The sequence below is a fragment of the Acetatifactor aquisgranensis genome (genome assembly GCF_943193215.1).
In the GTDB taxonomy this organism is placed as follows: domain Bacteria; phylum Bacillota; class Clostridia; order Lachnospirales; family Lachnospiraceae; genus Acetatifactor; species Acetatifactor aquisgranensis.
Window position 1 is genome coordinate 1 of the sequence record NZ_CALPDH010000005.1, and the last position, 57,671, is coordinate 57,671.

49 protein-coding genes and 2 pseudogenes (1 of these 51 running past the window's edge) are annotated in these 57,671 nt (G+C 52.5%); 43 read left to right on the forward strand and 8 right to left on the reverse strand.

The window, feature by feature from the left end:
• Window positions 1-183 precede the first annotated feature (183 nt).
• The 4 genes from NFS35_RS05595 (at window position 184) to NFS35_RS05610 (ending at window position 5,915) form a co-directional block, all read left to right on the forward strand.
• Window positions 184-1,152, forward strand: coding sequence for an ABC transporter permease (locus NFS35_RS05595; RefSeq protein ID WP_251206164.1), 969 nt, complete (start codon window positions 184-186; stop codon window positions 1,150-1,152).
• A 16-nt stretch (window positions 1,153-1,168) separates the two neighbouring features.
• Window positions 1,169-2,092, forward strand: a complete 924-nt coding sequence (locus tag NFS35_RS05600) for a carbohydrate ABC transporter permease (protein ID WP_251206165.1) — start codon at window positions 1,169-1,171, stop codon at window positions 2,090-2,092.
• Between the two features lie 129 nt (window positions 2,093-2,221).
• A complete protein-coding gene (locus NFS35_RS05605; RefSeq protein ID WP_251206166.1) occupies window positions 2,222-3,922 on the forward strand; it encodes a DUF3502 domain-containing protein in 1,701 nt (566 codons plus the stop codon).
• 247 nt (window positions 3,923-4,169) lie between these two features.
• Window positions 4,170-5,915 carry a glycoside hydrolase family 35 protein gene (locus tag NFS35_RS05610; RefSeq protein ID WP_251206167.1) on the forward strand — a complete coding sequence of 582 codons (1,746 nt, stop codon included), beginning with the start codon at window positions 4,170-4,172 and terminating at the stop codon, window positions 5,913-5,915.
• Window positions 5,916-6,062: 147 nt separating this feature from the next.
• Here the strand turns inward: NFS35_RS05610 and NFS35_RS05615 are convergent, their stop codons facing one another.
• On the reverse strand, window positions 6,063-6,536 hold the full coding sequence (locus tag NFS35_RS05615) for a YdgA family protein (RefSeq protein WP_251206168.1): 474 nt from the start codon (window positions 6,534-6,536) through the stop codon (window positions 6,063-6,065).
• Between the two features lie 406 nt (window positions 6,537-6,942).
• On the opposite strand from NFS35_RS05615, the gene asnS reads away from it, so the two are divergent.
• The 9 genes from asnS (at window position 6,943) to NFS35_RS05660 (ending at window position 16,718) form a co-directional block, all read left to right on the forward strand.
• On the forward strand, window positions 6,943-8,334 hold the full coding sequence (gene asnS / locus NFS35_RS05620) for an asparagine--tRNA ligase (protein WP_251206169.1): 1,392 nt from the start codon (window positions 6,943-6,945) through the stop codon (window positions 8,332-8,334).
• A gap of 125 nt (window positions 8,335-8,459) precedes the next feature.
• Complete coding sequence (locus NFS35_RS05625; RefSeq protein ID WP_251206170.1) at window positions 8,460-9,806, forward strand: C40 family peptidase; 1,347 nt, start codon at window positions 8,460-8,462, stop codon at window positions 9,804-9,806.
• Window positions 9,807-9,855: 49 nt separating this feature from the next.
• On the forward strand, window positions 9,856-10,623 hold the full coding sequence (locus NFS35_RS05630; protein ID WP_251206171.1) for a serine hydrolase: 768 nt from the start codon (window positions 9,856-9,858) through the stop codon (window positions 10,621-10,623).
• A gap of 87 nt (window positions 10,624-10,710) precedes the next feature.
• Window positions 10,711-11,559, forward strand: coding sequence for a C40 family peptidase (locus tag NFS35_RS05635; protein WP_251206172.1), 849 nt, complete (start codon window positions 10,711-10,713; stop codon window positions 11,557-11,559).
• Window positions 11,560-11,743: 184 nt separating this feature from the next.
• Complete coding sequence (trkA, locus tag NFS35_RS05640; protein ID WP_251206173.1) at window positions 11,744-13,102, forward strand: Trk system potassium transporter TrkA; 1,359 nt, start codon at window positions 11,744-11,746, stop codon at window positions 13,100-13,102.
• Between the two features lie 35 nt (window positions 13,103-13,137).
• Entirely contained in the window at window positions 13,138-14,586 is a 1,449-nt protein-coding gene (locus tag NFS35_RS05645; RefSeq protein WP_251206174.1) for a TrkH family potassium uptake protein, read from the forward strand.
• 122 nt (window positions 14,587-14,708) lie between these two features.
• Window positions 14,709-15,839: a glycoside hydrolase family 27 protein gene (locus NFS35_RS05650; protein WP_251206175.1), complete on the forward strand. Its 1,131-nt coding sequence runs from the start codon at window positions 14,709-14,711 to the stop codon at window positions 15,837-15,839.
• Window positions 15,836-16,030: a hypothetical protein gene (locus tag NFS35_RS05655; RefSeq protein WP_251206176.1), complete on the forward strand. Its 195-nt coding sequence runs from the start codon at window positions 15,836-15,838 to the stop codon at window positions 16,028-16,030. The genes NFS35_RS05650 and NFS35_RS05655 overlap by 4 nt, the downstream gene beginning before the upstream one ends.
• Before the next feature lie 421 nt (window positions 16,031-16,451).
• On the forward strand, window positions 16,452-16,718 hold the full coding sequence (locus tag NFS35_RS05660) for a hypothetical protein (protein WP_251206177.1): 267 nt from the start codon (window positions 16,452-16,454) through the stop codon (window positions 16,716-16,718).
• Window positions 16,719-16,838: 120 nt separating this feature from the next.
• On the opposite strand, the gene NFS35_RS05665 is transcribed toward NFS35_RS05660, so the two are convergent.
• Complete coding sequence (locus NFS35_RS05665; RefSeq protein ID WP_251206178.1) at window positions 16,839-17,984, reverse strand: DNA (cytosine-5-)-methyltransferase; 1,146 nt, start codon at window positions 17,982-17,984, stop codon at window positions 16,839-16,841.
• Window positions 17,985-18,373: 389 nt separating this feature from the next.
• Between NFS35_RS05665 and NFS35_RS05670 the strand changes: the two genes are divergently transcribed.
• The 10 genes and pseudogenes from NFS35_RS05670 to NFS35_RS29615 all read left to right on the forward strand — a co-directional run.
• Entirely contained in the window at window positions 18,374-20,095 is a 1,722-nt protein-coding gene (locus NFS35_RS05670) for an AAA family ATPase (RefSeq protein WP_251206179.1), read from the forward strand.
• 74 nt (window positions 20,096-20,169) lie between these two features.
• On the forward strand, window positions 20,170-20,682 hold the full coding sequence (locus tag NFS35_RS05675) for an AAA family ATPase (protein WP_251206180.1): 513 nt from the start codon (window positions 20,170-20,172) through the stop codon (window positions 20,680-20,682).
• On the forward strand, window positions 20,679-20,816 hold the full coding sequence (locus NFS35_RS05680; RefSeq protein ID WP_251206181.1) for a hypothetical protein: 138 nt from the start codon (window positions 20,679-20,681) through the stop codon (window positions 20,814-20,816). Before NFS35_RS05675 ends, NFS35_RS05680 begins: the two co-directional genes overlap by 4 nt.
• Before the next feature lie 15 nt (window positions 20,817-20,831).
• The gene (locus tag NFS35_RS05685) at window positions 20,832-22,013 is read left to right on the forward strand and encodes a PD-(D/E)XK nuclease family protein (protein ID WP_251206182.1); all 1,182 of its coding nucleotides are present in this window, start codon (window positions 20,832-20,834) and stop codon (window positions 22,011-22,013) included.
• Between the two features lie 133 nt (window positions 22,014-22,146).
• Window positions 22,147-23,850 carry an AAA family ATPase gene (locus NFS35_RS05690; protein ID WP_251206183.1) on the forward strand — a complete coding sequence of 568 codons (1,704 nt, stop codon included), beginning with the start codon at window positions 22,147-22,149 and terminating at the stop codon, window positions 23,848-23,850.
• Between the two features lie 127 nt (window positions 23,851-23,977).
• Window positions 23,978-24,163 (forward strand): hypothetical protein, encoded by a 186-nt coding sequence (locus tag NFS35_RS05695; protein WP_251206184.1) that lies wholly within the window; start codon window positions 23,978-23,980, stop codon window positions 24,161-24,163.
• A gap of 672 nt (window positions 24,164-24,835) precedes the next feature.
• Entirely contained in the window at window positions 24,836-25,165 is a 330-nt protein-coding gene (locus NFS35_RS05700) for a DUF7668 domain-containing protein (protein ID WP_251206185.1), read from the forward strand.
• Between the two features lie 306 nt (window positions 25,166-25,471).
• Complete coding sequence (locus tag NFS35_RS05705; protein WP_251206186.1) at window positions 25,472-25,636, forward strand: hypothetical protein; 165 nt, start codon at window positions 25,472-25,474, stop codon at window positions 25,634-25,636.
• Window positions 25,637-25,846: 210 nt separating this feature from the next.
• Window positions 25,847-27,898 carry a class I tRNA ligase family protein gene (locus tag NFS35_RS05710; RefSeq protein ID WP_330640036.1) on the forward strand — a complete coding sequence of 684 codons (2,052 nt, stop codon included), beginning with the start codon at window positions 25,847-25,849 and terminating at the stop codon, window positions 27,896-27,898.
• Between the two features lie 122 nt (window positions 27,899-28,020).
• Window positions 28,021-28,419 (forward strand): annotated as a pseudogene (locus tag NFS35_RS29615) (AAA family ATPase); the annotation flags it as partial.
• 71 nt (window positions 28,420-28,490) lie between these two features.
• Here the strand turns inward: NFS35_RS29615 and NFS35_RS05720 are convergent.
• Window positions 28,491-29,108, reverse strand: a complete 618-nt coding sequence (locus NFS35_RS05720; protein WP_251206188.1) for a hypothetical protein — start codon at window positions 29,106-29,108, stop codon at window positions 28,491-28,493.
• Between the two features lie 276 nt (window positions 29,109-29,384).
• On the opposite strand from NFS35_RS05720, the gene NFS35_RS05725 reads away from it, so the two are divergent.
• From NFS35_RS05725 to NFS35_RS05735, 3 genes are all read left to right on the forward strand, one after another.
• The gene (locus NFS35_RS05725) at window positions 29,385-31,280 is read left to right on the forward strand and encodes a helix-turn-helix domain-containing protein (RefSeq protein ID WP_251206189.1); all 1,896 of its coding nucleotides are present in this window, start codon (window positions 29,385-29,387) and stop codon (window positions 31,278-31,280) included.
• Between the two features lie 262 nt (window positions 31,281-31,542).
• The gene (locus tag NFS35_RS05730) at window positions 31,543-32,688 is read left to right on the forward strand and encodes a hypothetical protein (RefSeq protein ID WP_251206190.1); all 1,146 of its coding nucleotides are present in this window, start codon (window positions 31,543-31,545) and stop codon (window positions 32,686-32,688) included.
• A gap of 207 nt (window positions 32,689-32,895) precedes the next feature.
• A complete protein-coding gene (locus NFS35_RS05735; protein ID WP_251206191.1) occupies window positions 32,896-34,368 on the forward strand; it encodes a serine/threonine protein kinase in 1,473 nt (490 codons plus the stop codon).
• A gap of 56 nt (window positions 34,369-34,424) precedes the next feature.
• Here NFS35_RS05735 and NFS35_RS05740 read toward each other — a convergent pair whose 3' ends face one another.
• Window positions 34,425-34,913, reverse strand: coding sequence for a helix-turn-helix domain-containing protein (locus tag NFS35_RS05740; protein WP_251206192.1), 489 nt, complete (start codon window positions 34,911-34,913; stop codon window positions 34,425-34,427).
• Window positions 34,914-35,191: 278 nt separating this feature from the next.
• Between NFS35_RS05740 and NFS35_RS05745 the strand changes: the two genes are divergently transcribed.
• From NFS35_RS05745 to NFS35_RS05795, 11 genes and pseudogenes are all read left to right on the forward strand, one after another.
• Window positions 35,192-36,187, forward strand: a complete 996-nt coding sequence (locus tag NFS35_RS05745) for an SGNH/GDSL hydrolase family protein (RefSeq protein WP_251206193.1) — start codon at window positions 35,192-35,194, stop codon at window positions 36,185-36,187.
• A 16-nt stretch (window positions 36,188-36,203) separates the two neighbouring features.
• The gene (locus tag NFS35_RS05750; RefSeq protein WP_251206194.1) at window positions 36,204-37,706 is read left to right on the forward strand and encodes an MBOAT family O-acyltransferase; all 1,503 of its coding nucleotides are present in this window, start codon (window positions 36,204-36,206) and stop codon (window positions 37,704-37,706) included.
• 121 nt (window positions 37,707-37,827) lie between these two features.
• A complete protein-coding gene (locus tag NFS35_RS05755; protein WP_251206195.1) occupies window positions 37,828-38,778 on the forward strand; it encodes a glycyl-radical enzyme activating protein in 951 nt (316 codons plus the stop codon).
• 90 nt (window positions 38,779-38,868) lie between these two features.
• Window positions 38,869-41,067: a pyruvate formate lyase family protein gene (locus NFS35_RS05760; RefSeq protein WP_251206196.1), complete on the forward strand. Its 2,199-nt coding sequence runs from the start codon at window positions 38,869-38,871 to the stop codon at window positions 41,065-41,067.
• 353 nt (window positions 41,068-41,420) lie between these two features.
• Window positions 41,421-42,878, forward strand: a complete 1,458-nt coding sequence (locus NFS35_RS05765; protein WP_251206197.1) for a ribonuclease H1 domain-containing protein — start codon at window positions 41,421-41,423, stop codon at window positions 42,876-42,878.
• Window positions 42,879-42,914: 36 nt separating this feature from the next.
• Window positions 42,915-44,948, forward strand: a complete 2,034-nt coding sequence (locus tag NFS35_RS05770) for an AAA family ATPase (protein WP_251206198.1) — start codon at window positions 42,915-42,917, stop codon at window positions 44,946-44,948.
• A 158-nt stretch (window positions 44,949-45,106) separates the two neighbouring features.
• Window positions 45,107-45,451 carry a nucleotidyltransferase domain-containing protein gene (locus NFS35_RS05775; protein ID WP_251206199.1) on the forward strand — a complete coding sequence of 115 codons (345 nt, stop codon included), beginning with the start codon at window positions 45,107-45,109 and terminating at the stop codon, window positions 45,449-45,451.
• A gap of 37 nt (window positions 45,452-45,488) precedes the next feature.
• Complete coding sequence (locus tag NFS35_RS05780; RefSeq protein WP_408629629.1) at window positions 45,489-45,776, forward strand: HEPN domain-containing protein; 288 nt, start codon at window positions 45,489-45,491, stop codon at window positions 45,774-45,776.
• A pseudogene (locus tag NFS35_RS05785) lies at window positions 45,742-46,278 on the forward strand (PD-(D/E)XK nuclease domain-containing protein); the annotation flags it as partial. The gene NFS35_RS05780 and the pseudogene NFS35_RS05785, both read left to right, overlap by 35 nt.
• 65 nt (window positions 46,279-46,343) lie before the next feature.
• Window positions 46,344-46,607 (forward strand): sporulation transcriptional regulator SpoIIID, encoded by a 264-nt coding sequence (spoIIID, locus tag NFS35_RS05790; RefSeq protein WP_251206201.1) that lies wholly within the window; start codon window positions 46,344-46,346, stop codon window positions 46,605-46,607.
• 212 nt (window positions 46,608-46,819) lie between these two features.
• Window positions 46,820-47,437 (forward strand): DUF4317 family protein, encoded by a 618-nt coding sequence (locus NFS35_RS05795; RefSeq protein ID WP_251206202.1) that lies wholly within the window; start codon window positions 46,820-46,822, stop codon window positions 47,435-47,437.
• Between the two features lie 67 nt (window positions 47,438-47,504).
• Here the strand turns inward: NFS35_RS05795 and NFS35_RS05800 are convergent, their stop codons facing one another.
• Entirely contained in the window at window positions 47,505-49,331 is a 1,827-nt protein-coding gene (locus NFS35_RS05800) for an ABC transporter ATP-binding protein (protein WP_251206203.1), read from the reverse strand.
• Window positions 49,332-49,424: 93 nt separating this feature from the next.
• A complete protein-coding gene (locus NFS35_RS05805) occupies window positions 49,425-51,260 on the reverse strand; it encodes an ABC transporter ATP-binding protein (RefSeq protein WP_251206204.1) in 1,836 nt (611 codons plus the stop codon).
• Window positions 51,261-51,498: 238 nt separating this feature from the next.
• Here NFS35_RS05805 and NFS35_RS05810 point away from each other — a divergent pair, with 238 nt between their 5' ends.
• On the forward strand, window positions 51,499-51,720 hold the full coding sequence (locus NFS35_RS05810) for a hypothetical protein (protein WP_251206205.1): 222 nt from the start codon (window positions 51,499-51,501) through the stop codon (window positions 51,718-51,720).
• An 18-nt stretch (window positions 51,721-51,738) separates the two neighbouring features.
• Here the strand turns inward: NFS35_RS05810 and NFS35_RS05815 are convergent, their stop codons facing one another.
• Window positions 51,739-52,389, reverse strand: coding sequence for a sensor histidine kinase (locus tag NFS35_RS05815; protein WP_251206206.1), 651 nt, complete (start codon window positions 52,387-52,389; stop codon window positions 51,739-51,741).
• 75 nt (window positions 52,390-52,464) lie between these two features.
• Window positions 52,465-53,304 carry a LytR/AlgR family response regulator transcription factor gene (locus NFS35_RS05820; RefSeq protein WP_251206207.1) on the reverse strand — a complete coding sequence of 280 codons (840 nt, stop codon included), beginning with the start codon at window positions 53,302-53,304 and terminating at the stop codon, window positions 52,465-52,467.
• A 433-nt stretch (window positions 53,305-53,737) separates the two neighbouring features.
• Here NFS35_RS05820 and NFS35_RS05825 point away from each other — a divergent pair, with 433 nt between their 5' ends.
• The 5 genes from NFS35_RS05825 to NFS35_RS05845 all read left to right on the forward strand — a co-directional run.
• Window positions 53,738-54,409, forward strand: a complete 672-nt coding sequence (locus NFS35_RS05825; protein WP_251206208.1) for a response regulator transcription factor — start codon at window positions 53,738-53,740, stop codon at window positions 54,407-54,409.
• Window positions 54,410-54,475: 66 nt separating this feature from the next.
• Window positions 54,476-54,583, forward strand: a complete 108-nt coding sequence (locus tag NFS35_RS05830; RefSeq protein ID WP_251206209.1) for a DUF3781 domain-containing protein — start codon at window positions 54,476-54,478, stop codon at window positions 54,581-54,583.
• Window positions 54,580-55,587, forward strand: coding sequence for a sensor histidine kinase (locus NFS35_RS05835; protein WP_251206210.1), 1,008 nt, complete (start codon window positions 54,580-54,582; stop codon window positions 55,585-55,587). The genes NFS35_RS05830 and NFS35_RS05835 overlap by 4 nt, the downstream gene beginning before the upstream one ends.
• A gap of 418 nt (window positions 55,588-56,005) precedes the next feature.
• The gene (locus NFS35_RS05840; RefSeq protein ID WP_251206211.1) at window positions 56,006-56,773 is read left to right on the forward strand and encodes an ABC transporter ATP-binding protein; all 768 of its coding nucleotides are present in this window, start codon (window positions 56,006-56,008) and stop codon (window positions 56,771-56,773) included.
• 69 nt (window positions 56,774-56,842) lie between these two features.
• Window positions 56,843-57,671, forward strand: partial view of an ABC transporter permease gene (locus NFS35_RS05845; RefSeq protein WP_251206212.1) — the start only. Its footprint extends 1,157 nt past the window's final position; only the first 829 of its 1,986 coding nucleotides appear in the window; it begins with the start codon at window positions 56,843-56,845; its stop codon lies beyond the right edge, outside the window.

Consider the following 57,671-nt stretch of genomic DNA (forward strand, 5'->3'; position numbering starts at 1 on the left):
TACCATAGCAACAGGGACGTAAGAGAATCTGGTTTACTGGCCATATAACTTTACCGACCCATTTGCTGACTAACACCATACATATTGACATTTTTCAATTATAATGATACCCTAAAAGCATGAAACCGATTGCAGAACAAGCAATCTGTTTACATTAAAACAGGAATGGGAGAGTGAGAGCACATGTCCAAAAACAAGCAGGAATCAAAACCCGCGGTTCAAGTGAAGCAGCTTACACTGTGGGAAAAGATTGTCAGGCATCGCATACTGATTCTTATGTGCCTGCCGGCAATCATCTACTTTATCGCCTTTAGTTATGCGCCCTTGCCGGGCATCTGGGTAGCTTTCGTCAAGTACAACTACCGGGACGGTATATTCGGAAGCAAATTCATCGGACTGGATAATTTCGAGTTTCTGGCCACTTCGGGGAAACTGCTGGAGCTGACCAAGAACACGGTTCTGTACAATCTGGCGTTCATCCTGCTGGGCAATTTTCTGGCGGTGTTCGTGGCAATCCTGCTGAACGAGATACAGAGCAAGTGGTTCAAGAAAGCCTCCCAGACAGTGATGTTCCTTCCCTACTTTATCTCTCAGGTACTGGTGGGCATCCTGGTCTTCTATCTGCTGAACTATGATACCGGCCTTGTGAACGGAATCCTGAGGAACCTGGGGGTGGCTGAAGAGTCGCTGTGGCAGCCCTATTCCACGCCGGGGGTGTGGCCGGTGCTGCTGGTCATCATCTATCTGTGGCAGCAGACGGGATACAACTCCGTGGTCTATTTCGCGGCCATCTGCGGCATCGACGCCGAGATGATGGAGGCGGCGAAGGTGGACGGAGCCAACGGCTTCCAGAGGATACGCTACATACTTCTTCCCAGCTTAAAGCCTACGATAGTGGTACTGCTGCTCTTCGCACTGGGCGGCATCGTGAAAGGCAACTTCGGTCTGTTCTATAACGTGGTGGGCACCAACCCGCTGCTGTACAGCACCACGGACATCATCGAGACCTATGTGTACCGCGCTACCGTGGCAGAGTTCAACTTCTCCAGAGCATCTGCCGTAGGCCTGTACCAGTCCGTGATCGGCTTTGTAATCGTCATGGCGGTGAACACCATCGTGAAGAAGATTGATCCCGACTATTCGCTGTTCTAAAGGAAGGAGGAGAAAAATGGCAAACCAAGACAAAGACTTAATGGAATCCGGTGCCAAGGTGAAGCTTGGCACATCAGATAAGATAATCAGAGGCTTCGGATATGCATTCGTCACGTTTTACGCGATCTGCTGTATCGTGCCTTTCCTGGTCATCATAGGCACGTCCTTCGCCAGCGAGTCCGTGGTCCGGGCGGAAGGGGTACAGATTATCCCCAGCGAGTTCAGCCTGGAGGCCTATAAAATGGTCACCAAGAGCGGCGGCATCTGGAAGTCCTACCTGCTGACCATATTGATGACGGCGCTGGGGACTACCGTGGGCCTGTCCATCATCTCCATGACGGGCTACGCGCTGCAGAGGAAGGACTTCTCCTTCCGGAACGGGATTTCGTTCTTCATCTACTTTACCAGCCTGTTCCAGGCAGGTCTTGCGCCTTACTACCTGCTGATGACCCAGACCTACCACCTGACGGACAACTATCTGGCGGTGGCGCTGCCCCTGCTGATGTCGCCCTGGCTGATCATATTGATGAAGAACTTCGTGAAGGCTATCCCCCACGAGATTACGGAGTCGGGCAAGATAGACGGGGCCGGGGACTTCAAGATATTCACCTCATTGATTCTGCCTATGCTCAAGCCTGCCCTGGCCACCATCGGCCTGTTCCTGGCTCTGAGCTACTGGAACGAGTGGTACCAGTCCTCGCTGTTCTTAAGCTCCAAGGTGGCTGTGAAGCCCCTGCAGTATACGCTGTACGAGATTGTGAACAAGAACGAGGCGCTGAAGAACTCTGTGGCAGGGCAGTACATCAACCTGGCGGACATCCCTCAGGAGACCGTGAAGATGGCCAACGCGGTGCTGGCCACCGGCCCTATCGTGCTGCTGTATCCCTTCGTGCAGAAGTACTTCATCAGCGGCATTACCGTAGGCGCGGTGAAGGGCTGACGCCGAGACGTGTCCGGATAGCGCAAATTTGAGAGAAATCGGAGAGGATAATGATAAATAGCTCCTGCGGGAGCCCCATAAGGCCCCCGGGAGTTATCTATAAAACCATAATGAAATGGAGGAAAAAAGATGAAAAAGAAAGTAATTGCGGCATTGCTTGCCGCAACGATGGTTCTGGGCATGACGGCCTGCGGCGGTGGCGACACGCAGAGCTCCGCGCCCGCTGAATCCAGTGAGGAGAGCAGCGCGGAAGAGTCTTCCGAGTCTTCTGACGCTTCTGACGCGGGAGAAGAGGAGTCCTCTGCCGAGGAAGAGTCAGCAGGCGGCGAAGAGGCGGCCGGCGGGGATATCGACACCTCCGAGCATGTCGTCATCAACTACATGACCACAGGCGACGCGCCCTCTGGAGAAGCCAAGGAGCGTCTGGACGAGATGATGGCAGAGCTGAACGCGATCCTCACCGAGAAGGTGAACGCGGAGCTGGAAATCTACTACATTTCCTGGACGGATTATCTTTCCAACTACAACCTGACACTGGCCCGTATGGACGGCACCGTAGACCTGGTAGGCACCGCTTCCGACTGGCTGGATGCATGGCCGAACTCCAAGAACGGCGCTTTCATAGAGCTGTCCGAGGAGATGCTGCAGACCTATGCGCCCAAGACATGGGCCAGCATTCCCGCTGAGAACTGGGAGATGTGCAAATACAACGGTGAGATTTACCTGATTCCTGAGGACAATTACGCGCAGTGGACCAACCACGGCTTCACCTATCGTCTGGACTGGGCGAAGGAAGCAGGATTGGCTGACGGCGTGCACAGCTGGGAGGACATGACCACCTACTTTAAGTGGGTGAAAGAGAACAAGGCCGACATCACCCCCTGGGATTCCGACGGTACCCAGTATGCCACCATGGTGGGCGGCTGGATTTCTTCCCATTCCAACTATATCGCCATCGAGGGCATCAACTCCGGCGCTATGTGGGGCGGCACCAAGGACGATCCCTACACCATCTATTCTCCTTACATGACCGACACGGATTCCCTGGTGGAGTTCGCGAAGATGATGAAGGAGTGGGACGAAATCGGCGTATGGAAGACCGACGTGCTGAACAACACCACATCCACCAACCGTGACGACTACCGCATCGGCAAGGTCGCCGCAGAGCAGCACCATACCCAGACCTGGACCGACCTGGTAAGCCATACCGAGGCCAACAAGATCTATCAGGAGGACGAGAATGCTGAAAGCGGTTTCTTCTACTTCGGCGAGGAGACCCAGAATGTAGTGGCCCTTTCCATTACCCACGGCGCAATGGCCGTGTCCGCAGGCAGCGCCAACCCTGAGAGGGCTCTGATGGTATATGACCTGCTGAGGAACGATCCCGACTGCTATACCCTGTTCAACTATGGTATCAAGGGCGTGTCATGGGATACCAATGACGAGGGCCTGAGGGTCATCCCTGAAGGCTACAACAGCGACACCGACAACATCAACGGCATGACCAACTTCTGGTGGGGACGTAACGACGACCTGGAGGTAAGGGACGCTACCAGGGATTGGGACAAGATTGACGCTATGTACGCAGAGTACGACAAGATTAAGATTCCTTATCAGTACGGCCTGTTCGTGCCTGAGGTGGATTCCATCGAGGGACAGATTTCAAACATCAACGAGGTACACACCAACTACATGAAGCAGATCGCGTTCGGTAAGTACTCCGGAACCGCTGAGGAGATTGTAGCTGAGTACCAGGCTGCCCTGGAAGCCGCCGGCATCAATGAGGTCACAGAGGAGCTGCAGAGACAGATCAGCGAAGTGTATCAATAAGCCGGATATGCTGAAAGCAGAGGGGATTCCTCTGCCAAAGCCGGAACGGAATGCAAAATGTACATGGGAGGGAGCGCCGAAGCCGAGAGGGGGAGGTGCTCCCTTTTTGGCGAACATGTAGCAAAGTCCCTGTTCTTGTCATTTCTGCCATGATATGGTATACTTCATTTGAAACCGGTATCAGCAAGTATCTGTTTTAAAAGAGGTACTATGAAGTTATAAGATTGCGATGGAATGAGAGGTTATTATGAGCACATTTGAAATCAGGGACAATTTCTATCTGGACGGAGAGCCCGTCCGGATCATCTCCGGCGCGGTGCACTATTTCCGGATCGTGCCGCAGTACTGGCGGGACAGGCTGGAGAAGCTTAAGAGTATGGGCTGCAACACGGTGGAGACCTACATCCCCTGGAACATGCACGAGCAGGAGAAGGGGCAGTTTCGCTTCCAGGGGATGCTGGACATCGAGGGATTCATCCGGCTGGCCCGGGAGCTGGGCCTGTATGTGATCGTCAGGCCCTCCCCCTACATCTGCGCGGAGTGGGAGTTCGGCGGTCTGCCCGCCTGGCTGCTCCGAGAGGACGGCATGCGGCTGCGGGTGAGCTATGGCCCCTTCCTGCGGCATGTGGAGGAGTATTACAAGGTGCTGCTCCCGAAGCTCACCCCCTGGCAGTGCACCAAGGGAGGCCCCGTCATCCTGATGCAGGTGGAGAACGAGTATGGCTATTACGCCAATGACCGCGGCTACCTGGAGGAAATCAGGAAGCTGATGCGCCGGGGCGGCGTGGAGGTGCCTTTGGTGACATCGGACGGCCCTTTCCCGGAGAGCCTGAACGGAGGGAAGCTTCCGGGCGCCTTGCCCACGGGGAACTTCGGCTCCAGGACCGAGGAGCGCTTCGGGACGCTGCGCCAGTACACGGAGGGCGGGCCTCTGATGTGCACGGAGTTCTGGGTGGGCTGGTTCGACCACTGGGGCAACGGGGGCCATATGCGGGGCAACCTGGAGGAGAGCGTAAAGGATCTGGACAAGATGCTGGAGCTGGGCCATGTGAACATCTACATGTTCGAGGGCGGCACCAATTTCGGCTTCATGAACGGCTCCAACTATTATGACGAGCTGACCCCGGACGTGACCTCCTACGACTATGACGCGGTGCTCACCGAGGACGGCCGGATTACGGAGAAGTACCGCCGCTACCGGGAAGTCATCGGGAAATACGCTGTGCTGCCGGAGATGGAGTTCTCCACGGAAATCCGCAGGAAATCATACGGTACGCTGGAGGCCTGCGAAAAGGTGAGCCTGGTGTCCACTTTGGACAGCATCAGCAAAGGGACGGAGAGCGTCTGGCCCCAGTCCATGGAGCGTCTGGGCCAGAACTACGGCTACATCCTTTACCGCACCACGCTGCACACGGAGGAGAACCTGGAAAAAATCAGGCTCTGGGGTGCAAACGACAGGGCGGACATCCTGCTGGATGACAAGCTTGTAGCCACATTGTACGACAGGGAGCTTCTGAAGGAGCGGGAGCTGAACCTGCCAGCCCGGCGGGACGCCAGGCTGGACATCCTCATGGAGAACATGGGCCGGGTGAACTTCGGCCCCTACATGGAGCGCCAGCGCAAGGGCATCGACCAGTGCGTGCAGATCAACGGGCATATGCACAACCACTGGGTGCAGTATCCGCTGCCCCTGGACAATGTGGACAAGGTGGACTTTGACCGGGAGTATCTGCCCGGCACGCCGGCGTTCTACCGTTTCGTCTTCAACGTGGAGGAGATCGGGGACACCTTCCTTGACTTCGAAGGATGGGGGAAGGGCTGCGCCTTCGTGAACGGATTTAATATAGGAAGATTCTGGGAGATAGGGCCTCAGAAGCGGCTCTACATCCCCGGCCCCCTGCTGAGAGAGGGGGAGAACGAAATCATCCTCTTCGAGACGGAGGGGAAGGCCCCGGGCACCATCGCGCTGCAAGGCGAGCCGGACATAGGATGACGGAGACGAATGGCCATGCCGGGCATCGACATGGCCGCACAGGGATGATGATTATGGAGATTGGTTGAAAGAAAACGGTGCGGCCCTCTCGGGGCCGCACCGTTTCATTCCTGAATTCGGACCAAATGAGAATAATTCAGACTGCCATTATTTCAGGGGCTTCGCGCCGGCCTTTTCCTGGGCGGCTTCCAGAGCACGTCTGAAACGGCTCTTCTTCTTGGCGGGAGGCGCCTCGACCTTGCCGTGGAGCCCCCGGACGCTGAGTACGTAGATGCCGCTGACTACAGCCTTGACCTCCTTCTTCACGGGCACGGAATCGAAGATTTTCTCATCGCAGATCAGGGACATGATCTGGGGCCCCACCTTGACCTTGACGATGGGGAGCTTGGAGCGGCGCATGAGCTTCGGCGTCTGGTCTAAGACCATCTGGGGCAGCCCCGCGTCCTTGAGCCGCATCCGTTTCTTGTCGATGATCAGCATCGAGACGGTCTGCTTGTTGGCCTCCAGCATCTCCTGCTGTTCGGCCTGCTTCTTCTGGGCTTTCCTTCCGAGGAAATACAGCACGGCGATTAGCGCGGCCAGCACCGCGACCACGATCAATACAATTATCCATGGGTTCATAAACAATGGGCCTCCTTGCGTAAGATTGTCTTTTTGTTACTGCTCACGGCTTCGCCGCTCACAGCAACATGATGCACACAAAATGAGCAAAGTACGCTCATTTTGGCGCTTGCTGTCTCGTGATTTTCGTGCATAATGCGCACGAAAACACTTCGCGGAGGCACCTGTGAACAGTAACGTCTTTTTGTCTGTTTTTCATTTTAGCACAGATAGCTATGGATAAGCAACTAAATATGTGGTATAATTCAAAATTAAGGCTATAGTCTGTAATGGGCCAGCGCCTGTGACCGACGCATACCGGCCATGTGCTCCGGAGGGGCAGAGGCGGCCGCGGGAGGGCGGGGCTTACGGGCTGTACGGAAAGTAAACGAAATCAGCGCGCGGGACGCGCGGAAATGAGGAAATTATGGAATTGACAGACATTAAAGAGCTTTACCGCAACCGCGGTGAGTACATTGGCAGGGAAGTGACCATTGGAGGCTGGGTCAGGAGCAACCGGGATTCCAAGAATTTCGGATTCCTGATGATCAACGACGGAACCTTTTTCGAGCCTCTGCAGGTGGTGTATGGGGACAGGCTTGCCAATTTCCAGGAGCTGTGCAGGACCAATGTGGGCGCTGCTCTGATTATAAGAGGTAGGATCGTGGAGACGCCGAACGCCAAGCAGCCCTTTGAGATGCAGGCGCTGGAGGCAGTGGTGGAGGGGCCGTCCTCGGCGGATTATCCTTTGCAGAAGAAGCGGCATACTTTCGAGTACCTGCGCACCATATCCCACCTGCGCCCCAGGACCAATACATTCCAGGCAGTGTTCCGGGTGCGCTCGCTGATTGCCTACGCCATCCACAGCTTTTTCATGGAGAGGGGATTCGTGTATGTGCATACGCCCCTGATCACGGGCAGCGACTGCGAGGGCGCGGGGGAGATGTTCCAGGTGACCACCATGGATCTGAACAATATTCCGAAGACAGAGGACGGCCAGGTGGACTTTTCCCAGGATTTCTTCGGAAAATCCACCAATCTGACGGTAAGCGGCCAGCTGAATGTAGAAACGTACGCGTTTGCTTTTAAAAACGTATATACTTTCGGCCCCACCTTCCGGGCGGAGAATTCCAACACCACCCGCCACGCGGCGGAGTTCTGGATGATCGAGCCGGAGATGGCCTTCGCCGATTTGAAGGACGACATGCTGCTGGCGGAGAGCATGCTGAAGTACATCATCCGGTTTGTGTGTGAGAACGCGCCGGAGGAGATGGCTTTCTTCAACCAGTTTGTGGACAAGGGGCTGTTGGAGCGCCTTAGATCTGTGGCGAGCTCCGATTTCGCCCATGTGACCTACACCGAGGCCATCGATATCCTGTCGAAGCACAATGAGGCCTTCGACTACAAGGTGAGCTGGGGCTGCGATCTGCAGACGGAGCATGAGCGTTACCTCACGGAGGAAGTGTTCAAGCGCCCGGTTTTCGTGACGGATTACCCCAAGGAAATCAAGGCGTTCTATATGAAGCTGAACGAGGACGGCAAGACGGTGGCGGCCATGGACTGCCTGGTGCCCGGCATAGGGGAAATCATCGGCGGCAGCCAGAGGGAGGATAAGCTGGAGCTTCTGGAGAAGCGGATGGAGGAGCTCGGGCTGAACAAGGAGGACTACGGCTTCTATCTGGATCTGCGGAGGTTCGGCTCCGTGCGGCACGCGGGCTTCGGCCTGGGCTTCGAGCGCTGCGTGATGTACCTGACCGGCATGGGGAATATCCGGGATGTGGTGCCATTCCCCAGAACGGTGAAGAACTGCGATTTATAATATCTTAAGGTTTTAGAGGATGAAAAAAGCCACGGAATGTGGTATGATGTTGACACGCAAGAGCATCATGTCAAAATTTGATTCCATGTGCGCTGAAGCGCACGAAAGCAGGGTATGCCGGGTTTATGAGAAAAAGACTGAAAACATTTCTGAATTTTATACTAATCGGAGGCCTGACGGCTGTGCTGCTGGGGACAGGCATCTCGCAGTCTCTGACAGCGGAGGCTACCAGTGTCGGCGAAGTGCAGGGCCAGATCAATCAGCATACGAATGACCTGAACAATGCCAATAATAAAGTCACGGCCCTGGAGACCCAGCAGGAGATTCTGCAGGAGCAGATTGACGATTTCAACGCGGAGCTGAGCAATACCATGGCCAGCATCGGGGTCATGGAGGATCAGCTTGCCGCCAAGGAGAGCGAGCTTGCCGCCAAGGAGAATGAAATCGCCGCCAAGGAGGAAGAAATCGTCCAGAAAGAGCTGCAGATTGAGCAGACCCAGGCGGAGTACGACGCCGCTGTAGTCAGAGAGGAGACCCAGCGGGAGAATATGGCCATCTGCGCCCGGATGATTTATGAGCGCGGGGAGGAGTCCTATCTGGACGCGCTGTTGGCGGGAAAGGGCCTGGCGGATATCCTGAACCAGATGGACCGTCTGGAGAAAGTAAGCGAATACGAGAACGAGGTATTGGAGGAATACATCACGGTAAAGAACCAGGTGCATGACCTGTGGGATTTGCTGGTGGAAGAAAAGGCGACGCTGGAGGACGACAAGGTGCGGCTGGTGGCGGACAGAGAGCAGCTGGCATCGGACAAGCAGCAGCTGGAGGCGGACAAGGCGGGACTGCAGCAGCAGAAGTCCTATCTGGACGGCATGCTGGCGAAGAAGAAGCAGGAATCCGCCAACTACGACGAGGAAATCAGGCAGGCCAGGGCTGCCGCCGCCACGGCAAAGGAGCTTTTGAAGCAGGATCAGGAGGCGCTCAGAAAGCTGCAGAGCGGCAATGCAGGCACCGGTACTGCGGGGAACGGCGGCAATGCAGGCAGCGCGGGAGGCGGGACTTCCTCCGGAGGCGGGACATCCGCGCCCTCTGCACCTGCGGGCGGAGGCGGCAGCGGCCTGGGGCAGCAGGTGGCAAACTATGCCTGTCAGTTCGTGGGCAATCCCTATGTGATGGGCGGCACCAGCCTGACGGGCGGGGCGGACTGCTCCGGCTTCGTCTACCGTGTATATGCCGACTTCGGCTATCAGCTTCCCAGGACCTCCTATCAGCAGGAGAACGCCGGCGTGGGAGTGAGCTATGAGAACGCCCAGCCCGGGGATATTGTCTGCTATACCGGCCATGTGGGGCTGTATATCGGCAATGGGCAGATAGTCCATGCCAGCAACAGCGCCCCCTACCCCACAGGAGGCATCAAAATCAGCAACGCCCAGTACAGGACCATCGTGGCGGTTCGCAGAATCGTCAACTAACAAGAGGGGGACCGGATTTTCGCGTAAAGAAAATCCGATAGGAGAGAAGATGGAGAAAGAGGATATCGAGGGGTTACTGAAAGAAATCCCCGGTAAGACCTGTGTATATTACAGGAATCTGGTCACTGGCGCTACAATCGGCATCAGAGAGCGGACTCCTATGATGGCGGCCAGCGTCATCAAAATTCCCATTTTGGTGGAGGCTTTCCGCCAGATCAGGACGGGAGAACATGCGAAAGAAGAGAAATATGTGCTGCAGGAGGGAGATAAAAGGCCCTCCTGTGGCTGTTTGAATCGGATGCATGCGGGGCTGGAAGTGACCTATGAGGATCTCTGTAATCTCATGATCATCCTGAGCGATAATTCCGCCACCAATATCCTGATCAGGCTTCTGGGCGGGATGGACAGGATTAATGAGGATCTGCGCGGCATGGGCTATGAGACGCTGCAGGTGAACAGGCTGCTCTTCGATAAGGAGGCCTCCGACAGGGGCGTCCAGAACTATGTGACCGCAGTGGAGATTGCGGATATGCTGGAGAAGATGTACCGGGGACAGATGGTGGATTCGGAGGCGTCAGCGGACATGCTGGATATTTTAAAGGCCCAGAGGCTGAATGGGAAATTCCCGTTCCGTTTCCGGGACGGAATCGTGATGGCTCACAAGACGGGGGAGGATGACGGAATCACCCACGATGTGGGCATTCTCTATGCAAGGGAGCCTTTTGTGCTGTGCTGCATGGGGAATGAGACGGACTGTCCGGCCTTTAACAGGTTCATGCAGGATATCGCCTGGCAGCTCTGCCAGGGAAGCGTGTAGAGATGTTCTGAGACGGCAGGAGGGCGCGGCGTACAACTCTTTGGTATGTGAGTTAAAGCGCCTGAGGGCGGCGGAATGCGAGGAATTATGAAAGCGATTGCAGGAAAGACGATAGTGTCTCTGCGGGAGCGGCCATCCTCCCGTATGACACTGGATGACGAGCTTCTGTACGGCATGGTGGTGGAGGTGTTGGAGGAGACGGCGGACGCGGAAGAGGGAGAAAGGACTCCGTGGATGTCCGTGCGCACACCTTACCGGTATACCGGATACTGTAAAAAGGAAGACTTGATATTGGATGAAAGCCGCGTGAAGGCATGGGAGGGCGGACAGCTGTGCGTGGTCATGCAAAGGTACGCGGACGTCCTTTCCGAGCCGCGGGTACAGGGCGTGTGCATGGAGTCCGTGACCAGAGGCGGCAGGCTGCTGGCGCACAGAGAGCAGGACACAGGGGAAAAGGGCTGGGTCTGTGTAGAGCTGGCGGACGGCAGGCGGGGCTACACAAAGGAGAAATTTCTTGGCTCCTATTACGAAACGCAGTTCACCACAGACGAGAACGCTTTCCGCGAGAGGCTGGTGGAGATGGCAAGAGGGTATCTGGGCACCCAGTACCGCTGGGGCGGAAAGAGCACTCTGGGCATAGACTGCTCGGGCCTGACCAGTATGTGCTATATGCTCTGCGGGGTCTATATCTACCGAAACGCCGGATATGTGGACACTTTCGCGCTGCATGAGATTCCCATGGAGGAAAAAAAGCCGGGAGACCTGCTGTATTTTCCAGGGCACATCGCTATGTATATCGGAGATGACAGGTATATCCATTCCACCGGGAGAGATGGAGACGACGGCGTAGTCATAAACAGCCTGAATCCTGCCCATGAGGACTTCAGGGAGGATTTACTCCGGCAGCTGGAGCGGGTGGGGAGTATTTTTGTATGATTCCCATAAGGATTGACGGTTTCGCAGAGGATAGTGGGATTGCTGAATTGGGATATATACTGCATAACGCTGAATGCTGCCTGATGTAATCATGCGATTGAACCAGTCAGCGTTATGCAGTCTGGTTTCATGGCAAGTGAAATCGTTAAGCAGTATAAGTAAGAGGAAATGAGGTTTGATGTCCATGAAGATAATTATTGCCGGCAATGGCAAGATGGGGGCTGCGCTGACCCGTCAGCTGGCCGCCGAGGGGGATGACCTGACATTGATCGATTCCAATCTGAATGTACTGGAATCCAGCGAGGAGCGCTATGACATCATGGTGGTGCACGGGAACTGCGCCTCCATGGAGGTGCTGCTGCAGGCGGGGGTAAAGGACGCGGATCTGCTGATTGCCATGGCGGGGGCGGACGAGGTGAACCTGCTGTGCTGCATGACGGCCCACGGCCTGAATGCCAATATCCACACCATCGCCAGGGTGTGCAATCCGGAATATACCAACCAGGTCTATGTCATGCGCAATATGTTCGCCCTGTCCATGGTAGTGAACCCGGAGAGGCAGGCGGCCACGGAGATGGAGCGCCTTCTGAAATACCCGGGCTTCCTCAAGCGTGACACTTTCACCAAGGGGCGGGTGGAAATCGTGGAGCTGCGGATAGACGGCCGCAGCAAGCTCAAAGATGTGGCCCTGAATGATATGGACAGCATCGTGAAATGTAAGACCCTGGTCTGCGCCGTGCTGCGGGACGGCAAGGCGGTGGCGCCGGGCGGCAATTTCGTGCTCCGGGAGGGGGACCGCATCTATGTGACGGCTTTCACCAATACCCTGACTATCTTGCTGAAGAACTTGGGGATAGTCACCCATAAAGTAAAGCGGGTGATGCTGTGCGGCGGAGGGCGCGTCAGCTACTATCTGGCCAAGCAGCTCCAGAACAGCGGCATCCAGGTACAGATTGTGGAGCAGAATCCGGGCCGCTGCAGACAGATGGCCACCATGCTTCCCTCCGCCTGTATCATACAGGGGGATTCCAGCAGCCAGTTCCTGCTGGAGAGCGAGGGCATTTCCGGATGTGACGCGCTGGCTACACTGACAGGAATGGACGAACTGAATATGATTATCTCCCTCTACGGCATCCGCTGCGGCGTCCCGCAGGTGATCACGAAGCTGGGGCATATTGAAAATACGGATCTTTTGGGCAATCTGTCCCTGGGCAGCGTCATCAGCCCCAAGGAGCTGTGCTGCAATACCATCGTACAGTATGTGAGAGCCATGAAGAACCAGACGGGCGCGGCCCTGACGGTGCACACCATAGCGGACGGACAGGCGGAGGCCATGGAGTTCCATGCAGACGAGGGGACGCGCAACTGCGGCAAGCCCCTGAAGACCCTGAAGCTGAAAAAGGGCGTGCTGGTTGTGTGCATTTCCAAAGGGGCCAAGATGGAAATTCCGAACGGCGATTCGTACTTTAATGTAGGTGATATCGTCTATGTCGTCACCGGCAGGGAGAGGACTATTTACCAGCTGAACGATATTTTTGAATAAAATGATTTCGGGCAAGGATGGGTTGAAAAGTAGACATGAACTATAAGATGATGGGGAAATTTATCGGCAGGATTCTCCTGGTGGAAGCCGTATTTATGGTACCGGCGATGCTGATAAGCCTGTGGGAGAGGGAATTTGCCGCGGTGACGGCTTTCATGTGGAGCCTGGGGGCGCTCCTTGTGGCGGCAGGGGGGCTATCATGGTTCGGCAGGGGCTCCCAGAAAAAATTCTACGCCAAGGAGGGGCTGGCCTGCGTGGGCCTGAGCTGGATCGCCATGAGCCTGTTGGGCTGTCTGCCCTTTTTCCTCTCCGGAGTGATGCCCAACTACATTGACGCGCTCTTTGAAATCGTGTCGGGCTTTACCACCACCGGAGCCTCCATCCTGCCGGCGGTGGAGGATGTGCCCAGGGGAATCCTGTATTGGAGGAGCTTCAGCCATTGGCTGGGGGGCATGGGGGTGCTGGTGTTCCTGCTGGCCATCTCCTCCTCGGGGGGCAACGGTTTTACCATGCATCTGCTGCGGGCGGAGAGCCCGGGCCCTAACGTGGGAAAGCTCGTGCCCAAGATGCGCAAGACGGCCACGATTCTGTATCTGATTTATATCCTGCTGACAGTGCTGGACGTGATATTCCTGCTGCTGGGGGACATGCCCCTGTTCGAGGCGGTGTGCACGGCGTTCGGAACCGTGGGGACGGGAGGCTTTGGGGTCAAGAATGACAGCATGGCCGGCTACAGCCCCTATATCCAGAATGTCTGCACAGTGTTCATGCTGCTGTGCGGGGTGAACTTCAGCTGCTATTATCTGCTCCTGGTGAAACAGGTGAAGAGCGTGCTGAAGGATGAGGAGCTGCGGCTGTATCTGGGAGTGGTATTGGGCAGCATCCTGATTATCGTATGGAATCTGAGGGGGTTCTACGCCACTTTGGAGGAGACCGTGCGGCATGCCTCTTTCCAGGTGGCGACCATCATGACCACCACGGGATTTGCCACCACGGACTATGAACTTTGGCCGGGGCTGTCCAAGGCCATTTTGCTGAGCCTGATGATTCTGGGGGCCAGCGCGGGCAGCACGGGCGGCGGCTTCAAATGCGGCCGGGCGCTGCTGGTGGCGAAGAGCCTGCACAGGAGCGTGCGCCAGGTGGTGCATCCCCAGAAAGTGCAGGTGGTGCGGCTCAACGGCCATGCGGTGGACGAGAAGATACTGCAGAATACCAATGCCTATCTGGCAGCATACATGATTGCGATTATACTGAGCTTTCTGCTGATTTCAGTGGACGGCTTTTCCATCACCAGCAATCTGTCGGCGGTACTGGCCTGCTTCAACAATATCGGACCCGGCTTCGATGCGGTGGGGCCGACTTGTAACTATGGAGCTTACAGTGATTTCTCCAAGATTGTGCTCACATGGGATATGCTGGCGGGAAGACTGGAGATTTTCCCCATGCTGATACTGTTGAGCAGGTCCACATGGAAGCATCGCTAAGAGAAAAATCGTAAAGAGCGATGACTGTTTTTCCGATTTCTATTGCTATTCGCCGGGAATGGCTTTACACTGGATTTACAGAGAATGGTTTCAAAACGGAAAGAGCATAAGGAGGGCAAAAAATGGTAAAACTGACACCACCCATGGGATGGAATTCCTGGAACACTTTTGGGGCGAACATCAATGAGCAGCTGATTTTCGACACGGCGGACGCCATGGTGGAAAAAGGCCTGCCGGAGAAAGGCTACGAGTACCTGGTCATTGACGACTGCTGGTCGCTGAAAGAGAGGGACGCCAAAGAGCGCCTGGTGGCGGATCCTGAGAAGTTCCCCCAGGGCATGAAAGCAGTGGCGGATTATGTGCATTCCAAAGGGCTTAAGTTCGGCATGTATTCCTGCGCGGGGAATCTGACCTGTGCCGGATATCCGGGCAGCTTTGAGCACGAGTTCATAGACGCGGAGACTTTCGCGGAGTGGGGCGTGGACTTCCTGAAGTATGACTACTGCTACCACAGCCCCATCATCCCCGGAAAGTACTTGTACCGGCGCATGGGGCTTGCCCTGGAGAACTGCGGACGGGACATCCTGTTCTCCGCCTGTTCCTGGGGCGTGGACGAGACCCATGAATGGATCAAGACCACAGGGGCGTCCATGTGGCGTTCCACAGGGGATATCTTTGATTCCTGGGACTCCGTCAAGACATTGACCCGCCAGCAGGAAAAGCTGCATCCCTACAATGGCGTGGGCTGCTTCAATGATATGGACATGCTGATAGTGGGCATGTACGGCAAGGGAAATGTGGGGCTGAAAGGCTGTACGGATGTCCAGTACAAGACCCATTTCTCCATCTGGGCTTTCATGGGCTCTCCCCTGATGATCGGCTGCGATATCCGAGATATGAGCGAAGAGGCGCTGAACATATTGGGCAATGAGGAAATCATCCGCATCAATCAGGACAGGCTCTGCCGCCAGCCGGTGAAGCTGGCGGGCACATGGCCGGGCGAGGATCTGCTTCTGTATTCCAGGCAGCTGGAGAACGGAGATTTGTGCATCGGAATGTTCAACTTAAGCGAGGAGAAGGCAGTGGCCAGGCTGAACCTGGATGAAGTGGGGCTTCCTTTCAGCACAGGCAGGACCCTGGAGGCGACGGAGCTCTGGACGGGTGACAAAGTGGAAGTGAAGAACGCCACCATGATCAGGGAGCTGGCGCCCTTTGACTGCGCCATGATACGCGCCAAGGTGGTCAGCCTGTGAGAAGCGGCTGTGAGGAGTGCGGGAAAGCGCTTACCTTTAATGAAATCGGCGCCTATAAAAAATTCGTAAACCGCGGAAGCACAAGTTTCTTGTGCAGGACATGCCTTGCGGCGAAGCTGGATGTGTCGGTGGAGGAGATTGACAGGAAGATTGAGCAGTTTAAGGCGCAGGGATGTACCCTGTTCGTGTAGATTGAAAACGGGGCTTGGCCGGAACGGTCAGGCCCTTTTTCAGGAATGGAACGGATAGACGACAGGAAAATGCGGCGTGCGGCTGCGCACGAGAAGACGGAGGACAAATGAAGAGAGAGTACGGACGGAGTGGAAAACGAATGGTGATTTGAAAGAAAGGGAAAAGGAGGCGGCAGTTATCTGCCAGGATTTTTCGGCATTTTGCGGTTATATCATCCAAAATAAGGTGAAGCTGGCCTCCAGAACGGGAAATATCGGAAAGAAAGACTGCTTTGCCATAAATCAGCTTTTACATGGTATCCGCTCATCAGTTTTTTCTATTATACGGCGTTAAATTTCAAAATCCTGGAAACGAATGCAGCGGGCTGCATTGGAAGATGGCGGGTGAGAACGCTGGTGAGAAATCGAGGCGCGGCCCTTATTGGAAATCGTGTCCGACATCTATGAAAATACAGAGCTGGGAGAGGCGGAGGAACTGTCGGACAGCGGTAGAAATACGGCGGCAGAGCGTGTCTATCAGGCTTATATCGATACATTCCTGCAAGGGGAGGAGGAAAAGCTGTCGGAGATATTTGAGGATGCGGCTGCATCGGACACAAGGCAGACAATCGATTTCCAGGTATCGGTAAGGCACACGGACTGCGTCCGGGTCATCGCCTTTTTTCGTTTACAGTGGGGACAGGGATGATGAAAAGGACATACATGCATCCGGAAGCTCTGATTCGGGAGGAGCATGCCGCGCTTACCGGACGGCAGAGCCCCTGCCAGAAAGAAGCCGCGGATACGCTGCGCCGGGAGATGGAGAGGGTCATCCTGGAGAATCCGGAGAGAATGTTTCTGTCTTTCTCCCATAGGATATCATCAGGCCTCTGGCGAAGGTATACCCGGCCCCGGGATGGGAGGAAAAGTAGTCCGCAATCTTCCTGTCCCGGCGGCAGCAGGCTTCGGCCTCCGGGCGCGACAGGCCGTGGGTCAGCAGATGGAGGATCAGGCCCTCCTCCGCCTCCGGATCCCTGCAGGATGCCCAATTGTTGGACTGGATGAAATCCTCTTTGGCTTCCTCATAGTTCTCAAGCTTCGGGGTGACGAACTCTACCTTGTCATTCATCCTGACGTCCACGTCCACGAGACCCAGTTTCTGCATGATATGCGCGGCCTTGATGGCGGCGGAATAATCCCGTCCCTGCATGGCAAGCTCGGTCTGCCACTTCTTCTCCAGGCCTTCATGGCGGCACAGCTCCTGATAGTCCATGCCGTCCACATACAGCCCGCAGCTTTCGAATTCCCTGTTCACATCCACACAGACCACATATGCGCCTGGCTTTGCGAAGGAGACCATCTTACGGAGGAAAGCTTCGGGGTCGTCTATGTGCCTGAGGACTGCCTGGCATATCACCAGGTCGTATTGGCTTTCCGCGGAGTGTTCGCAGACATTCTTGCAGAGGAAGTCTGCTTTCAGGTTCTGCCTGGCAAAAAGCTGTTTTCCCTCCTGGATTAGGTTTTCCGCAAAGTCGATTCCCGTGTAGGCGCTTCCCTCCGGCAGGAAAGGGAGGAACAGCAGCCCTAAGAAGCCGTATCCGCACCCGCAGTCCAGCATGGAGACGGGCTCGCGGATGTTCCACACCTGTGAGACCAGGAAACGGGCATAGTCCTCGTTCCAGAACCGTTTCCGCGTCCGCAGGAGATAGTCCAGCCGATGGTTCCAGAAATCTTTCGTGCCGGACTGCTCCGGGGCGTACCCTTCCCCGTCCAGGGGCTTCAGGCCCAGCAGCTGGTCTGTGGACACCTGGAAATATTCCGCCAGCGATGGCAGCACGGAGATGTCGGGCATGGTGGCCTGCGTCTCCCATTTGCTGATTGTCTGGAAGGATACGCCCATGGCGTCCGCCAGTTCCTGCTGGGTCAGCCTTTTCTGTCTCCGTAAATCCGCAATGCGTAAGTGAATTGTGCTCATATGTGTCCTCCTTGTAAAATGTGGCGTCTGTTGTGTTGCTTTCCTGTATTATATCAGGAATTCCGGCTGTTGTATTCAGATGAGACGGAGAATCGGTTCTCTGATGGGGAGAGTGGAGAGGGGACGCGGCAGGACTGGGGCGGAAGGTGGACGCGCGGGCGAATAACTGATTGTGAAATTCCGTAGGATAAGGTATAATAGCCTTGTCTGCCGGACTTATGGCGGCGGTTCCGAGAGGATGAACAGGGCATGGCGGGGAGATTCTGCTGGTGGGCATCAGTTATTCGAAAGAGGCTCCCGCCGGGAAAAGGCTGCACATTGCAGAATAGAGAGTTGAGAGGGATGGATGAGACGGAAAACCGTGATAAGAGGTTGGAGGAGGTGCAGTGATGAAAAAACCATTGCCGATAGGAGTAGATAATTTTGAAAGGGTAATAAAAGACGGATATTGTTATATCGATAAAACTATGTTGATAAAACAATTGCTAGACTTCAAGGGAGGAGTGAACCTGTTCACCCGCCCCAGGCGCTTCGGCAAGACGCTGAACCTCAGCATGCTCCGGTACTTTTTTGAGGATACCGGAGATGCGGAAAAGAATGCGCGGAACAGGGCGCTTTTTCAGGGCCTGAAAATCATGGAGGCCGGGGAAGAATATACGAATCAGTGCGGGAGCTGTCCTGTGCTCAACCTGACGCTGAAATCGGCGAAACAGGAAGATTACGACACTGCCTGCTACATGATACGGTCTGAGATTGCATCTGAATTTGACAGGCACAGGAATATAGTGGAACAGGGCAGGGAATGTCTGGCGCCCCATGAGTATGAGCAGTACTTGAGCATCGCGGAAGAGAGGGCGGACGAAAAGCTGCTGAGGAGCTCGCTGAAGCTGTTCTGCAGATGTATGTTCAAGATTACGGGGAAAAATACTATCCTGCTCATCGACGAGTACGATGTGCCGTTGGAGAATGCGTATTTTTGCGGATTTTACAGGGAGATGGTGGGTCTCGTCCGCTCGCTGTTCGAGGCGGGGCTGAAGACCAATGACTATCTGCAGTTTGCGGTGATTACAGGCTGTCTGCGGGTTTCAAAAGAAAGCATTTTTACTGGCTTAAATCATTTGAACATTATCTCTGTTCTGGACAAGAAATATAGTGAGCATTTTGGGTTCATAGAATCTGAGGTGCTGCAGATTATGGCTTATTATGGGGTGGAAAGCCGTTTCCCGACTATGAAACAATGGTATGACGGATATATGTTTGGGAATACAGAGGTCTATAATCCGTGGAGCGTCATTAAATTTCTGTATGATTTAGACGCAGATATCAATGCTTTCCCGCGCCCCTATTGGATCAACACCAGCTCCAATGATATCATAAAGGACATGATAGCCAAGGCTGACCGTGAGGTACAGGGGCAGATTGAGACGCTTTTAAAAGGCGGAACCCTGGAGATACAGGTGCATGAAGAGGTCACTTATGGGGATATGCAGGCCAGAGGCGAGAATCTGTGGAATTTCCTCTATTTCACCGGATATTTGACGAAAAAAAGTGAGAATTTCAGCGATTCATCGGTCTTTCTGCAGGTGCGCATCCCCAATACGGAAGTGAAGACAATCTATCAGAGCACGATTCTGGGGTGGTTCCGAAAGAGGATAGAGAAGCAGGATTTCCAGGACTTGTACCGGGCCATGGAGGACGGGGACGCGGAAAAGATGGGGGAAATCTTAAGCGGCCAGCTTTTCTCCACCATCAGCTTCTACGACAACACGGAAGAAAAGCATTCCGCGGAGAACTTCTATCACGGATTCCTGGCCGGAATCCTAAGCCAGAGCCAGGATTACCTGGTGAAGTCCAATCGGGAATCGGGTAATGGGCGTTCGGACATTTGCGTGAGAAGCCCGTCCCTGCGGGGGAAGGCATTTGTGCTGGAACTAAAGGTCTCGGACAGCATCCATGACCTGGAGACCGATGCGGAAAAGGCCCTCCGGCAGGTGTACGATAAAAAGTACATGGAAGAACTGCAGACGGAAGGATACCGGAAAATCGGCTGCTATGGAATTTCCTTTTACCGGAAAGACTGCGAGGTGCGGTTGGGGAAACGGGCGGATTAAGTGCAGATATGGCGGAATGGCTGTGAGGAGATTCTGCCTGGAATGCAGGAAGCGTTCGGGAGGGAGGACGGACGATGGGAGTTTATTTGAATCCGGGTAACAGTGGATTTGTCAGAATCCGGAACGGTGTCTATGTGGACAAATCAGGGTTGATAAGGCTGGTCAATCAGACACTGGATACACCCAGGTGTCTGACCTGTATCAGCAGACCGCGCCGTTTCGGGAAATCGTTCGCGGCCAAAATGTTATGTGCCTATTATGACAAGACCTGTGATTCGTCGCAGCTGTTCGGGGATTTGTCCATTGCCTGTGATGCGGGGTACCGGGAGCATCTGAATCAGCATGACGTGATTTACCTGGATATGACAGGAATCATCGGAGAAGCGGCGGCAGGCGACAGGGTGGCCTATGTGAAGAGAACTGTAGTCCGCGAATTGAAAGAACAGTATCCGCAGCTGGAGGTGGTGGAAGGATTCGTGGCAACGCTGGCCAATGCGGTAGAGATAACAGGGAATAAATTCATCATGATTATCGCATTCCCAATGAGGAGATTCGGCTGGAATTCGCCCAGGCTATCCGGCAGGTGAAATGGGACGATACCCTCAGACGGGTCAGGGAGAGCGGGCAGCTGATTGCGGATACTGTCCATGGGGAGGAAGAGGCTCCCGCCGGAAAAAGGCAGCATCATTGCAGGATAGAGAGATTTGAGGGGAATGGGTGAGACATCGGAGAAAATATGGATAACGATGGAATAGAGAACTTATTAAAAACAGTATGTGAAAGAAGAAAAAAACATATGGCCCAGGAGACTCCGGCCTACAACATTCTGGCTGCGATTGGTGAAGAACGTGATGAGACGCATGTTCATTCTAAAATCATATATTTTCTGTTGGACAGGACTTATGACGAAGATGGGGAAAATGATTTTCTGAAATTTTTCTTGCGGGAGATTCAGATACCTGAGCAATATATCGGTGGCCCATGGCGGGTGTGCCGGGAGCAGGCCTTTGAGGAGGGAAGGATAGACTTTGTAATGGAATCCGAGAAGTTCTGTGCGGCGATTGAGATGAAGATTGATGCCGGGGACGGGGAGAGACAGCTGGAGCGATATGATATGTTCTGCAGGAAAAAAGGAAAGGCGTACCGCATATATTATCTGACATTAAATGGGAGCGCGCCGGACAGACAGAGCGTAGGCGGTATGGACAGGCAAAGGCTTTTCCTGATCAGCTTTCGGAAGGAAATCCTGGACTGGCTTCAAAGGTGCATGGACACGGCCAGGGAAGGCAGCTGCAGATACACTTTTTTGAAACAATATGATGCGGCGGTCAGGCATATGACTGGCTGGGGTGACGAGGGGATGGACGTGAAGGATTTACTGGCGAGTACGGAAATGGCAAAAGCGGCATTGCTCATCAGGGACAGTTTTGAGAAAAAGATGGAAGAGGTCACCGAGGATTTGTTTCGGAATGTGGGGGATGTTTTAAAAAAGAAAAGCCATATGGAAACAATTGTTTATTCGGATTGTGTGGATGTTTATATCGACCGGATTGAATACAGGAAAAAGACATATTGTTTTGTATTTGAGCTGGCAATAGATTATTGTCTATATGGCTGCTTTGGTTTTGTGGAGCAGTCAGAGAATAGGTTCATCCCATTGGCTGATACAGAAAAGCTGTTCCCTAAATTTTATCATACCTGGCTGGAAAGGATAAGGGCATTGGAATTGCCGAAGCTGAAGCAGAGCCCCTATACTTTATGGTATTATATTGAGAATACAAGGGGAGAGAAACTGAATTTCAAGGAGAACAGCGATTCCGTGCTGGAGCTTATAGACGAAATGGATGTACAGAGCGAGTACATAGGATTAGCTGTTTTCAAAAATGCATTGAATCCCCTGCTTCAGTATGTGTCGTGATAGCATAAATAGTTGATTGTGGAATCGAATAGGATAGGGTATAATGTGATGTAGGTGCGAAGCTGTATTTGGTGAAACGAAAGGGATGCTTGAAAGAAGATTGTGATAGATGACTGAACGAGGAGGTGTAGCGATGAAAAAACCATTGCCGATAGGAGTAGACAGTTTTTCGGATATCATTAAAACGGGATATTGCTATATAGATAAAACCATGTTTATAAAAGAGTTGTTGGATTTAAGAGGGAAAGTGAACCTGTTCACCCGCCCCAGGCGCTTCGGGAAGACGCTGAATCTCAGCATGCTCCGGTACTTTTTTGAGGATACCGGAGATGCGGAACAGAATGCGCGGAACAGGGCGCTTTTTCAGGGCCTGAAAATCATGGAGGCCGGGGAGGAATATACGAATCAGTGCGGAAGCTGTCCCGTGCTCAACCTGACGCTGAAATCGGCGAAACAGGAAGATTACGACACCGCCTGCTACATGATGCGGTCAGAAATCGCATGTGAATTTGACAGGCACAGGGCTATGGTGGAACGGGGCAGGGAATGTCTGGCTCCCAATGAGTATGAGCAGTATTTGTGCATCGCGGAAGAGAGGGCGGACGAAAGGCAGCTGCGGGGCTCGCTGAAGCTGTTCTGCAGATGTATGTTCAAGATTACGGGGAAAAATACTATCCTGTTGATCGACGAGTACGATGTACCGCTGGAGAATGCGTATTTCAGCGGATTTTACGAGGAGATGGTGGGTTTCATCCGCTCGCTGTTCGAGGCGGGGCTGAAGACCAATGACCATCTGCAGTTTGCGGTGATTACAGGCTGTCTGCGGGTCTCGAAAGAGAGTATTTTCACGGGACTGAACCATTTAAGGATTATTTCGGTGCTTGACCAGAGGTACAGCGAGCATTTTGGGTTCACGGAATCCGAGGTGCTGCAGATGATGGAATATTATGGCGTGGAGAAACGTTTTCCGACTATGAAAGAATGGTATGACGGATACACTTTTGGCGATACGGAAGTCTATAATCCATGGAGCGTCATCAATTATATGTTTGATTTGTATGCGAAGGTTGATGCTTTCCCGCGTCCCTATTGGATCAATACCAGCTCCAACGACATCATAAAGGATATGATTGCCAGAGCTGACCGTGAGGCACAGGGGCAGATTGAGACGCTTTTAAAGGGCGGGACCCTGGAGATACAGGTGCATGAAGAGGTCACTTATGGGGATATGCAGGCCAGTGGCGAGAATCTGTGGAATTTTCTCTATTTCACCGGATATTTGACGAAAAAAAGTGAAGATTTCAGCGATTCATCGGTCTTTCTGCGGGTGCGCATCCCCAATACAGAGGTGAAGACAATCTACCAGAACACGATTCTGGGGTGGTTTAGAAAGAGGATAGAGAAGCAGGATTTCCAGGACTTGTACCGGGCCATGGAAGATGGGGACGCGGAAAAGATGGGAGAAATCTTAAGCGGCCAGCTTTTTTCCACCATCAGCTTCTATGACAGCGCGGAGAACTTCTATCACGGATTCCTGGCCGGAATCCTAAGCCAGAGCCAGGATTACCTGGTGAAGTCCAATCGGGAATCGGGTAATGGGCGTTCGGACATTTGCGTGAGGAGCCCGTCCCTGCGGGGGAAGGCATTTGTGCTGGAACTAAAGGTCTCGGACAGCATCCATGACTTGGAGACCGATGCGGAAAAGGCCCTCCGGCAGGTATACGATAAAAAGTACATGGAAGAACTGCAGACGGAAGGGTACCGGAAAATCGGCTGCTATGGAATTTCCTTTTACCGGAAGGACTGCGAGGTGCGGTTGGGGAAACGGGCGGAGTAAGGTTTCAGGAGATTTTGTATTTAGGAAGTTCCAGGGCAAAACTCTGTTTTATCATTATCCATCATTCGCGTCAGAAAAGTTTGAGGCGAACTGGGAAATAGTGAAAGAACTGAGAGGAGATGACAGTATGTGCAAAGCATTGTTGCAGATTATGGAGCCTGAGATTAATAAGATTGTTGAATCTAAAGTTCAAAAATCCATTTTAAACGCTGTGAGAAGCTTCCGTGACCTGGGTGCGGACGATAAGCGAATCCAGGAGATATTGGTGAAAAATTATGAGCTTACCCCGGAAGAGGCAATCCAGTATTTATAATGGGGCTGCAGAAAAGGCTGTTAGATAAAAGGAGCATTTCCGTGCAAGGGATGCTCTTTGCCGTTTTGATGGGGGTAAGCTGATGCATGGTTCTGGATGTAGGAAATCGATGGATATGTATTATCCTGAACTGGCCCAAGGCGTGAAGCGTTTTAAAGATTAAGTTACCTCTCCAATCTCACAAACCTCGAATCCCTCGCTATTATAGGAGAGGATATAAGAAATCCGGAAGGATTAAGCGATTTGGTACGCTTTAAAACATTATCTCTGTATGAAAATAGTGCTGAAGCAATGTATGGTGAAACAGGAAGAGTGCCGTTTGATGTGCAGCCAATTGCAAACCTGACTGAACTGGAATAGCTGGATCTGGCATATCTTTACATAGAAGATGTAAGTTCTCTGGAAAATTTAAAAAGTCTACACCACATAGGCTTGATAAAAACAAATGTGAGGGACATTCTGCCATTGTCAGGTTTGGAGAATCTTGGTGAAATATCTATATATGGAAATAAGAATGAATTGGTAAAAAACAGACAGAATCTTATCTTATTTTGATAAGGCTGGAAATATGATAGTTATCGAAGAGATTCCAAATGGTCTTTGATTGAAGCGTGGCGTATAGAAATATTGAATATTTAAGTACGGCAAAATATTTGTTGAGGGGGGAGGAATATGGGAAACATATATGAAATATGTGAAAAAATAGTCACCTGCCTGCAATATGAGGATTACGATTTCCTGAATGAACACAATGCATTATGTAGGGTTTCGGAAGAAGATATAAAAAGGGTCATGCATGAATATGGAGGTCATCTTTCACCAATCCCTGATTTGGCAGATGCTATGTACATAAATAAGTATAATGATAAATCAGGGATGAAGATTGACTTGGATTTATGGATTGATGGCAAGAGAAGTGATTTGACATTGCAGGTTGAAATAAAGCTTAGTGAAAATGATAGAATCAGTGGTTATAGGATATTAGACCTTTTGGTAATGTAAGGACAGAGCTAAAAGGCTTGGGGTACTAAAAATACTTACTTCTGGAGTGAAAAAATAGGGAAGAGTACTTTTAGAGGAGAATAAATATTTTATAGATAAACCATTTTAAGAGCAAGGCATAGAAGTATGCAATAGCAAAGTTGTTGCGCCATGCCTGAGAGACTTTTTATGAGTGTGACAAAACGAAATCATTATAGTAAACGCCGTAAAGCAGACGCTCTTTTTACCGGAAGGACTGCGAGGTGCGGTTGGGGAAACGGGCGGAGTAAGGGACTTTTTCAGGTATTTTTTTGAGCAAAAGGGATTTTGGATATTGACAGCCGTTCCGGCATCTGCTACAATATCGGCAATCAAAACGAAAGGGTAAGGGGCAAAGCCATGGTCTATCTATCTGACAGCAAGGCCATCATGAACCAGCAGCAACAGCTTATTGTCAATCCGGACAATGGGCTTTTTGGAATGCGTTCATGACAGTTCCCTACCTCAATAGGCATGAACAAAACGGTCGAAAGCCCATGAAGGGTTTTCGGCCTTTTTTCATGCGCGGACCCGCATATGGAAGTTTGCCGTATGCGCCATGCGGACCGCGCGGCGAGTAGTGGAGAGGGATATCAGAGAGAAAGGATTATGATGCGATGACAGAGGCATCATACAGGTACAGCTATGTTCAGGAAGCGTCTATTGAAAAACGAAAGGCCCACATTCCCCAAAAGGGCTGTCATCACCGCAGGCATGCCCTACGGCAACAAGAACCTGCACTTTGGACATGTGGGCGGCATGTTCGTGCACGCCGATATTTTCGCCAGATTTCTGCGGGACAGAATCGGGAAGGAGAATGTCATCTTCCTCTCGGGGACGGACTGCTACGGCTCGCCCATTCAGGAGAGCTACCGGCAGCAGAAAGAAGCGGGATATGAGGGCCGGCTGGAAGATTATGTGGCCGCCAACCATGAGAGCCAGAAGAAGACATTGGAGGATTACGGAATCAGCCTGGACTTTTTCGGGGCATCGGCCCTGGGAGAGGCCGGCGAAATCCACAGGCAGATGTCCGCTGAGATTTTCCGCAGGCTTTACGAGAATGGCTATATTGAAAAGCTGTCCGTGCCGCAGTTCTATGACGAGGAGCTGGGGATATTCTTAAATGGACGCCAGGTGACAGGGAGGTGCCCCATTCCCGGCTGTACCTCGGACAAAGCGTATGCGGATGAATGTTCGCTTGGCCATCAGTTTCTGCCCTCAGAACTGATAAATCCCGTCAGCTGCCTGTCCGGCGGGAAGCCTGTGCTGCGGGAGGTGGAGAACTGGTATTTTGCGCTGGAGGACTGCATCGGCATGATGAAAGAATACAATGATTTTCTCCGAAAGAACACCCATACCAGGAAGTACCAGCTGGAGACCGTGGAGGAATTCCTGAAGAAGCCCATGCTGTATGTGCCGAAGAAATATGTGGAGAGCCTGGAGGAACTGTCGAAGCGCCTGCCGGTGCACCGCAGCGTGGACGGGGAAAGCAAGAACTCTTTCGTGTTCGAATTCGAGACCCTGGATGACCGGGATAAGGCAAAGGCCGTACTGGAGGGCATGGGGATTCATTACACTTCCGGGAAGACCCTGGTTCCGTTCCGGCTCTCCGGAAATGTGGAATGGGGCGTACCCTTTCCGGAGTGTGAGGATTTGAAGAATCTGACTTTCTGGGTGTGGCCGGAATCCCTGTGGGCGCCGATTTCTTTCACCAGGGCGTATCTGCGGCAGAGGGGGAGAGAGGAGGAGCTGGAGAAATGGTGGGGCGACGATGAGACGGAGGTGTACCAGTTCATCGGAGAGGACAATATCTATTTCTACGCCATTGCCCAGACGGGGCTGTTCACCGGGCTCCAGGCGCCCCGGGGGACGAAGCCCGATATGGAAAAGGTGCATCTGTCTACGATCATAGCGAACCGGCATCTGCTGTATCTGGACACAAAGGCCAGCAGCAGCTCTGCCATAAAGCCGCCCATGGCGGATGAGCTGTTGGATTACTATACGAAAGACCAGCTGCGCATGCATTTCATGAGCCTTGGACTGTCCTCGAAAAGTGTGGGATTCAGGCCCCAGGCGCTGATGAGGGAAGAGGAGCGCGTGGGGGTGGATATGGTGCTGAAGGACGGGAACCTGATTACGAATGTCTTCAACCGGCTGATTCGTTCCTGTTTCTATGCGGCCCAGAAGTATTACGGTGGGCGGATACCGACGGAGGAAGCGGCTGAGAGGATCCGGGAGATGGCCGAAAAGGCCGTGCTGGAGTATGAGCGGCATATGTACCATCAGGAATTCCACAGGATTTCCTATGTGCTGGACGACTTCATCCGGGAAGTGAACAAGCATTGGGTGAATCATATCAGGATTGCCGATTCCCATGGGGACGATGCCTTGAGGCGGCAGATTTTGGCGGACTGCTTCTATGCCTGCAAGGTCATGGCCGTGCTGGTGCATCCCATTGCGCCGGAGGGCTGCGAGAAGTTCCGGGAGTATATGGAAGGAGAGCATTCCATGGAAGGAGAGCATTCCATGGAAGGAGGGCATTCCATGGAAGGAGGACATTCCATGAGGATAGGGGAGGAGTTTTGGGACTGGGAGCATATCCTGGAGCCGATTTCCTATTACATCGGCGATTTGGAGCGGCATGAGCTGAAGACGCTGGAGCCCCGGGAGGACTTTTTCAAGAAGCATGAAAGCCAGTTTGGCCAGGAGGGCTGAGAGGGGAGTGAGCGATGGGAGCAGGCCTTAGAGGTGGTGGTTCCCGGGAATATTTTGAACGTATAATTGATTGTGGAATAGAGCGGGATAGGGTATAATGCTATTAGAGAGCGGCTCGTGACAGGCATACGGTCATTTTGATTGACGAGTATGATGTGCCGTTGGAAAACGCTTATTTCAGGGGTTTTTACGGAGAGATGGTGGATTTCATCCGCTCGCTGTTCGAGTCTGCGCTGAAGACCAATGACAATCTGCAATTTGCTGTGATTACAGGTTGTCTTCGTATCTCGAAGTCTTACGAAGGAAGACTTTTAGAGACTATTTTCACAGGGCTGAATCATCTGAAAATCATTTCAGTATTGGATCAGCAATATGGTGAGCATTTCGGATTCACAGAGACAGAAGTGCTGCAGATGATGGCATATTACGGTGTGGAGAACCGTTTTCCGACTATGAAAGAATGGTATGACGGATATACATTTGGCAATACGGAAGTCTACAATCCCTGGAGCGTGATCAATTGTACCAGGCCATGGAGGAGGGGATGCGGAAAAGATGGGAGAGATCTTAAGCGGCCAGCTGTTCTCCGCCATCAGCTTCTACGACAGCACGGAAGAAAAGCATTCCGAGGAAAATTTCTATCACGGATTCCTGGCGGGGATACTAAGCCAGAGCCATTCATAGAATGATTCATCCGCTGATTCACAAAATCCATCATGTACTGAATCGTAGACGTGATATTTCCGCAGAATCGGTTTATTGTCACGATTCGCTCGCTCCCTTTGTTGAATCCTGAGAATACCGAGCATTGAATCTCCGTCTTTTTCCCACTGTAATCGTCCAGGAACAAGACTGCTCCATTTAGCAGATAGCTTTCTTCATTATAGAAGCCCATGGATTGCAGCGCCTTCTCCTTGAGCTCCTTTCCATCATTGTGTTCTGCGTAAAAAGCGCGCAGCATGGAAAGCTTCGCCGAATCGTACGCAACATCCGAGACCAGAATGTCATACTGCGTGTTCTTGCTTTTCACGCTCATTTCTATGATTTCTTCATAGGTCGCGCCGTTGGTAAATCCATCTCTTCTCATGAAAATGGAGGGGATGTTTCTGTATTTCAGGATGACCGGCTTGACAGAGGATTCCGGAATCCTGACTCTGATGACAAAGCGCTCTCTGTCCTTTATGACATATCGGATGAAAGATACCTTCATCTGCGGCCTGGGAGTCAGATGTTCATTTCAAAATCACTTCAATATCAACTTCAAAGTTACTTCAAATAAGATTCAATTTACCTTGAAGTCTGTTTGAAGTATTCCACGGTGGACTGCCAAATATACTTTCCACTGGTGATCGCCTCTAATATGGGTTAGTAAACCACAAGTTGATATTTTCTGCATATTTTTAATTTGAGATACCTGGTAAATTCATTTCCTTTTGCCTATAATTATGGATACAGCGCTGAAAAACATAGACCGGAGGAAATCGTTATGATGGAATTGGAAAAAATAGCAAAGAGAATCGCGTCCCTGCGCAGGGAGCGGGGGTACACGGGAGAGGCGCTGGCAGAGCGGCTGCAGGTCAGCCCCCAGGCCGTGTCGAAATGGGAGAACGCGAAATGCCTGCCGGAGACGGCCATTCTTCCCGCTTTGGCGGAGGCGCTGGACTGCAGCATCGACAGCCTGCTGTGCCCCAGGGAGCTTTTCATTTTGGAGGCGGAGTATACGGACGGACAGACCCGGGTGCCCGTGACCCGCTGCCTGGACAATCTGGTCCGCGACAATGGGCTGGATATCTATGTGAATGCCGCATTTATCGGCGCTTCCATGGAAAGCGACCGCCTGAAGCTCCTGACGGTGAAGTTCCAGACGCCGGAGGGAGTGGGCTTCGCCTATGCCCTGCAGGACGAGAACCTGGTTCTGGACAGGAAGAGCACAGGATTTGCGCCGGACGGGGCGCTTCGGATTGTGGGCGCCTACTATGGGAACGAGAAAGAATATTCCTCTGCCATGCAGAAAATGGAGCATTATGAATATTTTAAATGGGACAGGATACCGGTGAACCATGAGGTATTCCCCAGCAGCATCGCAAGCGATGACACGGAATACCTGACGCTGGTGTATCTGAACGCGGAGGGAATCCATGTCATCAGCTGCCCGGAAAACGATACCATTTATTACGGGGACCATGGCACCCGGCTGCTGCTCCAGGATCGTTCCAAATGCATCCTGGAACAGATAAGGCGTCTGTCCTGGGAGAATGGGAAAGAAGGGATGGAATGCCCCTGGGCGGGCGCACTCCAGGCATCCCTTGCCTACATGGGGGAGCCTTACACCTATGAGCAGGTCATGGGAATGAGCGGCTCCTGTTATCGCATCTGCTTCACCGATGTCTGGGACTACAGCTGCACGGACGCCCTTGTGGCCTTTGACTATGCCACGCCGCTCTACAGCGCCATCGGCTATGATTTCCGCATGGTGGAAAGGCTGGAAAAACCGGAGAGGAAAGCGGAGCGCCAGGCCATCATGGAGGACATCCGCCAGGGGAAACCGGTGCTGGCAATCAATCTGCGGGTGGCCGCGGAATGGGGAATCATCACAGGATATGTGGACGAGGGCAACCGTTTTCTGTGCCGCACCTATTTCGACCAGGAAATCTTCGATGCCCTGGAGGGGAAGGGAAGTCAGGGTCAGGCAGATGGCCAGGGGCAGACAAAAGGACAGTTGCCGATGGACGGAAAGGCGCAGATGAATGTCCGGAATCAGATTGACAGCCAGATGCAGGCAGACCGGCGGATGGTCTTCGAGGAGAATAAGGGGTATCTTTTCAGCGATAACTGGCCGTTTCTCATCCTGCATTTTGGAGAAAAGGGAGAGCGGAAGCCGCAGATGGATATCCTGAAGACTTCCCTGGACACGCTGATTGCTCCTTTTGAGGCGGAAGCATGCCGCGGCTACCATCAGGGAAAGGATGCCTACAGGGCATGGATAGCCGGACTTTCCAGGGAGGAGGATTTCCGGCTGGCAGACGACAGGGAGAATGTCATGAGACGGCTGACCGTAAACGACGATATGCTGGACACCCTCATAGACGCCCGGTATGCGGCGGCAGCCTGGCTGCGGGAGAACCTTTCCGTCATTCCGGAGACAGGACGGGAGCGCCTGGCGAAGATGTCGGAGAACTTCCAGACAATCGCCGACGAACTGTCCGCGTTCCGGCGCAAGGCAGGCCATGCTTCCGGGTGCGAAATTACGTACAATACCGTAAAGGCCGCCGGTGTGTCCACACCTGCGCTGCGCAAAGAGCAGATCGGCCTGCTGGAAGCGGCGCTTGTCCGGGAGGAAGAGAACTGCAGGCTTGCGAAACTGGTTCTTGAAAGCATATAGAAGAGGATGACGTTATTACGCGAAATATCATACTGTACTTTGCGCCTGTTCCCAATGGCAATCTCAAAGGAGAGATTTTTGCAGAAATATTTGGAAAAGTCTGCTGGCAGCTTACCATTCCTGCAGAGGAATTATTTACAATGGAATTCGGATTGCAGAAAACGAGGGACGGTTTCTGCGATAAAAGTCTTCGCGGTTCAAAAGGAAAACCGCGAGGGAGTGCAGTATATCACTATATTTTGGAGGAAAGGCGGTTAAAGGTATGAGGAAAAATTGGAAAGGGTGGGCGGCCATATTAGGCGGAGCCATGCTGCTGTGCAGTCCGTTTGAAGCGTTGCCGGCAAGAGCGGCGGAGAATCAGCAGCAGGTGGTGCCGCAGGAAGCGCTCCAGGCGGCGACGGATGTGCATTGGAGCGAAATAGGACAGGCAGTTTTTACCAACCCGAATGCAGAGGCGTGTGCAATGACTGTATATTTGACGCTGCCGGACGGAAGGGCTTATCCCATTGGTGTCAGTGGCAGCCTGCCGGGGGGAGAAACGTGCATACTTGATCTTTATCATAATATGACCACCCCGGGGGATTATTCGTTTACAGTGACGCTGGAGGCAAACGGCACTTCGGTAGAATCCGTTTCCAGCGGCGCGTTTACCTACGCGGTGCCGGATAAAAAGCTTCCCGCTCCCATAGTGAACAGCGTGGCCCGAGAGGGGATTGTTGTCTTATCCCTGCCGGAGACAGACGGCGAGACTTATACGATTGGAACGGATTACGGCTTTTCCTACCGGCTGTTATGTAATGGAGTGCCAGATGGATTCACGAGAGGACAGAACGAAAACATATTGGATTTTAGGTCGCTGATGAGGCCGGGTAACGTATATTCCATACAGGTCCGTACAATAAGCAGGAATATAAACAAATATCAGGACAGCGACTGGTCCGAACCAATCCCGATCAATCCTCCGGAACAGCAGTCGGGCTCCGGGGATTCCGGACAGCCCGCTGCATGGGTGCCCACTCCTGAGGAAATGAAGCTGTATGACGCATGCGGCACAGATGAGGTCATCTATACGGAGAGTGCGGACAATGCTTATAATGTCACAATAGAGAATTCCATACAGGGTTTCCTGTGCTGGAGCTCCTTTGATACTGTACGCGGGGACTATACCATCGGAAGAACCTACAATATCTATCCGACCTATTTGGGAATGGTTTATAAAACGGAGAGCAAGGCGAAGATTACGCTGACGATTCCCGAATCCCTGCGGGCGAAGAACAGGTCGTTCCGGATGATTGTCGTTACGGAGGATGGAAAGGCTGCCGTATTGAACGATCTGGATTTCGATCCGAATACGATTACCTTTGAGACAGATACTTATTACGCTTTCGCGCTGGCATACAGAGACTAAGCGGCATCAAAGAAATAAAATGCATAACGGCCTTGTCTTCATCCGTGGATTTTGCCGGCGGTTGGAGCAGGCCGTTTTTGTGATGGTGCCCTGGCGGCGGTAAGGGCTGCATGGAGAATAATTAGAAAAATATTTTCACAAAAATTTGATTAATTTATTCAGGGGAGGTATAATACCAATATACATAAGATTATGAGGATACGGATTATGGAATATGAAGAGTTGAAGCTGCTGAAACAGAGTGGGAAAGGTACAGTGCATCTGATCTGCTCGGAGGGGAACAGGTATGTTCGGAAGGTTTTAGCCGGGTGCCATCCTGTCTATGAACTGTTGCGTGACAATCCTCATCCGGGCATACCGAAGCTGGAGGAAGTCGCCATCCTGGAGGATTCTACGGTGGTCATCGAAGAGTATGTGGAAGGGGAATCCATCAGTGCGGCAGATCTGTCGAAGAAGCAGTTCCGGCAGGTTGTCAGAGAGTTGTGCTCTGTTCTGGATTTCCTGCACGGAAAAGGAATTGTCCATCGCGATATCAAGCCATCCAATATCATTTTGGGCAAAGACGGACATGTGCGCCTGATAGATTTTGATGCCGCCCGGACAAGGAAAGAGGATAAGGAACAGGACACGAAACTGCTGGGCACCAGAGGATTTGCGCCGCCGGAGCAGTACGGTTTTTCGCAGACGGATGAACGGGCGGACATCTATGCCCTGGGAGTGACGCTGGAGAGGCTCCTGACAGAGGAGAACCAGAGGCCATATTATAAAAAGATTCTCCGGAAATGCATGAGTCTGGACCCTGATAAGCGGTATCAGTCAGTGCGGCAGCTGCAGCGGGCATTTTTCCCCGTAAGAAAGAACGTTTTTTGCGGTTGTGCCGTAATCTGCCTGATTGCCCTTGGGGGAATCTGCGCTGCGCGCCTGCCGGGCCTGCGGAATGAGGACCGGACAGTGGCAGACAACGGGGGGGCAGATCTCGTCGTTCTGCCGGCGCCGGAAAATCCCCATTGGGACGGTGAGACGGGAACCATGGTGTGGGACAATGTGCTGGAGTCGGGAACCAGGGATGAAGTTCGATATAACGTGAGGCTGTACAGGAAAGATACGGAAGCCGCGCCGGATCCGGATGACGGCGGCTGGGTTTCCGAACAGCTGGTCAGGGCAGGAGGCTCTTTCAGGAATATGGAAGTGATAGATTACAATATCACGACCGAATTGGAGAAAAATGGTTTTTATTATTTTGCGGTATCTGCTTTGGGGGACGAAATCCAGTATACGGACAGCCCATATGTAATATCCGATGCTTTTGAATACACGGGAGAATCTGCTCCGCCGCTGCCTGCTCCCACAGATCTTGCCTGGAGACTGTATGAAGTGGACGGCAAGCGGCAGTACTATGCTACATGGAGCAATCTTGACGATTATGAAGATAAAGACAGCTTTATGGTCATCTTTTACGATCAGACAGGCGCTTACGTGACGGATAACATCTGGACGAAAGAGACGATTGAAAAGTTCGGATACGGCGGAATCTATATCCGTACGGAATTTCTGGAGTTTGGGCCTGATAAATCGTATCGATTCACCGTACAGGCGTTCTCTTCGAGACCGAACGAATATAGCGCAAGCCCCATGCCGGATCCCCCTACAGAGGAGTATTTCAGCCCCTGGCTTCAATAGGACAGGGCGCATGCCGTATCCGCGGCTGAGCGGGAACAGAACGGTCCGCCACAGGGCTATTCTTCCGGAATCCCCAACACCTTGTGGCCCAGTTCAAAAAGCAGGTCATTGGTCTCCAGAATCGACTTATTCCGCTGCAAGGCGAACAGTATTATGGCATCGCGCCCATCCCTGGCGTACAGTTCCCGGTTTTTGGACAATTTCAATAAGGCCTGTGTCTCTTCGTCGGAAAGGCGCAGGCCAAAGGCAATGGCAATCAGCTTGTCCCGGGAGGGCATCTTCTCCCCGGAAAAAATCTGGTATACATATGCGCGGTTCAACAGGGAGCCGCGCACCACATCCGCTTTGCTGACTCCCTTTTTCGATAGCAGGATATTCAGATAGCCGGACAGGCTGTCGTGAATCAGGCTTTCCTGATTGCGTTTCAGATAGTCCTCAATGTCCGTCGCGGCTCTGATTTCATGCTTTAGCTCTTCGGTAGTTTTTTGCTCCATGCTGTATCTCGGTTCTTTCTTAATGGTATAATAAGTCCATATCCGTGACATAGAACGGCCGGACGGCCATCCATACCATGATTGCACTTTAATCATGGTATAGTGACATTATGTACTTGATTCTATTATATCAGCTTGTCGGTGATGGGGCAAGTTTGATTTGAATATATGGGTGAGCCAAATGTCTGCTGCCAGCAGACCGCAAATGCCCAAATAATTCATATTATTTATATGGACTGGCAAATTTCACCGCTTGTGAGTATATATTGAATCAGGCAATCGCCGTGCCGCTTAAGGGTGCATGGCGGGAAGCGTACAGAGGAGATTTTTTGAAAAAGCACAGAGAGATAAACTTAAGACAATTTCTGAAAGGGCTGATTTTTGTCCTGTTGCTGTCAATCGGTCTGAGGGTGTCGGTGCTGCTGCTGTACCCCTCCAACACTATCTTCCGCACCTGGCAGAGTTTTTACGCTCTGGATAAGGGAGAGATAGAACTGTTGGTGGTGGGCAACAGCCATGCATACTCGACTTTTGACACATCTGTCATTTCTCAGATGACGGGGATGGACAGCTATCTTCTGGCCACCAATTCCCAGAATGTGGTTCAGGCCTATTTCAATGTGAAAGAAGCGCTGCACTATCAGAAGCCGGAAACCATCATTCTGGAAGCGTTTGCGCTGGACAACAACAATAACTGGCGGTATGGCGAAACACCGGACCGGGACTGGAAGAAAGAGGCCAATATTGACGGGATGCGCCTCGGGCTGACAAAGCTGGAGGCGGTGGCGGAGCAGTACGAGAAAAGGAACTGGAGCTACGCGCTGTTTCCTATTGCCAGATGCCACGGCAATTGGACAGACATTGCGACGATTGGCTCGAACCTGAATTTCTATTTCAAAGGCATCCGGAACTACTCGTCTTTCCACCCCAGCCAGACATCCATGTCGGCGGAGACGGCAGCGCTGTATGCCCAGGCGGGCTATAACCCGGATGAATGGGTCATCTCCGGAACCAATGAGCTCCACTTCCATAAGCTGGTTCGGCTGTGCAGGGAGGAGGGGATTTCCTTTTACCTGGTCATGGCTCCCATGTATGATGTGTATATCCGTTCCATTAATTATGAAAGTTACACTGGCAAAATCGCGGCTCTTGCCGAGAGCGAGGGAGTCCTTTATCTGGACTGCAATCAGTATTATGAAGAGATTGGCCTGACTGCGGAGGATTTTGAGGATGCGTTTACCAGCTATCACCACCTGAACGGATCCGGCGCCGAAAAAGTGACCAGGTTCGTGATGGAGACGGTTTACGGGCAGGAAGAAGACTGATTCGAGAGGCGTTGTCATGCTGTTTAATTCTGTGGGGTTTTTGATTTTTTTCCCAATTGTTGTCCTGGTGTTCTTTTTAGTGCCCAGGCGGTTCCAATATCTGTGGCTGCTGGCGGCCAGCTACTATTTCTATATGAGCTGGAATCCCCAATATGTGCTATTGCTGTCGCTCTCGACAATAGCTACATGGGGCGGCGGGCTGTTCCTCTCCAGGGCCAGGCAGCAATCCGGCGCCAGGGCGGAACGTGCAGGGAAGTGGTGCGTGGCAGGATGCGTGGCGCTGAACCTGGGGATTCTGTTCTTTTTCAAGTATTTTACTTTTGTTACAGATAATATCGTCAAATTATTTTCGGTTTTCCGTATTTTTGTGAATCCGCCGGCCTTTGACGTGCTTTTGCCGGTGGGCATTTCTTTCTATACTTTCCAGGCGCTGGGCTATCTTTTCGATGTCAGCCGGGGGGAAGTCGCGGCTGAAAAAAATCTGCTGCGCTATGCCCTGTTCCTTTCGTTTTTCCCGCAGCTGGTGGCTGGCCCGATTGAGCGCAGCAAAAATCTCATGCGCCAGATGCATGAGCCGCATGCCTTTGATTTCCGGCGGGTAAAAGATGGGCTGCTCCTGATGGGCTGGGGCTTTTTCCAGAAGCTGGTCATTGCGGACCGCATCGCCATTCTGGTCAACGCTGTTTATGACGACTGTGTCAGTTATTCCGGTCTGCAGATTGGTCTGGCTACCGTCCTTTTCGCGTTCCAGATTTACTGTGACTTTGGAGGGTACTCCGATATCGCTGTGGGCGCGGCCCGGGTGATGGGCTTTGAGCTGACGAAGAATTTCAAGAGCCCGTACTATGCCGCCACGGTCAGCGAGTTCTGGCGCGGCTGGCATATCTCCCTGACCGCGTGGTTTCGGGATTATGTCTATATTCCGCTGGGAGGCAGCCGCTGCGGCAAGTGGAAGAAATGCCGCAACCTGCTTCTGACATTTGCCGTCAGCGGTCTCTGGCATGGGGCCGGGTGGAATTTCGTGGCGTGGGGAGGGCTCAACGGTCTGTATCAGGCGGCGGGGGAGCTGACCGGGGATTTCCGCGCCCGCCTGCGGGAAAGGCTGCGCATCCGTACGGACTGCGGCAGCTACCGTCTGCTGCAGGGATTGGTGACTTTTGCGCTGGTGGACTTTTCATGGCTTTTTTTCCGGGCCGACAGCTTCGCGGCTGCCCTGCGGATGCTCCGGCACGGTATTGCCAACGTTGGTCTTTTTGAATTCTTTAACCCGGATACGCTTCTTGGCATCGACACCATAGTTCTGTCTGAGAAAAATTTCTTCGTCCTGCTGTGCAGCCTTGTTCTTCTGATGGCGGTGGATTACATGAAAAAGAAGAAAGTGGACTTCAAGGGAGCGCTGGCGCGGCAGAATATCTGGTTCCGCTGGCTGGTGTACTATGGCCTGATTTTCGCCGTGCTGATTCTTGGCATCTATGGCCCGGAGTACGACGCGTCGACATTTATTTATTTCCAATTTTAGAATACCTATTTACTTTTTGGATGCCAGGTGATATAGTAAAGGCATCAAAAATGTGCACGTTAAACCTCCCGGGGGAATCCGACAGCATCCCCTTCGGGCACTAAGATAAGGGGGTGCCACGATGAGTCCCAGAGAAGTGAGAGGAACTATTTTCAACGTCCAGCCATTTTCCGTCTACGACGGCCCGGGCATCCGCACTACTGTGTTTTTCAAAGGCTGCAATCTCCGGTGTGTCTGGTGTCACAACCCGGAGTCCTATACATATGAGCCCCAGATACAGTTCCAGCCGGAAAAGTGTATCGGATGCGGGGCTTGTTTTGCTGTCTGTCCCAGAAAGGCACATGTCCTGGACGAAGGGGGCGTCCACAGAATCGACCGCAGGAACTGCACGGGCTGCGGAGCCTGCGCGGGGGAGTGTTTTGCGGGGGCGCTGGCTCTGACGGGCAGAAATGTCACTGCCGGAGAGCTTTTCTCCATGCTGGAGCAGGACAGGGACTATTTTGCCCGCTCAGGGGGAGGGGTCACCTTTTCCGGCGGAGAGTGCATGACCCAGCCGGAGTTCCTGAAAGCGCTCCTGACGCTGTGCAGGGAGGCGGGCATCCATACGGCAGTGGATACAGCCGGGTGCGTGCCCTCTGAGCGGTTCGAGGAAATCCTGCCCCTGGCGGACCTTTTCCTGTATGACGTGAAAGCGGCCCGGAGTGAGACCCACAGATGTCTGACGGGCGTGGGGAATGAACAGATTCTCGACAATCTCCGGATGCTGTCCGACCGGGGCGCCAGAATCATTGTGCGGATTCCATATGTTCCCGGGGAAGAGGGCGCACAAGGCGCACAGAGCGCAGGGAACGCTCTTGCCGGAAATGTCCATGAGATGCTGGAAATCGCGGAGATTCTGAAGCCCCTGCGGCTGGAGGCGGTGGAATTCCTGGCATACCATCGTTTGGGAGAGGGGAAGAGGGCTTCTCTGGACATGGAACTGAAAAAATTCGGGGTTCCCGCTCCGGATGCCGTCGAAGAGGTCTGCATGAAATTTTGTGAGATGGGTATTCCTGCCAGGTATTCCCGCTGAGGGGCACCGGACAGCTTCGGAAAAAAGGTCAGGTCTCCCCGCGGCATAAGGCGGTGGAATATAGTTTCAGGAAGAGAAAGGAAGAGCAAAATGTCTGCAATGAGTGAAAGGGTAGAGCTTTCGTCAGAAGTCCGGCAGCGCATCCGGTCCATGCACGATTCGAAGATCTACTACAATGACGAGAAACTGAAGCGTTACGGCGGCCATATCGACATCGACGACCATGGCTTCATCTGCTTCGACGAGCTGGAGTTTGCTCCAGAGACCCACGAGGACGGCATGGTTTACGGCTGCGGCATGATCGGCCGGAACCTGCGGCGGTTCATGAACGCCATTCCGGCCTACATCCATCCGGACAGCGCCCTGGCCGGCGCCTGGGCCGGTGTGTTCCAGCGCTTCGCCAATATCGGGCTGCGCCCCGGGGACGAAGCCCCGGCAGAGTTGAAAGCAATCTATGAGAAGTATGACATCCATCAAAACGGCGTGGGAGCCATGAACCACTTAGGCCCCGACATGACCATCGGTCTGCGCCTCGGCTGGAGGGGGCTGCTGGACAAAATCCGCTATTACAGAGAGTTCAACGCCCCGGCGGACACGGATTTCTATGACGGCGAGGAAGAGCTGGTGCTGGGCATGCTGGAGTATGTCAGGCGCCATGCGGACTATGCAAGGGAGATGGCCGCTCAGGCGGAGGATGCGTTCCATCGGAACAACTATCAGGAAATCGCGAAAATCAACGAGAACCTGCTGGAGGCGCCGCCCCGCACTTTCAGGGAGGCCTGCCAGTTCCTGGCCCATTTCCAGAGCGTGGACAGGACTTATTATGCCGGAGGCGCCCTGGGGCAGATCGACGAGCTGCTCCGTCCCTATTATGAAAAAGAGTCCAAAGCAGGCACCCTGTCGGATGAGGAGGCCATCTGGATCGTGGCAAGTCTGCTGTACAATGATACCCATTACTGTCAGGTGGGAGGACAGATTCCGGACGGCAGTCGTGGTCTGACCAGCAGAATCTCCTATCTGATTCTTCAGGCCACCCATGAAATCCATATCCCCAACAACCTGGCAGTCCGGGTCTATGAGGGCATGGATGAGGAACTTCTGCGCCGGGCGGTGGAGTATATCCTGGAGGATGGTTCCGGCGTATGCTTCTCCCTGTCCAAGGGCTGCGAGGAGGGCTTTGCGAAGAACGGCCATCCTATGGAACTGGCGCGCATGCGGGCGAAAGTAGGCTGCAACTGGACGGCGCTGCCCGGCATCGAATATCCTCTCCAGGACGTCACCCGCCTGAACATGGCATTCGCATTGGTCCATGCTCTTGACGATTTGATGGCCGGGGAGGAGGAACCCAGCCTGGAGGGCCTGTGGGAACATTTCTGCCGCCATCTGCAGATTCTGGTGGACTGCAACAAGGACAGCTATGACTGGCACTATGAGGTGGTCTCCCGCAATACGCCGGAAATCGTCCTGAACCTGTTCTGCCACGGCCCCATCGAGCGGGGACTGAACTGTGCCCAGGGCGGCGTGGACATCATAGGCCTGAATGTGGACGGCATCGCTCTGGCTACTGTGGCGGATTCCTTTGCCGCCATCGAGGAGAGGGTGGTCAGGGAGAAGCGTCTGACCTGGCAGGAGATGTACGATGCGGTGAAGAGCGATTTTGCCGGAAAGGAGAATATCCGGCTGATGCTGAACAGCATATCGCGTTTCGGCGCGCCGGATTCCCTCGCAGAAAAATGGGCCATCCGCACCAGGGATACCTATGTACAGATGGTGACGTCCAGCCCTACCCCGAAGCATCACCTGAAAGTCATTCCCGGCATGTTCTCCCACGGCGACGTGTATTACTATGGAGAGAAGCTGCCCGCCACGCCCAACGGCCGCCATGCCGGGGATCCGATTTCCCATTCCACCGAGCCTGATCCGGGATTTGCAAAGGGCATCGCCAGTTTCTCGCCTACGCTGAAAGCCAACGCTGTGGCCAAGACCCAGCCGGGCTATGGCAACTCCGCGCCCCTGCACCTGGACATCGATACCGATATGCTGGGCAGGGAGGGCGGCGCGGATACCCTGATGGCCCTGATTCATGCCCATGAGCAGATGGGAGGCACTCTGATCAACTTAAACTGCATTACAAAGGAGCAGATCAGGCGGGCCCACGCAGACCCTGCCAGCGAACCGGATCTGGTAGTGCGCGTCACGGGATATTCCGCTTTCTTTGCCTCCCTGTCCAGGGAATACAGGCAGCAGATCGTGGACCGTTACCTTACGGCGGAGGAGCAGAAAGTGTAAGGAATCTGCCTCAACAGGCAGCGAATTATAAGCGATTATATTCAGGGCATTCGGAAGAACTGCAGAAGAGCTTCCAAATGCCCTTTTCAAAATGGGTTTTTAAAGGATGACGGCATAACGTTTAAAAAAATTGACAGCCACGAGGTCAAAGACAAGCAGGACGAAGATGAAAAGGAACAGTACAGGGTCGCTAATAAGGAGAAATATCCACATGCCATTTATAATGATTTAGTGGATATCCTTGCGAAAGCCGAAACCGGAATAGATTTCGGCCTATATTTAGAAATCAGGCGGAATAATGGCAATTGCTACCGGCATCAATATGACATATGCGGATGATAGGAGATCAGGTTATGAAGAAAATGATTTACGCGGTAAAAAGAGGGAGAAAGACCGGAATTTTTAATGAATGGTTGAAATGCTCCGAGCAGACAAATAAGTATCCGAATTCGAAATTTCGCCGTTTTGAATATCGGAGCGAGCTTGAGAATGAGGCGGAAGATGTGCCCGGCAGCCTGCGGTATGCCATAAAAGAAGCGGAAGAATATCTGGGGGATTTGGTGTATCTGGGTGAGAGAGCCGACTGTCTGGAAGATGCGAGCTGGAAAGAAGACGGCTTTTTGCCTTTCGGTGACGAGTCTGAAGCAGATAACCCGGAGTCTTTTTCTGATATGAGAGAGCAGGAGGAAGAAGAGGATAATGAAGAAGAATACGGCAAATGGTTAGCCGGTAACAGAAACGCTCTTGATGTGCCGGTGGGATACTGGAAGACGGCGGAAGACATGTCGCGGTATGTTTCTATCATAAAAGAGTCAGAGAGCGAAAATGCCAGAACATCCGCGGCAGAGAAACTCAGGAAAGAGCTGAAGATATGTCTTTCAGATGTAAATCTGAGCAGGCTGACTGCTGTTTACCGTGACAAAGAGGCAAAAAATGCTCTTGGATATGACGCGCCTGCCGTATCAGCTTTTGTGGCGCAGATGCTGCGGGCATACCCAAAGCCGGAATTATCAGAAATTGAGGACGTGGAAGAGGAGCCTTCCATGCGGGAGCTTTTGATGCAGGCCGGAGCCGTGGAAAGCGAACTGCGGGATAAGGTTGTCGGACAGGACGCGGCCATTGAGAAGCTGAGAGCGGCCTACTTTGACAGGGAATTGACAGTCCGGCTGCAGCCGGACAAGGGAGGACCCAAAAGCGTATATCTTTTAGCCGGACCTCCGGGCGTGGGGAAGACTTTCATGGCACAGCAGTTTGCTTTTAAATTGGGATTTCCTTTCAGGCGGTTTGATATGTCAGGATATTCCAATAGGGAAGCCATACAGGAATTGGTTGGTTTTGCGTCGACATGGAAGGATTCTGAACCGGGCATACTTACCGAGATTGTGTCTAAACATCCGAGATGCGTCCTTTTGTTTGATGAAATAGAAAAAGCGCATATCAGCGTCATACGACTGTTTTTACAGATTTTGGATGATGGATTCTGTGAGGATAAATATAATAAACGGGATGTATCGTTTAAAAAATCCATCATTTTCTTTACCACCAATGCGGGCAGACAGCTTTACGGTGCCGCACGGAATGAAAACCTTACACTGCTTTCGGATAAGGTAATAATCGATGCGCTGGAGAAGGATAAGGATCTGGAAACAAAACAGCCCTTTTTTCCTCCGGAAATACTTTCAAGAATGTCTTCGCACACAGTCATCATGCTGAATCATTTAAAGGCAGATGCAATTTATGAGCTGGTGGAGAATGATATCAAGAACCGGCTGATAAAAATAAAAAAGAAATATGGCTGTGAATTAGCGTGAGGAGAAGAAAATCTGGCCCGGACCGTATTATATTCCATGGGCGGAAGCGCAGATGCCAGAAATGCCTCCAAAGCGGCGGGCAAGCTCATCAGTAAGGAAATGTATGAACTGTTGAAACTGGCAGAGGAAGAACAGGGGCTGGATGAGAGCGGAATTGTCAGAAGAATCGAATGGAGATGCGATTTTGAAGATACCGCGGAGGAAATCAGAGACTTCTATTTCGGGGAAAAGAACTGTGTCATTCCTGTCTTCGGGACAGTGGAACATGCGCCGACTGAAAAGATGAAAAATAACAATGTAAACGTGAGGAACATTGCGGATATCAGAGGGTTCATGGAAATAATCCGTAAAGAAAATGTTCTTTTCGCAGTTGTCGATTACATACATGGTCTTGAAAATGCGGAAAACGAGCTGGATGTTGAGGATGTCAGGACGATTGGACGGGATGTTTTCTTAAGGCTCCGAGAGGAAGATAAAGAAGTTCCGGTGTATATTTTAGACGGAATCCGTGGACATTACTATACGGAAAAAGAAAAGAATGCTCTTATGAAAAAAGGGGCCGCGGGATTTATCGAGAGCAAGAGGTTTGGAAAACAGCTGGAGAGAACCTACATGGATGTATGCTGCCGGGTGGTGATGGAGACATTGACAGAGAGGCATCAGGTCCTGACGTATGGAACCAAAAGAGAATTTGACACGAAAGCCAATGTGGGAAGTATCATTTTCTGCGATTTCAAGTTAGAAACAGCGGTGGAGTCCGAGGATAAGTCTGCGATGCTGTCCGATGATTTGCGTCCGAATAAAAGCTGGAATGATATTTTTGTGTCAAAGGATCTCAAAAGGGAGCTTGAATTTTTCATTCAATATCTCCGGAAACCTAAGGAGTATAAGAAAGCAGGCGTGAAGCCGAAAGGAGTTCTGCTGTATGGCCCTCCGGGAACCGGAAAGACTCTTCTGGCAAAAGTCGCGGCCGCGGAATCAGGGGTGAATTTCCTGTCCGTCAGCGCAAGCGAGTTGTTTAACGGAGGCCCTGAGAAAGTACAGGATGAATTTCGTATTGCGAGAAAATATGCACCTGCCATCCTGTTCATTGATGAAATTGAGGCCATAGGTACAAAACGGGAATACTCAGCGGTGCCGAATCCGATCCTGAACGCGTTGCTGGTCGAGATGGATGGATTTATCAGCAGGGATGACAAGCCGGTATTTGTCATGGCGGCTACGAATTATATAGAAAAAATTGACTTTGCTCTCATACGTCGTTTTGACAGGTTGTTCGAGATGGGCACTTTGGATGAAAAAGAAAGGAAGCTGCAGCTGGAGAGACTCATTAAAAAGCAGAGCGACAGGTTTGATATCTCGGATGAAATGGTGAAAAGCATTGTTGACAGGTCTAGGGGATTGGCTCCGGCAAAACTCGAGAAAGTAGTCGAGGCAGCTTTGCGGGAGGGAATCCGGTCAGGCCAGGTCATTAAGGACGACTTGTTTGATGAGATATTCGAGAGATGTATTCTGGGGGAGGAAAGGGTTGACAGGTCTCCCGGAGAGAGGGCGCGCACCGCGTATCATGAGGCAGGGCATGTCCTGATTGAGCTCTACTATGGCAGGACGCCTACTTATATGAGCATTGTGGCAAGAGGGAATCACGGAGGATATACGCAATTTGGAACAGAGGGATGGGATTCGACCCAAAAATATTATCTGGAGAGGATCAGTGCTGCATTAGGAGGCAGAGCTGCCGAAATGGTATATAAATATGGCCTGACATCCGGTGCGGCCTCCGATTTAGATAGTGCTAAGGAGATTGCTGCGAATATGGTGTGTAAGTTCGGAATGTATGAAGAAGAAATCGGTTTGGCCGTGATTGAAGCAGAAGAACTTAAATATAACCAAAAGGCAAAAGAGCTCATCAACCGAATTTTATCAGAACAGTTGGAGGAGGCAATAAACATAATTGAAGCGAATAAAGATGCGATGGAACGTCTGGTGAAAGCGGTCATGGAGAATGGGAAGAAGTATCTGACCAAGAAAGAAATCCTGGAGGCGGCAGGCGGGCTGAATAGAAAGTAAAATTTCCGCCTTTCATACAATAGTAGTGTGGAGAATAAAATAGATAATCTATCGTAGGGGCATTTAGAAGATCGTAGGAGAACTTCTGAATGCCCCCTTTTGAAATATCTGATTGTGGAATAGTGCTGGCAGGGGTATAATAAATACAGGAATTGAATGTGGAGGTGAACGGAGTGCTGTCGGATGAGATGAGAGAGGAATTGGTACAGGGCCTGACGGATATCTTTAGAAATAACATTTCCATGATTATTTTATACGGCTCAGCGGCGAGGGGCAATGCGACACAGGAGAGCGATATTGATATTGCGATTGTTGTGAGGAGCCAGATGGATGATGCGACAAGGAGGCGCTTCTTAAGTTGGGCTGCCGACATGGACATTCGATATGAAAGAGTTTTTTCAATCGTGGATATACAGGAGACCAATATGAAGAAATGGGAGGATGTACTTCCTTTTTATAAAAATGTGAAAAAGGAGGGAATCATTTTATGGAAAGCAGCCTGAAAGACTGGCGGGTTACCGATTGGCAAGAGCCAGGGAAATGCTGTCGGCATCGGAAAGCAACTTGGAGATAGGGCAGTATAAAACATCTCTGAACAGGTCTTATTATGCAGTTTTTCATGCAATGCGTTCAGCTAATGCTCTGAAGAATTTTGACTCATCCAAGCACTCAGGGGTGATAGCATATTTTACAAAAGAATATTTGAAGGCGGTTATCATAAAAGAGAGTTCGTTTTGTAGAGAAAAATCTGATTATGATGATTTCTATGTGGCAGGAAGAACTGAGGCAGAAGAAGGGGTGGTTCAGGAGATGCCGGGGAGTGAATAACGCTTTTCTGCAGTCTCTGCTGTCCGATGACCTGAAAGGGATGAATGCCTATATGAACAAGATTGCCCTTCAGACCTTCAGCTATTTTGACATGGGGACGAATCTTTCGGAACAGGAGCCGGAACGGTTCTACCACGGTTTTGTGCTGGGGATGATGGTGGAGTTGTCCGACAGATATGTTCTGACCTCTAATCGCGAAAGCGGCTTTGGCAGGTATGATGTGATGCTGGAGCCGAGACAGGATAAAGGAGCCTCTGATGCTTTGCCTTTGGATGCCGTCAAAAATAATTGCGGAAGAGATGCAATTATCATAGAGTTTAAGGTGCTGGATCCGGACGAAGAGGAGGAACTGGCTGATACGGTGCGGGAAGCGCTGAACCAGATTGAGAAGAAGCAGTATGAGGCCGTATTGCGGGCAAGGGGGATTCCCTCAGAGCGAATCAGAAAGTATGGCTTTGCATTCTGCGGGAAAAGGGTTCTGATTGGGAAAGAGAAAACATAGGATTCTGTCATACCTCTTCGGGATATTTCATACAATAGTAAAAAATATCCCACGGGGGTATTCCTTTGAAGGATTATATCGAAGAGCGTGCCGTCAGCATCGCTAACTATATCATCGACAGCAACGCAACAGTCAGACAGACCGCCAAGGCTTTCGGGGTAAGTAAGAGCACGGTACATAAGGACGTGACAGAGCGTCTCATGCAGGTAAATCCGGCCTTGGCGTCAGAGGCCAGAAAGGTGCTGGACCTGAACAAGTCCGAACGCCATATCAGGGGAGGGCTTGCCACGAAAGAGAAATATCTGCACCAGCAGGGCGGCGCGATGTAGCTGCCCAGGCTGCACATCCGCTGGAAATGAGAGAAAACGGAATAAGGAAAGTGAAGAATCCATCGGCAGACAAAGTAATCTGCAGATGGATTTTCATTTTGGCCTCATCTCAGAATCCGCCTGCCGGGAGCCGTATGTCTTGAAGCCGGGAAATATCTGTGATAAAATCAAATAAAAACGCAGAGGGAACCTGGTGGAAATGGAGGCGGGATATGCACATAGACAGAGAGGACATGCTGGAAATTACCAGAAGGATGACAGTTTCAAGGAATTGCTTCGGCAGGATAGCGGGTGCCTATATGGACGAGGAAGGCTATGTGGACGGCACTTTCAATACCCACTTTCTGAAGTTGACCGCCGCGGAGCGGACCAGGAATCTGAAGATAGCCAAAGCCATCCCCTTTTCCGATACAAATGTGGAACTGAAAAATTTCCGCTTTCATCCCGGAGACAGAAAGCCGGGAAGCATCTGGCAGCTGCTCATGGCATTGCGGGAGTGCGAATTGAAAAACGACGCGCTGCTGCTTAACCTGTATGAGTATCTCGGGGAGCGGTACCAGCCGGGTTTCCCATACTGTATCTATGTGTTTCAGGGGAACTATGATGTGCCCGTGAAGCGCAGCGACAAGGCGGAGCAGTGGGAGTCGGAGGAGGTATACAGTTTCCTGGTCTGCGCAGTATGTCCTGTGAGCGGGGATTACGAGGCAGGGATGCCGGACTGGGGATTTTTGTTCCCGGCTTTCAGCAACAGAAGCACGGATGTGGAGGGAATCAATATCTACTCGCCGGAGGGGAGACAGGAGGAGCTGGCCGGATTATTTATAAAATAGGGAGATGTCAGAAGCCCGCCGGGCAGAAAGTTAAGCTTCACGGCGGGCCTTTCCGTTCTTTCAGGGCTCAGGTTCCCATTACATCTTCTGTATAGTACTGTGCCTGTGCATGCCACAGCTCATGGTATATGCCATTCTCATCGGCAATCAACGCCCCATGGCTGCCTGTCTGCACGATGCTGCCGGCATCGAACACTGCAATCTTGTCGCAGAAGCGGCAGGAGGCCAGTCTGTGGCTGATATAGATGGCCGTTTTGTCCCCGGCGATTTCATTGAAGCTGCTGTAGATTTCATACTCGGAAACCGGGTCAAGGGCAGCCGTGGGCTCGTCTAAAATCAAGAAAGGCGCGTCCTTGTAGAGGGCTCTGGCCAGGGCTATTTTCTGCCCTTCGCCGCCCGATATCTCGATGCCGTTTTCATCGAATTCTTTGTACAGATAGCTCTCCGTGCCCTCCGGCATGGCTGCCAGGCGCTCCCCGAAGCCTGCCCTTTCCAGGCACTGCATGGCCCTTTTTCTGTCATATTCGGGGCTGACGGCCACGTTCTGCCCCAGGCGGAAAGCGAAGAGCTTAAAGTCCTGGAACACGATGGAGAAGATGGACATATATTCATCGTAGTCGTACTTTTTGATATTGACCCCATTCAACAGAATCTCTCCCTCCGTAGGATCGTAGAGGCGGCACATGAGCTTGATGAAAGTGGTCTTGCCGCTGCCGTTCTTGCCTACGATGGCCAGTTTCTCCCCTATCTTGAATTTCAGGTTCACATGGCGCAGGGCATAGGTGTCGGTATTGGGATATCGGAAAGACACGTCACGGAATTCCACAAAGTACTCGTTGTCATCCCGTTTCTCCACAGTCAGGGAGCCCTGATACATGGGATTGGGGATGTCCAGATAGGAGAAATAGCGCTTTAAGTAGGTATGGTTCACCAGAGCCCTCTGGACATTTGCCACAGCTTCGGAGGCAGCGGTGAGCAGCAGCATGACGCAGGACACATAGCGGGCGATGGAGCCTACGGTAATCTGGCCGCAAAGCGCCGCGTAGAGGAGTATCATGTAGACACAGAACCGCAGGACATGGTTCATGGCCTCATCCGCCGCTTTCAGAATGGCCTGCTTCCGGCACATTTCCAGAGAGTGCCGGTGGTATTCCGTCATAGTGTCCGTAATGAGGGCCAGCAGGCCGTCGGACATGCCATAGAGGCGGATATCCTTGCCGCTGCTGTAGTGGCCGATATAGTCATAGTATTTCCCGTTAAAGACATTCATGTGGACGGCAACGTTCATGAAGTGGCTGAACATGCTCTCGCTTTTCCTGGAGGTGAGCGCCCCGCACAGAATGGTGAGCAGGATGCCGCCCACGAACCCCAGCTTCACCAGGAAAGGGATCCCCTCCAGAAAGAAGAAAGACAGGGTCAAGGAAAGGGAGGCGAGGATTCTGGTCACGCTGAAGACGAGCTTCTCCGTAGAGGACGTCAGATACCACAGGTCGTAGCCTGTCTGGGATTCCATAGCGATTCTTTTCCGCAGAAGCGTCACCTCCGGATCCTCGATGGAGGCATAGGCCATCTGCATGGCTTTCTCAGAGAAAGCCCACTGCTCGCTTAAGTATAACTCATTGTCGGCAATGTCCCGCTTGGAGATTAGATAGGCGCTTGCGAGACTCATCAGGAAAACGATTCCCACCGTGAGGGCTACATAGAGCGCCAGCGTCTGCACAGGCTGCCTTTCATAAAGCGCATCTATGAGCCGTGCCGAAAAGTAGATAGGCACATAGGGCAGCAGGCTCTGGAGGAATGCGTTCAGTATAAGGCATGTGGCATAGGCCCTGCTCAGGGAAAAGAGATGGCGTATGGCCCTCTTGGAAATCTGGATATGTTCTGATAATGTCATAAATATACCCTCCCGCGCACTATAATGCGCTCATATAAATTCGTAACATTTTATTCATAATAGCTGTACAGGACAATAGAAATAAGATGGTGCCTAGAACTCCTTCTCACACTTGTACCAGCAGCTTTGCTTTTCATAGAGGCTCGCATATTCGCCTCCCAGAGCTACCAGTTCCTGATGGGTTCCCTCCTCCGTGATCCGCCCGTCTTTCAGATAGAGGATTCTGTCGCAGAACTGGGTGGAGGCCAGTCTGTGGGAGATGAACAGGGATGTCTTGGACTTTGTCATTTCCTGATACTGCAGATAGATCTGGTTCTCGGCGATGGGGTCCAGGGCCGCGGTAGGCTCATCCAGCACCAGGATGGGCGCGTCCTTGTAGAGGGCCCTGGCCAGCATCAGTTTCTGGGCTTCGCCGCCGGAGAGATCGATGCCGTCCGCATAGAGCTGTTTGTCCAGCCTGGTGTGGATGCCCTGGGGGAGGGAGGAGAGCTTTTCGCCCAGCCCCGCCAGCTTCATGCACTCTTCGGCCCGGGTAAAGTCCGTGCTGCCCCTGATTTGTCCGGAGACTGTCTCCGCCAGGGTAAAGAACCCGGTCTGCACATCCTGGAACACGGGAGAGAACAGGCGGTAATAGTCTTTCCGGCGGAATTTCCGGAAAGAGACGCCGTTTATTTTGATGTCGCCCTCTGTGGGCAGGTAAAGTCCGCACAGGAGTTTTACCAGGGTGGTCTTGCCCGCGCCGTTTAAGCCTACCAGAGCCACTTTCTCGCCGGGCTTCACGGTCAGCTCTAAGTCTGTCAGGGTGTCGGTTTCGGCGCCCTTATAGCGAAAAGAGACATGCTCGAAAGTGATTTCGGGGGCGCTGTGGAGATAGGGCTCTGCGTCTGTCTCCCCGGTGCCGTCCTGCTCCGGCAGATCCAGATACTGGCGGAAATCGCAGAGGTTCAGGCTGGTGGAGCGGATGCCGCTCCACTCGGTCATGATATTGCCGATGAAAGAGGCGAACATGGAGATAGCCGAGAAGTACAGGAGGAATCTGTCCACGGTAAGCTCTCCCTGAAGCGTCATTTCGATTAGCAGCGCGTAGGCGGCGCCGTCCCGCAGCAGGATGACGAGCAGGTCTGCTATCCGGGAGAGGAAGCTTCTCCAGACAAGCTGTCGGTTCCAGAAAGAGCGCTGGGAGCACAGGTCGGAGTAGACCTGCCTGAACCATCCGGCGCAGCCATAGATGCGGATGTCCTTGCCTGCCCTGAAATCGGCGGTCTCGCCCTGGACATACCACAGCCTGCGGTCGATGTCGGTCCATTTATCGCGGTGGGCGTACTCCCAGTTCCGGTAGGCTCTGGCGCAGAGCCAGTTGACTATGGGAGCGATGGTCAGAATCGGCACCAGCAGGGGACTGACGAAAGAAATCACCGATCCGAACAGGAGATAGCAGAGGACATTCTCTATCAGCTTCATGCTTCGTCTGGGCACGTCTGCCACAGGCAGCACTCCGTTCCACCGTTGTGTGGCCCTGGCGGCTCTGTCGCTTAAGTCCCGGATATCCTTGCTCTCGTAGTCCTGGAAAAAGCAGGTCATGGACTTCCTGTCCGAATCCACGTTTTTGTAGAAACTATATTCTGACAGGTAATAGGTTTCGGAGAGCTTCTCGCAAAAGGTGCGCAGTGCGCTTGCCAGGAGCATCACCGCGATGACCAGGCCTACCCTGAGGGCCATATGGCGCAGGGAGGCCCCTCCTGTGACCAGGGCCACCGCAAGGGAGGGAAGATAGACCTCCGTGTAGGAGAGGCATACGCTCAGCGGCACCTCCAGCGCCATCAGGAGAAAGCATACGGGCGCTTTCCTGAGGATTTCCCGGAAGCTCCAGAGGGCGTTGTCCAGGGTGGAACGGTAGGGCCTGACTTTTGTTTTTCTGTTTTCTTTCATATGTGTCGTCTCCTGTCTTTTGATTCTGCGATTGCTGTACGGTTTTTCGCGGGCAGATCTGCCGGATGATTTTGGGCTGTCCGGGAAAAGGCGCTGTGGCAGTTTGTTTCTTTTATTTTATCGCAGAATGGCGCGGAATAACAGACTGTGCACGAATTGCTTTTGACAGGGCACGAATTGCCTTTTGTAACTTTGTAAGTTTATCCCGGCGGAGCTGGCGAGGCTGCATGAGATGGTGATGGAAGTGAAGGCTGACAGGGAAGTGGGGCTTGCGTATATGAAATCCTGGGAATCCGAAAAGCGCATAAAAGAGAAGAAAAAGGCAGAGGCCATATATACCCAGACAGATATGGATGTGCTGAACCAGTGGCTGCTGCTGGCGGCAGGGGCAGGGAACGTGGAGGAATTCATCAATGGCATGCATTCCGGGACAGGCCGGTGCCCAAAAACGGTGGAATAGGGGCGGCAAAGGGCGAACTTATTCTATGGCCGGAACCAGGAACTCGGAGGTGAAAGCCCCATCCTCGCTGTTGTATTTGCACCAGCCGCCGTGCTCTTTCAGGATGGCATCCGCCCGGCGCAGACCGAAGCCGTGGAGGCCTTCTTTGCGGGAGGAGAACAGGCGGCCTTTCTTGGAGAGCCTGGCTCCGGCGGAGTTCAGCATGGAAAAGTAGAGCATTTTGCCTTTCATGCCTATGAAGAGGCGCAGGAACCGTTCGCCTTCCGCGGCGCAGCAGGCTTCGATGGCATTGTCCAGGAGGTTTCCCACCAGGATGCTGAGTTCCAGGTCGGAGAGCAGGAGGTGGTCGGGGACATTGGCTTTCACGTTGACGGCGATGCCTGCCCCCTTGGCCTGGGCGATTTTAGCGGACAGGATGGCGTCCAGGGACACGTTTCCGGTCTTTAACAGAGTGTCCACATTCATGAGCTGACGGTCAAGCTGTTCGATGTAGGCCAGGGCCCTTTTGGTCTCGCCGGCCTCCAGCTGGCCTTTCAGGGTCTGGAGGTGGTGGTGGAAGTCGTGCTTGTAGCCGCGCATCTCCTGATAGATGCTCTGTACCTCGCCCAAGTGCTGCCTGGATTGTTCTGTCTGGTATTCTGTGAGCTTTAGATAGGTTTTCTTTCTCATATTATGCTCCAATGGCTTTCGGTGTCCTTTCGGGACTGGGGCGGGTTCTTTGCTTTGGGGGTGGATTCCTGCGCCTTAATTCCTTCGGATGAAAGCTTCGTTGATTTCGTCATATTTTCCCCTTGCCAGAGGGAGCTCAATGGAATGCTTTTCTTCCATGTCCCAATCCAGTGAGACGCTGGTGCGGGAAATCCGGGTGATGTGCTTCAGGGAGACCAGGTAGGACCGGTGGATGCGGAAGAAGTCGGCGCTGAGTTTTTTCTCAAAGGCCGAGATGCTTTCCTTTATCCTGTACTCCTGCGGGCCCGGGTTGGCTGTAATCGTTTTATGGGGGATTCCTGAGCCTTGCCGCATGAAGGGGCTGCCGGATGCGTTGTAACCCCCCGGACTGTCGTAGGAGGAGACACGCCCGGATGCATGGGGGACTGTATGGATGGATATATAGTGCAGGAAAGATTCCACATACAGGATGTCCGCCTCATACAGCTTGATGGTTTTTCCCTGGCAGCTGATGATCAGGGAGGGCGGCTCTGTGGACAGCCTGTCCACAGCTTTCGTCAGGACAGCGTACAGCTTTTCCTCTGCCACGGGTTTTGTCAGGTAATGCAGGGCATCCACTTCGTAGCCTTCGCTGATGAATTCAAAGTGGGAGGTGACGAAGAGGATTTCTACATGCCTGTCTTCTTTTCGGATGCGCCTGGCCAGCTCCATTCCCGAGATATCTTTCATCTCGATGTCCAGTATGAGGATATCGCAGGCGCTGTCCTCCTCATAGGCGAAGAGGAACGCCTCCGCGGAGGGAAATGTGCGCACATCCAAAGAAAGCCCGGAACGGCCGGCCCACTTGGAGAGGAGGCTGGTCAGGGACAGGAGCTGTTCTTCTTCATCGTCGCATACAGCGATACGGAAAGCCATGAAGTCACCGCCTTTCGGGAAGTTTCGTGCCTATTCATTGTAGCACATTCTTCCCGGGGCGGCAATGCGGAGATTTCCGGGCTTCCAGGGCCATGTTGAACCCGCCGCCCGGGGATTTTTCCAGGAAACTGCTATATCACTTGACGCTGGTCAATGTCAAGGGGACGAATCTTTGATTTTAAGTGTATCAATTTGCCTTTTTCAACTGGCAGAATCTTGCAATTCGCTTTCATCTATTATACAATATACTGCATAATGCTGAATACTGTCTCATGTAATCGTGGGATTGGACCAGTCAGCGTTATGCAGTCCGGTCTCGCGGCAAGTGAAATCGTTAAGCAGTATAGGTTCCGTGAAATACGGCTGTAGCAGAAAATACGAGTAGGAAGGGCATGCCATATTGTGGAAAATCCTGGAACAGGGGCGTGGAGATATGTATCGGATTATGATTGTAGAGGATGATTTTTCGATGGCGGAGGCTATGGAGAAGCAGATTAAAAGTTGGGGGAACGAGTGCCTGTGCGTCAGGGATTTCCAGAATATCATTCCCGCTTTTGCGGAATATGACCCTCATATGGTGCTGATGGATATCATGCTGCCTTTCTTTAACGGCTACCACTGGTGCAGCGAGATTCGCAGAATTTCCAATGTGCCGGTGGTGTTCATCTCCTCGGCCTCCGACAATATGAACATTGTCATGGCCATGAACATGGGCGGGGACGACTTCATCCCAAAGCCGGTGGATTTGCAGGTGATGACCGCCAAGATACAGGCTCTGCTGCGCAGGACTTACGATATGGCCGGGAAAGTCCCGATGCTGGAGCACAGGGGGGCTGTGCTGAACTTGAACAGTGCTTCCCTGACCTATGAGGGGGAGCGGATTGAACTGACGAAGAACGAGTTCCGCATTCTGCAGACGCTGATGGAGAACAAAGGAAAAGTGGTCAGCCGGGACACGCTGATGACCAGGCTGTGGCAGATGGATTCCTATGTGGAGGAGAACACCCTGACGGTGAACGTGACCAGGCTGCGGAAGAAGCTGGAGGGCGCGGGGCTTGCGGATTTCATTGCCACGAAAGTAGGACAAGGGTATATTGTGGAGTAAAGCGGGCATTCTCTGCTTTTTGGAGCAACTTGGGAGGAAACGGGTTAAAGGTGAGGAGAGAAAGGAATGGAAACAGCAAATACGCTGCTGGAAAATTTGGACAGGCTGCACACAACTGACCTGGGGAGTATGAGGATTCGCAGTTCGGATGAAACGTTAGGGAGACGTGGATGAAAGAAGAAAAATGGTATCAAATTCTGGTCAGATTTTTATGGCAATACAGAAAGACAGGGATGATGTTCCTTGTATATTGCCTTATCTTTCTGGCCATTTTTTCCCTGTATAATCTGGAATTGGAAGCGGTGATGTATGCGGCAGGGCTTTGCTGTCTGCTTACGGCAGTGCTGCTGGCGGGCAGGTTTCGCAATTATCTCATGGAACATCGGGAGAGGCGCAGAATCCTGGAAAATGTGGAGATTCTGCTGGATGAACTGCCAAATCCCGCAACGCTTGCGGAGGAAGATTATCAGGAGATGCTGCGGAAACTGAATGCGGTATTTAGTGAAAATTTAAATGGCTGGCAGAATGAACGCAGGGAGAGCATGGACTACTACACCACATGGGTGCACCAGATCAAGACGCCTATCTCCGTCATGCGCATGAGGCTGCAGGGAGAGGATACGGAAGAACACAGGGAGCTTCTGGCGGAGCTGTTCCGGGTGGAGCAGTATGTGGAGATGGCGCTGAACTGGATGCGCCTGGGCAGCGATTCCACGGATTTTCTGTTCCGGGAGTATGAACTGGACAGCATAGTCAGGCAGGCAATCCGCAAGTATGCCCCGCAGTTCATCAGGCGGCGGATTGGGATAAAGTATGAGCCTGCGGATGTAAAAGTGCTGACGGACGAGAAGTGGCTGCTGTTCATCATCGAGCAGATTCTGTCCAATGCGGTGAAGTATACCCCGCAGGGAAGCGTGACCATCCGGGTGACGCCGGAGAAAGTGCTGGAGATTGCGGACACCGGTATCGGCATCGCGCCGGAGGATGTGCCCAGGATATTCGAGAAGGGATTTACGGGATACAATGGCCGGACGGACAAGAAATCCACAGGACTCGGACTTTATCTGTGCCGTCTGACTGCGGAGAAACTGTCACATAAAATCAGCGTGGAGTCTGCGGTGGGCGTGGGGACAACGGTTTCCATCGATTTGCATTCGGATACGCTTTGGGTGGAGTGAAGGCTTGTACGGATAGATTCTTTGCTGATACGTGTGATTCCTGTGAGGAATGTCCTGCCCGGGCAGGGATTGGTCTTGAAAGTGGCGTTGAACATGCTGCGGATGGACTGTACCATCTGCCCCCGGTACCCGCCCGCATACGTCTCCTGCATGGGAGTGTCATATCATCCTGAAGAAGATGGCTATATTCTGCATTATTCTGTCCCGCGAGGATTCATAGGTATTGCCCTTGACGGTGGCAAAACCCAGGAAAATCACAGCAATCAGGAAAGCTTTGCCTTACAAAAATGTCACATCGTCAGTAGAAAATGTCACCCATTTCGATGTTGGATTCTTCTATCCTTTGGTATAATGTTCCCATAAACATAAAACAGTGCTAAAAATCAGACCTGAAATAAAGTTAGGAGGATCAGAAACCATGGCATTATTAGAGGCACAAAGCCTTAAGAAAATCTACACCACCCGCTTCGGCGGCAACCAGGTGCAGGCGCTCGCCAATGTGTCCTTTGACCTGGAGGAGGGAGAGTATGTGGCCATCATGGGAGAGTCCGGATCGGGCAAGACCACGCTGCTCAACATCCTGGCGGCTCTCGACAAACCCACCAGCGGCCAGGTGCTGCTGGGAGGCAAGAGCCTTTCCGGGATAAAGGAGAAGGAACTGGCGGCTTTCCGGCGCAATAATCTGGGGTTCGTGTTCCAGGATTTCAACCTGTTGGACAATTTTTCCGTAAAGGACAATATCTTTCTGCCCCTGGTGCTGGGCGGGAAAGAATACAGAGAGATGGAAGAGCGGCTGCAGCCCATTGCCCGGAAACTGGGCATCCAGGAGCTCCTGGAGAAATACCCCTACGAAATCTCCGGCGGCCAGAAGCAGCGGGTGGCAGTGGCCAGGGCCCTGATCACCAACCCCCAGCTGGTGCTGGCGGACGAACCCACAGGGGCGCTGGACTCCCGGGCCACGGACAGCCTGCTGCGGATTTTCAACGAAATCAACGAGGACGGCCAGACCGTCCTCATGGTGACCCACTCCACAAAGGCGGCCAGCCACGCGGGCAGGGTGCTGTTCATCAAGGACGGCGAGGTGTTCCACCAGATTTACAAAGGGAACAGCACCAACGAGCAGTTCTACCAGAAGATTTCAGACACCCTGACGCTGTTGGCCACCGGAAACATGAAAGGGGCCTGAGGCCGAACCTGAATCTGTATAATGCTGCGTTGCGGAGTCGAAAACAGAGGCATGAAGAGAGGTTATGAAATGAAAAGAAGCTTTTATCTGAAATTAGCATCAGACAATATGAGGAAAAACGGTAAAACGTACACACCGTATCTCGTCACCTGTATCCTCACGGTGGCCATCTACTACATCGTCAAGTCCCTGTCCCTGAATCCGGGGCTGGGCAACATGGTAGGCTCCACTTACCTGAACGAGACCATGTTCCTGGGAAGCTGTGTCATAGGAATCTTCGCGTTCATATTCCTGTTCTACACCAACAGTTTCCTGATGAAGCGCAGGAAAAAGGAATTCGGCGTGTTCAATATATTAGGCATGGAGAAAAAGCATATTTCCAGGGTGCTGGCCTGGGAGAGCGTCTATACGGCCCTGATCAGCCTGGTTTTAGGCCTGGGGCTGGGGATAGCCCTGGACAAGGCCATGTACCTTGTGATCAACAAAGTGCTGGGCGGGGAAAGCCCCTTTGGCTTTTTCCTGTCCTTTGAGGCCATCCGGGGCACGTTCGCTCTGTTCGCGGTGATTTTCCTGCTGATCTGCCTCCGGGCCGTGAGGCAGATCCATATAACGGATCCCATCGCGCTGCTGCGGGCGGGGAATGTGGGGGAGAAGGAGCCGAGGACGAAGTGGTTCCTGGCGCTGGCCGGAGTGCTGGTGCTGGCGGGGGGCTACTATATCGCCTTGACTGTGAAAAATCCCATCGCTTCCCTGGTGCTGTTCTTCGTGGCGGTGATCCTGGTCATCGTTGGGACGTATCTGCTCTTTACCGCCGGGAGCATCGCGCTTTTGAAGAGCCTTCGGAAGAACAAGAGGTATTATTACCGGACGAAGCATTTCGTCAGCGTGTCCGGCATGA

Excerpts from the sequence above, each read along its gene's own strand:
- NFS35_RS05795 (WP_251206202.1), top strand. The coding sequence starts at position 46,820 with ATGCACATAGACAGAGAGGACATGCTGGAAATTACCAGAAGGATGACA.
- NFS35_RS05805 (WP_251206204.1), bottom strand. The coding sequence starts at position 51,260 with ATGAAAGAAAACAGAAAAACAAAAGTCAGGCCCTACCGTTCCACCCTG.
- NFS35_RS05720 (WP_251206188.1), bottom strand. The coding sequence starts at position 29,108 with ATGAAGGTATCTTTCATCCGATATGTCATAAAGGACAGAGAGCGCTTT.
- NFS35_RS05820 (WP_251206207.1), bottom strand. The coding sequence starts at position 53,304 with ATGGCTTTCCGTATCGCTGTATGCGACGATGAAGAAGAACAGCTCCTG.
- NFS35_RS05765 (WP_251206197.1), top strand. The coding sequence starts at position 41,421 with ATGAAGAAAATGATTTACGCGGTAAAAAGAGGGAGAAAGACCGGAATT.
- trkA (WP_251206173.1), top strand. The coding sequence starts at position 11,744 with ATGAAGATAATTATTGCCGGCAATGGCAAGATGGGGGCTGCGCTGACC.
- NFS35_RS05825 (WP_251206208.1), top strand. The coding sequence starts at position 53,738 with ATGTATCGGATTATGATTGTAGAGGATGATTTTTCGATGGCGGAGGCT.
- NFS35_RS05645 (WP_251206174.1), top strand. The coding sequence starts at position 13,138 with ATGAACTATAAGATGATGGGGAAATTTATCGGCAGGATTCTCCTGGTG.
- asnS (WP_251206169.1), top strand. The coding sequence starts at position 6,943 with ATGGAATTGACAGACATTAAAGAGCTTTACCGCAACCGCGGTGAGTAC.
- NFS35_RS05830 (WP_251206209.1), top strand. The coding sequence starts at position 54,476 with ATGGAAACAGCAAATACGCTGCTGGAAAATTTGGACAGGCTGCACACA.
- NFS35_RS05760 (WP_251206196.1), top strand. The coding sequence starts at position 38,869 with ATGTCTGCAATGAGTGAAAGGGTAGAGCTTTCGTCAGAAGTCCGGCAG.
- NFS35_RS05700 (WP_251206185.1), top strand. The coding sequence starts at position 24,836 with ATGGGAAACATATATGAAATATGTGAAAAAATAGTCACCTGCCTGCAA.
- NFS35_RS05670 (WP_251206179.1), top strand. The coding sequence starts at position 18,374 with ATGAAAAAACCATTGCCGATAGGAGTAGATAATTTTGAAAGGGTAATA.
- NFS35_RS05810 (WP_251206205.1), top strand. The coding sequence starts at position 51,499 with ATGGAAGTGAAGGCTGACAGGGAAGTGGGGCTTGCGTATATGAAATCC.
- NFS35_RS05610 (WP_251206167.1), top strand. The coding sequence starts at position 4,170 with ATGAGCACATTTGAAATCAGGGACAATTTCTATCTGGACGGAGAGCCC.
- NFS35_RS05605 (WP_251206166.1), top strand. The coding sequence starts at position 2,222 with ATGAAAAAGAAAGTAATTGCGGCATTGCTTGCCGCAACGATGGTTCTG.
- NFS35_RS05750 (WP_251206194.1), top strand. The coding sequence starts at position 36,204 with ATGCTGTTTAATTCTGTGGGGTTTTTGATTTTTTTCCCAATTGTTGTC.
- NFS35_RS05840 (WP_251206211.1), top strand. The coding sequence starts at position 56,006 with ATGGCATTATTAGAGGCACAAAGCCTTAAGAAAATCTACACCACCCGC.
- NFS35_RS05800 (WP_251206203.1), bottom strand. The coding sequence starts at position 49,331 with ATGACATTATCAGAACATATCCAGATTTCCAAGAGGGCCATACGCCAT.
- NFS35_RS05695 (WP_251206184.1), top strand. The coding sequence starts at position 23,978 with ATGTGCAAAGCATTGTTGCAGATTATGGAGCCTGAGATTAATAAGATT.
- NFS35_RS05730 (WP_251206190.1), top strand. The coding sequence starts at position 31,543 with ATGAGGAAAAATTGGAAAGGGTGGGCGGCCATATTAGGCGGAGCCATG.
- NFS35_RS05635 (WP_251206172.1), top strand. The coding sequence starts at position 10,711 with ATGAAAGCGATTGCAGGAAAGACGATAGTGTCTCTGCGGGAGCGGCCA.
- NFS35_RS05625 (WP_251206170.1), top strand. The coding sequence starts at position 8,460 with ATGAGAAAAAGACTGAAAACATTTCTGAATTTTATACTAATCGGAGGC.
- NFS35_RS05815 (WP_251206206.1), bottom strand. The coding sequence starts at position 52,389 with ATGAGAAAGAAAACCTATCTAAAGCTCACAGAATACCAGACAGAACAA.
- NFS35_RS05595 (WP_251206164.1), top strand. The coding sequence starts at position 184 with ATGTCCAAAAACAAGCAGGAATCAAAACCCGCGGTTCAAGTGAAGCAG.
- NFS35_RS05685 (WP_251206182.1), top strand. The coding sequence starts at position 20,832 with ATGGATAACGATGGAATAGAGAACTTATTAAAAACAGTATGTGAAAGA.
- NFS35_RS05600 (WP_251206165.1), top strand. The coding sequence starts at position 1,169 with ATGGCAAACCAAGACAAAGACTTAATGGAATCCGGTGCCAAGGTGAAG.
- NFS35_RS05615 (WP_251206168.1), bottom strand. The coding sequence starts at position 6,536 with ATGAACCCATGGATAATTGTATTGATCGTGGTCGCGGTGCTGGCCGCG.
- NFS35_RS05665 (WP_251206178.1), bottom strand. The coding sequence starts at position 17,984 with ATGAGCACAATTCACTTACGCATTGCGGATTTACGGAGACAGAAAAGG.
- NFS35_RS05755 (WP_251206195.1), top strand. The coding sequence starts at position 37,828 with ATGAGTCCCAGAGAAGTGAGAGGAACTATTTTCAACGTCCAGCCATTT.
- NFS35_RS05690 (WP_251206183.1), top strand. The coding sequence starts at position 22,147 with ATGAAAAAACCATTGCCGATAGGAGTAGACAGTTTTTCGGATATCATT.
- NFS35_RS05780 (WP_408629629.1), top strand. The coding sequence starts at position 45,489 with ATGCTGTCGGCATCGGAAAGCAACTTGGAGATAGGGCAGTATAAAACA.
- NFS35_RS05725 (WP_251206189.1), top strand. The coding sequence starts at position 29,385 with ATGATGGAATTGGAAAAAATAGCAAAGAGAATCGCGTCCCTGCGCAGG.
- NFS35_RS05735 (WP_251206191.1), top strand. The coding sequence starts at position 32,896 with ATGGAATATGAAGAGTTGAAGCTGCTGAAACAGAGTGGGAAAGGTACA.
- NFS35_RS05835 (WP_251206210.1), top strand. The coding sequence starts at position 54,580 with ATGAAAGAAGAAAAATGGTATCAAATTCTGGTCAGATTTTTATGGCAA.
- NFS35_RS05740 (WP_251206192.1), bottom strand. The coding sequence starts at position 34,913 with ATGTCACGGATATGGACTTATTATACCATTAAGAAAGAACCGAGATAC.
- NFS35_RS05770 (WP_251206198.1), top strand. The coding sequence starts at position 42,915 with ATGGGCGGAAGCGCAGATGCCAGAAATGCCTCCAAAGCGGCGGGCAAG.
- NFS35_RS05630 (WP_251206171.1), top strand. The coding sequence starts at position 9,856 with ATGGAGAAAGAGGATATCGAGGGGTTACTGAAAGAAATCCCCGGTAAG.
- NFS35_RS05650 (WP_251206175.1), top strand. The coding sequence starts at position 14,709 with ATGGTAAAACTGACACCACCCATGGGATGGAATTCCTGGAACACTTTT.
- NFS35_RS05675 (WP_251206180.1), top strand. The coding sequence starts at position 20,170 with ATGGGAGTTTATTTGAATCCGGGTAACAGTGGATTTGTCAGAATCCGG.